The sequence below is a fragment of the Streptomyces sp. NPDC048295 genome (assembly GCF_040652135.1).
GTDB lineage: Bacteria > Actinomycetota > Actinomycetes > Streptomycetales > Streptomycetaceae > Streptomyces.
Genome location: NZ_JBEZLL010000009.1, coordinates 113528 through 171198, shown reverse-complemented (window position 1 = coordinate 171198; position 57671 = coordinate 113528). Strand labels below are relative to the sequence as shown.

Below are 57671 nucleotides of genomic sequence, written 5' to 3'. Positions count from 1 at the left end.
TGGCCGACGTCGAGATCCTGGTCACCGGCTGGGGCTGCCCGCCGCTCGACGCGGCCGCCCTCGACGCGGCGCCGCGCCTGCGTGCCGTCGTCCACACCGCGGGCAGCGTCCGCGGGCACATCACCGAGGCCTGCTGGGAACGCGGCATCGAGGTGTCCTCGGCGGCCGCCGCCAACGCGCTGCCGGTGGCCGAGTACACCGTCGCGATGATCCTGCTCTCCGGCAAACGGGTCCTGGAGCGGGCCCATGACTACCGGACACGGCACCGCCGCGACAACTGGCTCGCCACCCCCGACCGGGTCGGGAACTACGGCCGCACCGTGGGAATCCTGTCCGCCTCCATGATCGGCCGGCGCGTCGTCGAACTGCTGCGCCCCTACGACCTGTCCGTCCTGCTGCACGATCCGTACGTCCGTGACGAGGAGGCCGCCGCGCTCGGCGTGCGGTCCGTCGGCCTCGACGAACTGTTCGCGCAGAGCGACGTGGTGAGCGTCCACGCCCCACTGCTGCCAGCCACCCGCGGGCTCGTCAGCCGTGAACTGCTCACCTCGATGCGCCCGGACGGCGTGCTCATCAACACCGCGCGCGGCGCCGTCGTCGACCAGGACGCGCTCATCGACGTACTCCGGCAGAAGCGGATCCGGGCGATCCTCGACGTCACCGATCCCGACGAACTGCCCGCGGCACACCCCCTCTGGGAGTGCGAGAACGCCCTGATCACCCCGCACCTCGCCGGATCGCAGGGCAACGAGTTGCGACGACTGGTCGATCTGGCGGCGGACGAGGCGGGCCGCTGGGCCGCGGGCGACGGTTTCGCCCATCCCGTACGACGCGAAAGGCTGGCATTTCTCGCATGACCGCTCCCCACCCGATCTCTCCGATCGAACTCCCCGCCGAGGACCGGGCGTCGAGCCCGCACACCGGCTACACCCGCGCGCACTGGGAGGCCGCTGCCGACGGGCTGCTCCGGGCGGCCTGGGAGTGGGCCACGCCGGGCGGCGCGCTGCTGGACCTGCCGGGCAGGCCGTCCGCGTCCGGAGTGCGCTCCGACGGTCTGGAGGGTTACGCGCGCACCTTCCTCGCCGCCGCCTTCCGGGTCGCGGGCGCGGACGGCAAGGACCCGCACGGCTGGCTCGACCGGTACGCGGACGGGCTCACGGCCGGCACCCTTACCCCTGGCCGTGACGATGCCGAGTCCTGGCCGCTGATCCGCGACCACTCCGTCTTCGGGCAGCCCATGGTCGAGTCCGCCTCGGTCGCCATCGGCCTGCGGCTGACCCGGCCGTGGCTCTGGGACCGGCTGGACGACGGGGTGCGCGACCGGACCGAGGAGTGGCTGCGCGACGCGCTGCGGCACGTCCCCTCCCCCAACAACTGGTATCTCTTCCCCTACTCCGTGGCCGGGTTCCTGGAGTCGGTGGGCCGTGGCGACGCCCAGACGGCCCGGGCCAAGCAGCGGGCCCTCGAACTGCTGGAGGGCTGGTACCGGGGCGACGGCTGGTACGCGGACGGCGACGGCCGCGCCTTCGACCACTACAACGGCTGGGCGCTGCACCTCTACCCGATGCTGGACGCGCATCTGTCGGGCGACGCGGAGCTGTCCGCGCACTACGGTGCCCGGCTGCGCGAGCACCTGGAGGGCTTCTCGCTGCTGTTCGGCGGCGACGGTGCGCCGATCCACTTCGGCCGCTCGCTGACCTACCGCTTCGCGGCCGCCTCCTCGGTCGCGCTGGGCGCCATCAGCGGGCACACCCCGCTCACCCCCGGCGCCTCGCGGCGAGTGATCAGCGGGTCGTTGCGCTACTTCCTGGACCGGGGCGCGACCGGCACGGACGGGCTGCTGAACCTGGGCTGGCACGGCCCGCACGAGGCGTCGCTGCAGAACTACTCGGCGCCCGCGTCGCCGTACTGGGCGTCCAAGGCCTTCGTCTCGCTGCTCGCGCCGGAGGGCCATCCGCTGTGGGCCGCGACCGAGGAGCCCGCGCCGAGCGAGGGACCGGACCGGGTGCTCGCACTGCCCGCGCCGGGGCTGCTCGTACAGTCCACCCGCGCGGACGGGATCGTACGGCTGCACAACCACGGCAGCGACCATGTGCGTCCGCACGAGGGCGAGTCGGGTGTGCAGGACGACCCGCTGTACAGCCGCCACTCGTACTCCACGGTGACCGGCCCCACGGCCGGGGGGAACGCGGCGGACAACCATCTGGCCGTGGTGGTCGCCGGGGTGCGCAGTGGCCGCCGGGTCATCCGCGCGCTGGGTGCCGGCGGAGGCGACGGCTGGGGCTGGGCCGCCTCCTGGCACCGCCCGGTGTTCACTTCGGGCTCCCCGATGGTGCCGGGGATGCGGGTGGAGAGCGTCACCGTGGCGCACGGCCGTTACGACCTGCGGGTGCACCGGGTGGTCGGCGCGCCGGACGGGGCCCGGGTGGAGCAGACCGGCTGGGCGACCGGCCGTGACGACGCCCTGACCTCCGACCTGCACGGGCTGTACGGCTGGGAGTCCCGCGACGAGGTACGGGCCCCGCAGGGCACCGCGTACACCCCCTGGGCGGTGGTGCCCAGGCTCGCCGCGCCCGCCGAGGGCACGGTGGTCCTGGTCTCGCTCGCCTCGCTGACCGCGGAGCCCGGCGCGGCGCCGCTCGACACGGTGGTGAGCGGGGTGACCGTGGACGGGGACACGGTGGAGGTCCGCTGGGCCCGGGATGCGGCGACGACCCGTATCCGCTTCGAGCCGATGACGGTCACGCACGGCTGAGCGCCGGGGTGCGCGGCCGTCGCGCCGCGCACCCCGCCCGCGGGCAAGGCCCTACCGGTCCGTCCTGATCACCACGGCGAGGGTGCGCGGACCGTGCACGCCCTCCACCCGCTCCAGCTCGATGTCGGACGTGGCCGAGGGTCCGCTGATCAGCGTCGTGGGCCGTTGGGGATCCAGCCGCGCCACCGCCTCCGGCACACCGGCCTCGACCGTGGACAGATCGACGACGCACACATGGAGATCGGGGACCAGGGACAGCGCCCGGCGTCCCTGGTCGGGCGAGCCGTCCAGAAAGATCGTGCCCGTCTCGGCACAGCTGACGGCCGAGGCGGTGAGGACCCCGTCCAGGGCGTCGAGCCGGGGCGCCGGGATGTCGGCGGAGTCCTGCTGGACCTCTCCGTCGTACGTGTCGAGCCATCGCGGATCGAGTCCGGCCGGCACACCGATCCGCCGCGCCCCGTGTTCCCGCAGCACCCCGGCGACGACCTGGGCCGTGCCGCCGGCGGTGCAGGTGTGCACCGTGGCCCTGTAGTCGACGAGCCGGTCGGTGAAGAGGGCCAGGCGTTCGTCGTCGGGGAGGGTACGGCCGGTGCGGTAGGCGCGCGGGACGGTGGTGTCCGGGGTGGGGGCGAGTGCGAGGGCGCCCTTGATCCTGCCCAGCACGGTTTCGCGAGCGGTCGTCACTGCTCCTCCTCCTTCTGCTTCCGGTTCTTCTCGTACTCGCCCGCGGCGGCCCGCATCGTCGCGGCACCCTCCGCCGATGCCAGCCAGGAGCGGAAGGTCTGCTTCGGCGGCACCGCGGTGTCCCGGCTCGCGCTCCAGCCGTTGAACGGCGGCGGCAGATGCGAGATCCTGCCGTCCCGCCCGCCCACGACGCGGCCGATCCCCGCCCCCTTCTGCGCGGCGGTGAAGAGCTTCGGGTGCTTCATGACGGTGGCCGCGGCCTTCATGGCCAGCTTCTCCGCCGTCGTGCCGGACTGTTCGGTGTTCTGGTGGCGCAGTTCGACCAGGAGCGACGGGATGTCGATCTTGACCGGGCAGGCGTCGAAACAGGCGCCGCAGAGGCTGGAGGCGTACGGGAGCGAGCTGTTGGGGTCGCCCTTGGCCGCGTGCATCCCGGCGAGCTGCGGGGTGAGGACCGCGCCGATCGGTCCGGGGTACGTCGATCCGTACGCGTGACCGCCGGCCCGTTCGTACACCGGGCAGACGTTGAGGCAGGCCGAGCAGCGGATGCAGTTGAGGGCCTCCCGTCCGATCCGGTCGGCGAGCGCCGCGGTGCGTCCGTTGTCGAGCAGGACCAGGTGGAATTCCTGTGGCCCGTCGCCCGGCGTCACCCCGGTCCACATCGAGGTGTACGGGTTCATCCGCTCGCCGGTGGAGGAGCGCGGCAGCAGCTGGAGGAAGACTCCGAGGTCCTGGAAGCGCGGCAGCACCTTCTCGATGCCCATGACGGTGATCAGGGTGTCGGGCATCGTCAGGCACATGCGGCCGTTGCCCTCGGACTCCACCACGGCGAGGGTCCCGGTCTCGGCGATGCCGAAGTTCGCGCCGGAGACCGCGACCTTGGTCGTCATGAACTTCTCGCGCAGATAGGCGCGGGCGGTGGCGGCCAGATGCGCGGGTACGTTGTCCAGTCCCGGGTCGACGCCCGGGATCTCCTTGAGGAAGATCTGCCGGATCTCGTCGCGGTTGCGGTGGATCGCGGGAACCAGGATGTGCGACGGCTTGTCGTGCGCGAGCTGGACGATCAGTTCGGCGAGGTCGGTCTCGTACGGGGTGATGCCGACCGATTCGAGGTGCTCGTTGAGGCCGATCTCCTGGGTGGCCATCGACTTGACCTTGATGACGTCGCTGCTGCCCGTCGCCTTGACCAGCCGGGTGACGATCTCGTTGGCCTCGACGCCGTCGCGCGCCCAGTGGACGGTGCCGCCGCGCTCGGTGACGTTCCGCTCCAGCTGCTCCAGGAGTTCGGGGAGCCGGTTCATGGTGTCGGTCTTGATGGCCGAACCCGCCTCGCGCAGTGCTTCCCAGTCGGGCAGCTCACCGGTGACGTCGAGGCGTTTGGCGCGGATGGTGCGGGTGGCCCGGCCGAGGTTGCGGCGCAGCTGTTCCTTGCGCAGTTCGTCGTGGGCGGCTTCGGGGAACTTCCGGTCGCCGCGCAGATTGCCGGTCCCGTACGGGGAACGGGGCGGGGTCGCGGGCATGCCGAGGAAGGTGCTGCTCATCGGACGGCCTCCGTGGGGACGTACGGCGAGGTGCGGGTGGCGGAGAGGATCTGGGCGAGGTGCAGGGTGCGGGTGCCCGACCTGATCCGGGAGAGTCCACCGCCGATGTGCATCAGGCAGGACGAGTCGCCCGCGGTGCAGACCTCGGCGCCGGTGGTGGCGATGTTGCGCATCTTGTCCTGGAGCATCGCGGTCGACGTCTCGGCGTTCTTGACGGCGAAGGTGCCGCCGAATCCGCAGCAGGAGTCGGCTTCGGGGAGCTCGACGAGGTCGATGGAGTCGACGGCCCGGAGCAGCTTCAGGGGCTTGTCCCCGACGCGGAGCATGCGCAGGGAGTGACAGGTGGGGTGGTACGTCACACGGTGCGGGAAGTACGCGCCGACGTCCTCGGCGTCCAGGACGTCCACGAGGAACTCCGACAGCTCGTACGTCTTGGCCTTGACGGTGGCGACGCCCGCGCGCAGCGCCGCGTCCCCGTACCGTTCGGCGATGATCTCGTGCTGGTGACGGACCGAGCCCGCGCACGATCCGGACGGCATGACGACGGCTTCGATCGAGGCGTCGCCGAACTGCTCGGCGTAGTTCCGCACCAGGGGCACGGGTTCGCGCTGGTAGCCGGTGTTGACATGCATCTGACCGCAGCAGGTCTGCCCCGGCGGGAACACCACGTCGTGGCCCAGGCGGGCGAGCAGGACCGCGGTCGATTTCACCGCCTCGGGGAAGAGCGTGTCTCCCAGACAGGTGGCGAAGAGTCCGATGCGCATGGGGTCTCCCCGATCGTTCGCTTCTGCATTTATATGGTCCGACCATACTAGCCTCGGTCCGGAACATGAAGACTGCGGCGCCACGCTTGAATTACATGCACCTGACAATTCAGACAACTCTTGAACGCGTGCACGGAGGGCTCCGGTCCACCTGGCCAGAACCCTCCGCGCGGGTCAGGAATCCTCGCGCACCCGGTGGGAGTTCTCGTCGACCAGCGTGCCGTGGAGACTGCGGATGTGCCGCTCGACGAGATCGGCGGCCTTCGCGCCCTTGCCGGCGCGCACCAGCCCCAGCAGTTCGGTGTGCTCCGCGTTGAGCGCGGCTGCCGTGACCGCCCAGTCCTCGGCCTCCTCCAGAGCCCGCAGGATCAGCGGGCGCACCGACTCACGGACGGCGGAGGTGAGTGTGGAGGTCAGCTCGTTGCCGGAGCTGCGGGCGATGTGCACATGGAACCGGGTGTCCAGGTCGTTGAACTCCGGCACCCCGACATCCGGCTCCCCCATGCGCACGACCAGCGCCTCCGCCTCGTCGATGTCCTCCGGGGAGGCGTGCCTAGCGGCCGCCTCGAAACTGGACCTCTCCAGTACGACGCGCGCCTCCAGGACGTCCTCCAGGCTGTAGCTGCCCAGCGCGAAGTGAAGTCGCAGCAGCCGCCCGAGCGCGTCGTCGGGATTGCGTACGATCCGTGCCCCGGCATCCGGCCCCCGGCCCGGCTGCGCGACCAGCACACCGATGGTCTCCAGCACCCGCAGCGCCTCGCGCAGCGCGGAGCGGCTGACGCCGAGGACCGGCGCGAGCTCGCGCTCGGGCGGCAGGCGGTCGCCCGCCCGGAGTTCACCGGCGAACACCCGTTCCTCGATGCTCTGGAGCACGAGCTCATGCGTACGGGACTGCCGTACGGGTTGCCACTCGACGGGCATCCGTCACCCCCTGCCTCGGCCGGAATCGTCCGGTTGCCGTCGCTTCTGCTGCCCGATCTTCAACTATGTCACACACCGCATATGGTCGGACCAAAGATCGGGCGCCACCCGCGCTCCGGCTGCGGTCGCGGTTTCGGCTCCGGCTCCGGTCTCGGCTCCGGCTCCGGCTCCGGCTCCGGCTCCGGCTCAGTAGGTGACGACGATGCGGCGGCCCACTCCGTCCACCTCGATCTGCCCGCCGAACGGAATGACCAGCTGCGGGTCGGTGTGTCCGAGGTCCACGTCGAGGACGGCCATGGCCCGGGGAGCGTACTCGCTCAACGCCCTCAGAACCGCCTGCCGTTGCTCTTGGCGGAACCGTTCCCCGGCCTCGGCGTCGAGCGGCTGCTCGAACGACCAGTTCTTGGCCCGGCCCATGAGAACGGCGGGGAACTGCGCGAGCAGACCGCGCTCCCCCATGTTCCGCAGAATCCGGTAGACCTCGTCGGCCGAGGGCATCTCCTCGCACGTTTCGAGGAACAGCACCCGTCCCGCGTAGCTGTCCACCGGCCGGATCTCACGATCGGCCATCAGCATCCACGACAGGATCTCCAGACTTCCGCCCCAGCCGGCGCCCTTCACGGTCCGGCCGTCGGCGTTGTGCCATATCCAACCGTCGCAGGGCCGCATCTCGGGCTCGGAGTCGAAGGTGCGGGGCTCCTCCCACCGCCCGTTCGCCCCGCCGGTCTCCTTGGCCGGGGTGAGTTCGAAGGCGCCACGGGTGAAGAGTGCGGCCCGCAGGGATTCGGCGGTCAACGGGTGCAGCGCGCCGGGACGTCCCATCTCGACCATCACCGTGCCGCCGTGATAGCCGACGAGGCCCAGGTTCTCGAGGAACACCAGGAGGTTGGTGTTGTCGCTGTACCCGAAGAAGGGCTTGGGGTTGGCACGCAGCAGCTCGCGGTCCAGGTGCGGCAGCACGGTGATCTGGTCGTCGCCGCCGATGCTGGAGATCACGGCCTTGATGTCCGGGTCGGCGAACGCCGCGTGGATGTCGGCGGCCCGTTCCTGTGGCGTGGAGCCCATCTTCCGCGTGGTCGGGTACTCCACGGGTTCGAGCCCGAATTCTTCGCGGAGCCTGCGCAGTCCCAGTTCATGGGGCAGGGGCAGGATGCCCGGGAGACCGGAGGAGGGGGACAGCACGGCGACCCGGTCACCGGGCCGGGGCTTGGCGGGGTACTGATCAGTGATCGACATCCGATGAGCGTAGGGCGGCCGCCGAGGCGGCGTCGTCGGATTTTCGGTCCGGCCGACGGCGGCGGAGCGGGCACCGCCGCCGGTCCACCGGTCACTCGTCGAAGGATCCGTGGCGGCCGGCGCCACCCCCGAACCGTTCGGCCCCGGCCCGCGTCTCCCCCGAGGTCAGCGGCACCAGACCGTGCCGGTACTCCGCGGCCAGCGCTTCCGGCTCGCTCAGACCGTGCTGCTCGCGCGCCGACAGCCGGTCGTGGCGCAGGCACAGTTGCGGGAAAGCGGCGATCTCCCGGGCCAGCCGCTCTGCCGCTCCGCGTGCCTCGCCGGTCGGCACGATCCGGTTGGCGAGCCCCATGGCGTACGCCTCCGCAGCCGGGACGGGCCGCCCGGTGAGGATCATGTCCATGGCCCGGCTCTCACCGATCAGACGTGGCAGCCGCACCGTTCCGCCGTCCACCAGTGGCACACCCCAGCGGCGGCAGAACACCCCGAACACCGCGTCCTCCTCCGCCACCCGGAGGTCGCACCAGACGGCCAGCTCCAGGCCCCCGGCCACCGCATGGCCGGAGACCGCCGCGATGACGGGCTTGCTCAGCCGCATCCGGGTCGGCCCCATCGGCCCGTCGCCATCGGCCAGGACCTTGTTGCCCCGCTCCGTACCGATGCCCTTCAGGTCCGCGCCCGCACAGAACGTACCGCCCTCGCCCCACAGCACGGCGACGGACGCGTCCGGATCCTCGTCGAACTCCCGGAAGGCATCGGCCAGTCGGCTCGCGGTCGGCCCGTCCACGGCATTGCGGACCCCGGGCCGGCTCAGGATCACCGTGAACACGGCGCCGTCGCGCTCGATCCGCACGGCTGGTCGTTCACTCATCGTTCGGCCTCCCACAGTGGCTGACACGGAGACGGCGGAGAACCCCGCCGGCACAGCTGATTCATGCGATTCTCACGCAGTCGTTCTACGGTGGGGCCCGTGACCCAGATGACCCCGCCCGGCTGGCACCCAGACCCCGGGTACACAGGAATCGGTCCCGTCCACGAGCGCTGGTGGGACGGCACCCGCTGGACCGACCAGCTGCGCGTGCCTCCCGCCGTGGTCCGGCGCCGCCGGATGCGCATCGGACTGGGCATCACCGCCGGTGTGGTGGTCCTGGCCGCCATCGGGGGCGGCCTCGTCCTGCTGTCGGACGACTCCGGCGGCACCGACGGACGCGCGGCACCGAATCCGTCCACCGCGCCGTCCGAGGCCCCCGGCCGGGGGCCCGGTGCGCCGCGCGGAGGCGGCGGCGGTGAGAGCGGGAGCCCCGAGCAGCAGATGCCGCAGGCCGAGGACGGCTACGCCACGGACCTGACCAGCGGGATCAGCCTGCCGGTGCCCGACGGCTGGAAGGGCAGCTCCGGGATCGCCGGTGCGGGGGTGACCACGGGCGAGTACCCCTGCCCCGGTGACACCTCCGAGCAGTGCGTGCGCGGCGGGGTGTTCTCGATGCCCGCGAAGGGCCTGAAGCTCGACACCACGACCGCGAAGGCCACGGCGGTGAAGGACATCTCCGCCAATGCCACGGAATCGTACGGCGAGAAGATCTACGGCGGCATCACCTCGCATCAGGAGCTGAAGTCCGAACCGGTCACCGTGGCCGGCCGGCAGGGCTACGTCGTGCGCTGGAAGGTGGTGACGAAGAACGGTGACGACGGGTACGTCCAGTCGCTGGCCTTCCCGTCCCCCCGCTCCAAGGACATGCTGATCGTGGTCCGGTCCGGCTTCGACATCAACTCCAAGGCGCCCGCGCTCTCGGTCATGGACGACATCACCAAGGGCATCAAGGCCGCCTCCGGAACGGGTTCCGGACCCGGCACCAACGCGTAGGTCCCGTCCCGGACGGGCGCGGTGCCCCGCCCTCGTGCATCCGGGTGTGAGTACGAGGGCGGGTCGAGCTGAGTACGTCGTCCGATCCGGCGGCGGACGGCCGCTGGTCGAATGACAGTCATGCTTCCTGACGCACCGCGCCGCCCCCGCATCCAGCAGGTCACCACGGCCGGCACGACCCTGGCGCTGTCCCTGGCCCCGCTGGTGATCGGCGTACTGCTCGCCAAGACCCTGGCTACGGATCCGATGACTCCGGTCAACGCGCTGGTCACGCGGGGCGGGCAGGCCGCACCCGTCTCGCCCGCGCAGTGGCGTGGGTGCGGCAGGCAGGCGCTGCGCAACTGGAAGGGCCCACTGCGTGCGGGCGGGCGCCCCGGCTCCCTGGTGCGGCGGTGTACCCGGGTCCGGGGCGCGCGCCGCCCGCAACGGCTGCCGGCCGAGCGCTGAAGGAGCGCCGGCCCCGGTGTCAGGCCCGTCGGCAGTGCAGGAACAACTGGGGCTCGGCCACCGCCGCTTCGTACTCCGGGGTGAAGAGGGTGCTCTGCTCCCACACCACCGAGAAGCCGGCCTCGGTGACCAGCTCGGTGAACTCTTCCGGTCCGAAGCTCGTCGCCCGCACCTCGTGCCCCATGAAGACGACGCCGAAGTCCTCGACGTCCAGCGGCACGGTGGCCACAACCAGATGGCCGCCGGGAACCAGCAGTCGCGCAAGCTTCCGCAGCACCCCGGCCTGGTCCTCCCGGGACATCTGAAGCAGTGAGAAGTACGCACAGGCCGCATCGAAAGTGCCATCCGGCAAAGGGAGTTCGCGAATGTCGGCGCATTCGAATTCCGCTCCGGGCACCTGCCGGACCGCCAGTTCGGCCATGACGGGCGAGACATCGACCCCCACCACATCGTGCCCGGCCTCGGTCAGGGTCAGCGCGGTCGGCCGCCCCGTACCACTGCCGACGTCCAGGACCCGGCTGCGCGGTGCAAGGTCGCCCAGCAGCCGTTGCAACGAGACGCGATGGGCGGCGGATCCGCCGAAAGCCCGCTCGTAGTCGGCGCCCAGTGCGTCGAACACCGTGGCGGCGGCGAGGCCGTGGTCCTCGTCCATCGATGCTGTTCCTTCCTTAGCCCCCTGCGGTCCCCGGAATCGTTTCATCATTCGCCGACGCCTTCAACGCCCGTACCTGGCAAGCCACATGGGCACCAGAACCCCCGTGACGCCCACGAAAGAACGGTGGTGCGGCTCGCCCCGCACCACCGTCGGCGGCGGCCCCGAAAACCGGTTCCCCGCCCGCACCCGGGTTCACTAGACTCGCCACGATTCGCGCACCGCGGCAGCTCCGCGGCGCGCACCGTGACGAGCGAGGGGAGACCGGCCGTGCGCTACCGCACCGCTGCCGTCGTTCCCCCGTCGCGGTACGAGGTGATCCTGGTGTCCAGGTGCGCCCGGTGCAGGCTGCGCGGCCCGTACCGGTCCCCCGCGACGAACAACTGACCCCGCACCGCCCGGCGTCGATACGCCCGGGTGGCGTTCCGCCGGTGTGACGCACCGCTTCGGGGGTCCTCGCCCGGCCCGATCACCGGCCGGGCCGTCCGGGAATCGCGCCGTCCCGTTCCGGATCATTCCGAAAGGCCCTGGGCCGTGCGTACCGAACTCCACCGTCAACCCACCAGTCCGCTGACCGCCGTTCGCAATCTGGGCATCCTCGCCCACGTCGACGCGGGCAAGACCACCGTCACCGAGCGGATCCTCTATCTCACCGGCGCCGTCCACAAGCGGGGCGAGGTCCATGACGGGACGACCGTCACCGACTACGACTCCCAGGAACGGGACCGCGGCATCACCATCTTCGCCGCCGCGGTGAGCTGCACCTGGGACGGTCACCGGATCAACCTGATCGACACCCCGGGGCATGTCGACTTCTCCGACGAGGTGGAGCGCTCGCTGCGGGTGCTGGACGGTGCGATCGCGGTATTCGACGCCGTCGCGGGTGTCGAGCCGCAGAGCGAGTCGGTGTGGCGGCAGGCCGACCGGCACGGCGTGCCGCGGATCGCCTTCGTCAACAAGCTGGACCGCGCCGGGGCCGATCTCGACACCGCGGTCGCCTCGATCAGGGACCGGCTGCACACCGTCCCGCTGGTGGTCCAGCTGCCGATCGGGAGCGAGGACGGCTTCACCGGAGTGGTTGATCTGCTGCGCATGCGGGCGTTGGTCTGGGCCGAGGGCCGCGACACCTACGAGGAGGTGCGGGTGCCGGACGGGCTGTGCGAAGAGGCGCGGCGCCGCAGGCGGCTGCTCGAAGAGACGGTGGCGGAACTCCATCCGGCCGCACTGGAGGAGTTCTGCGCGGAGTCCAGCGTCTCCGAGCGGACTCTTGTGGCCGCACTGCGCGACCTGACCCGTACCGGTGAGGCCGTCGTGGTGCTGTGCGGCTCGGCCTACCGCAACCGGGGGATCGAGCCGCTGCTGGAGGCCGTCGTGGCATTCCTGCCCTCACCGCTGGACGTGCCGCCGGTACGCGGCACCCTCGACGGCACGGTCCAGGAGCGGGCCGCCGATCCGGCGGCGCCCTTCGCCGCGCTGGTGTTCAAGGTGAACTCGACGGCCACCGGACGGCTGGCCTTTCTGCGGGTGTACTCCGGAACGATCGGGAAAGGGGAAACGGTGCTGGACGCGGGCACGCGGCGCCACGAACGCATCGGACGGATCCTGCGGGTGCAGGCCGGCCGGCACTCGGACGTGGAAACGGCGGTGGCCGGGGACATCGTCGCGGTGATCGGGCTGAAGACGGCCCGCACGGGGGCCACGCTGTGCGCTCCCGCGGCGCCCCTGGTCCTCGAACCACCCGTCTCGGCCGACCCGGTGGTCACCGTGGCGGTGGAGGCCCGCCGGAGCACCGACACCGAACGGCTGGTGACGGCGCTGGCGCGGCTCGTCGAGGAGGACCCCTCGCTGCGGGTCCGTACCGACCCCGAGACCGGGCAGACGGTGCTTTCGGGAATGGGGGAACTGCATCTTGAGGTCGCGGTGGAGAAGATCCGGCGCGCTCATGAGCTGGAGATCGGCGTCGGCAGGCCGCAGGTGGCGTACCGGGAGACGGTCGCCCGCGGGGTGTCCGGGCTGGTGTACAGGCATGTGAAGCAGGACGGGGGCGCCGGCCAGTTCGCCCATGTCGTCCTCGACGCGGAGCCGTTGGAGGCCGGCGACGGTCTGGACGCCGACAACGGCGACGACGCCGGTTTCGTGTTCCGGTCGACCGTCGTCGGCGGGCGGGTGCCACAGGAGTACGTCCGTGCGGTGGAGGCCGGGTGCCGGGACGCGCTGGCCGAGGGTCCCCTCGGCGGGCATCCGGTGACCGGGCTGCGGGTCACACTGACCGACGGGGCCACCCACTCCAAGGACTCCTCGGAGATGGCGTTCCGCACGGCGGGCAGGTTCGCGCTCCGTGAGGCGTTGCGCGCGAGCGCGATGGTGCTGCTGGAGCCGGTGGCGGAGGTCACCGTCACGGTGCCCGACGACGCCGTGGGCGGGGTTCTCGGTGATCTGGCGGCACGGCGCGGCCGGGTCTCGGGCTCCATCACCCGGACGGGCACCGCGGTGATCACGGCGACCGTGCCGCTGGCGGAGCTGTTCGGCTACGCGACCCGGCTGCGCAGCCGGACCCAGGGCCGGGGAACGTTCACCTCCCGCCCCACCGGCTACGCCCCGGCGCCGAAGCCGGTCTCCCCGGAGACGGCCGGCCGGTAGCGACCGTGCCGGCCCCGCCCGTCCGCGGGCGGGGCCGGCCTGGCCCGCCGCCGCGGCCTCCCGCGCGGGAGGCCGGGCCACTCCCTCGAACGTGAGCCGTTTCGCGCCGGGTTCGAGAAGGACCACGGACAGGGCCCTGTTGTGGGGGTTGCCCGCCTTGGTGAGGCATATCCGGCCGCTGGCCCAGCGCGCCCGCCACCTGCGCCGGGGACGCGTGATCGGCTCCCGGAAGGTGTGGCGCCGGGGCGGATGCTTGCCGCAGTGTTTCGGCACCCGGGACTGCCCGTAGGTGAACTCCTCGGTGGCAGCCGAAGACTGCCCGCACACCGCACACTCCATCCCGTGCGTCGTCGGCTCGGCGTCCGGCTCACGATCGGGCTCCGGGGTCCACGTCTCGTACCCGATCACTGCTGGTGCGTTCATCCTCGTACCTCCCCGCCCAGCGGTGCCCACACCCAATTGCCCCCACAGCAGCGGATCGCCGCCGCGGTCGCTCGCCGGCGTCCTCACGAAAGCCAAGCCACGCCCATGTCCATCGCCGATGCGGGTGCCGCCTGTGCACAGGCGGCACCCGCGAGAGGATGGTCGGGCAGCGCCCACAGGTCGCACACAACAGCCACGGCCGAGGTGTGGTGTTGCATCCACGTCGGCGCCACGGGGCGCAAGGACTCCACACACCGGCCATCGCGAGTTCGTCATGGCTGTGCCGACGGTCCCCACGGCCGATGTTGCCGGATGGCCGGATTCCTTGCGGATAGGGTCAGGCGCCCTTGCGGCCCGAAGCGAGGGCGCCCAATCCGGTCCCTCGCTCGTCGAGTTCGCGGTGATGGGCGACGACCTGATCGACAAGGATGGCGATATGGGGATCGTCGATCACATAGACCTGGCGGCGGCCCTCACGGCGGGCGCTCACCATTCCGGCCTTCTTGAGCTTTGCCAGATGCTGGCTGACCGTGGCGACGGTGCCGCCGACCTTGTCGGCGATAGTACCGACGTCGCTCTCCCCCTGCGAGAGCAGCCACATGATCTGGAGCCGATTGGTCGCGGCGAGCATCCCGAACGTGCCGGCAGCTTGCTGGAGTTGGCGGGCACTCAGGGGCCGGGGGGACTCGTCATGCGGGATGCCAGTCACAGGCTGCGTGTCTTTCGGGGCGAGGTGCGGGCGACCACCCCATATTACTTGCGCCCCCGCTTGACTATCAAGGGTAGCGGGGTGTTCACTCATGGCTGTAGCACCTCGTTCGGTGAGGCTTCTACGCGGACACAGGCCACTGACCTTCCCCGTCGAGAGACGCTCCAGGTCAGGACAGGTCTCCCCGGCCTAAGGGGTGACCCCAAGTGGCTTCTTGACCCGCCGGGTCCGATACGCCGCGTAGTGCCAAAGCTCTGACGAGGAGGTGTGCGGCCCTGCCATGCCATGAACGGCATGGAGTGTGGCGTGCCTTCTGCTGCGTCTCGTCGGTCCGGCAGCAAGGGGGTGAGAGCAGTGAGTCCCAGCGGCAGTACACCCGCGGATTCCCCTCTCCCGTGCCGGCCGTCGCACTTGACGCGGTAGCGCGCTGAGCGGGTCCGCTCCCGCCAACACCACCACCCCTTCAGTGAATCCTTTCGCTTCCCCGCCCCGGGGCCGCCGAGGCCGCGGGCCGGCTTGCCGCGCCCGCCTTCGGCATGCCCCAGCGCATACAGAGATGAGCCACCTGCCATGAGCGAGAACGTAAAAGAGCTGGAGCGTGCCCGGTCAGGGCCGCAGCGTCCCGTCCGCAAGGGACGCAAGACCGACGTCCTCGGGGCCGCCACCGCGAAGATCGGCGCGGAACTGGTGGCGACGGCGTCGGCCTCCCAGGCCGACATACTCCGCGACCTGGGCACGAGCCCGCGTGGCCTGACCGAGCAGGACGCTTCCGGACGGCTCGACCAGTACGGCCACAACACCGTCGACCACGACCGCCCGCCGCACCCGCTGCTCCAGTTGGCGGCGACCTTCAAGAACCCCTTCATTCTCATCCTGATCTGCCTCGATGTGGTGTTCTTCCTGACGGACGATCCCAAGGGCATGATCACGCTGACGACTATGGTGCTGGTCAGCGTCTTCCTGCGGTTCTGGCAGGAGTTCCGCTCCACCAGGGCCGCCGAGACGCTGAAGGCGATGGTGACCACCACGGCCACCGTCGTGCGGCGGGCGGAGAAGCACGCAGACCCCATCGAGCGGGAAGTGCCGATCGAAGACCTGGTCCGCGGCGACCTGGTGCGCCTCGCGGCGGGGGACATGATCCCGGCAGACTGCCGACTGCTCACCTCCAAGGAACTGCACGTCTCCCAGGCCGTACTCTCCGGCGAGTCACTGCCCGTAGAGAAGTACGACACCCTCGGCGCCGTCGCCCACAAGGAGGCCGACGGCCGGCCTGCCGCCGGTGCGGACCCGCTGGAGTCGGCCACGCTGTGCCTGATGGGCACCTCGGTCGTCTCCGGCTCGGCCACGGCCGTGGTGACCGCAACCGGATCCCGCACGTACTTCGGCTCGATGGCCAAGAACCTGTCCGGCTCCCGCCCCGAGACCAGCTTCGACCGCGGGGTGCGATCGGTCAGCTGGGTCCTGATCCGCTTCATGCTGGTCATGACCCCGATCGTGCTGGTCATCAACGGACTGACCAAGGGCGACTGGTTCGAAGCATTCCTCTTCGCCGTGTCCGTGGCCGTCGGCCTCACCCCGGAGATGCTGCCGGTCATCGTGACCGCCAACCTGGCGCGCGGCGCGGTCGCCATGTCCAAGCGGAAGGTCATCGTCAAGCGGCTCAACGCCATCCAGAACTTCGGCGCCATGGATGTGCTGTGCACCGACAAGACCGGCACCCTTACCGAGGACCGCATCGTCCTGGAACGCCACCTCGACTCACTCGGGCGCCCCGACGACGAGGTACTGGAATTCGCCTACCTCAACAGCTCCTTCCAGACCGGCCTGAAGAACCTCCTGGACCGGGCGGTCATCGACCACGTCGGTGAGGGGGACCAGTTGCTGGCCGCCGCCCGCTTCACCAAGGTCGACGAGATCCCCTTCGACTTCGCCCGCCGCCGCATGTCGGTCATCCTGCAACGCGAGCAGGACACCCACGTGATCATCGCCAAAGGCGCCGTGGACGAGATCCTCAACACCTGCGCCCACGTCCGCGAAGGCAGCCGCGACATCGTTCTGACCGACGCCGCACGTGAACGAGTGCGACGCGTCGCCGAGGGCCAGAACCGCCAAGGGCTGCGTGTGCTCGCCGTCGCCACACGAAACCTCCCCGCACAGCGCAGGGCATACACGGTCGCCGACGAGTCCGGCCTCTCCCTGGTGGGCTTCGTCGCCTTCCTCGACCCGCCCAAGGCCACCGCCGCATCCGCGATCGCCGCGCTCGGCGACAACGGCGTCACGGTCAAGGTCATCACCGGCGACAGCGAACTGGTCGCCCGCAAGGTGGCGAACGACGTCGGCCTCGATGCCGGCGAGATCCCGCTCGGCCGCTCCCTGGACGCCCTCGACGACGACGAGCTGCGAGAACTGGCCGAGAAGACCACGGTGTTCGCTAAGGTCAACCCGGTCCAGAAGGCCCGCATCATCCGCGCCCTGCAGTCCGGCGACCACACCGTCGGCTACCTCGGCGACGGCATCAACGATGCCGCCGCCCTGCGCGACGCGGACGTCGGCATCTCGGTGGACACCGCGGTCGACATCGCCAAGGAATCCGCGGACATCATCCTGCTCGAAAAGGATCTCACCGTCCTGGAGCGCGGCGTGATCGAGGGCCGGCGCACCTTCGGCAACATCATGAAGTACATCAAGATGACGGCCTCCTCCAATTTCGGGAACGTCTTCTCCGTACTCGTCGCCTCCGCATTCCTGCCCTTCCTGCCGATGCTCGCCGTGCACCTCCTCGTGCAGAACCTCTGCTACGACATCTCCCAACTGTCCATCCCATGGGACAAGATGGACGAGGACTACCTGAAGAAGCCCCGCAAGTGGGCCGCCGGCGACCTGTCCCGATTCATGCTCTGCATCGGCCCGATCAGCTCGATCTTCGACATCAGCACCTACTGCGCCATGTGGTGGGTGTTCTCCGCGAACACCGTCGGCGAGCAGACCCTCTTCCAGTCCGGCTGGTTCATCGAGGGACTGCTCTCCCAGACCCTCATCGTCCACATGATCCGCACCCGCAGGATCCCCTTCATCCAGTCCCGCGCGGCCACCCCGGTCCTGCTGCTCACCGGCACGATCATGGCAATCGGCATCTACCTGCCGTTCTCGCCCCTGGCCGGCACCCTGCAGATGCAGTCACTGCCCTGGACGTACTTCCCGTTGCTCATCGCCACCCTCCTCGGCTACTGCGCACTCACCCAGTTCCTCAAGACCAGCTACATCAAGCGGTTCGGCACCTGGCTGTAGCCCAGTGCCGATCCCGTGTCCAGGGCATCGCCCGTGTGCCCCGGACACGGGATCGGCGTCGGCCGCGGACGGTCCTACCGCCACTCCGTCGGCAACGCCACCGTGAGGGGCGATGCCTCGCAGCGATCTGACAGCCGATCTCGACGACAACCAGGTTCTGCTCGCCATCGACTGGATGGCTGAGCGATTGCGCGGCGTCGTCCTCTCGCCGGGCAACGGCATTCGCGCTGTCCTGACCACAGCTGCACCACCATTGCCCGGGCCCCGGGGCAGATACAGGGGCCTGAGCGTGTTCGGCTACAGTGGCGCACCGATGAACGCGCAGCAGACACCACCCGGCGCCGCCCGCTCCGCGCCCCTGCTGCGCCTTCACCTCTTCGGCGGATTCCGCGCCACGCGCGACGGCGGCCCGGCGCTTGCCGAGCACTGGCCAAGACAGACCGCCCAGGCGCTGGTCAAGCTGCTTGCCGTCACTCCGGGGCACCGGCTGCACAGGGAGCAGATCCTGGACCTCTGCTGGCCGGACACCGAGCCTCAGGCCGCGACCAACAGCCTGCGTGTCGCGTTGCACGCCGCGCGCCGCGCCCTCGAACCCGAACTGGCCCCGCGCGCCATCTCCTCGTATCTCGTCTCCGACGGGGCTCAGCTGCTCCTGGCTCCCGCCACCGTGCGGGTCGATGCCGATCAGGCCGAGGAGGCCGCACGTTCCGCGCTGGCCTCCGGGGACGTGGCAGAGCTGGAGAAGGCATCGGAACAGTTCGAAGGGGAACTACTGCCGGAGGACCGGTACGCGGGCTGGGCCGAGCGCCGGCGCAGGCAGCTCTCGGCGCTGCAGGAAGAGATACGGGTCGCCCTCGCCTCGGCCTTCCTGGAACAAGGCGACTTGCCGAAGGCCGAGGCCACCGCGGCATCGGTCCTCTCGGCCAGCCCCGCCGAGGAGGTGGCACACCGCATCCTGATGAATGTCTACCTGCGGCAGGGACTGCGGCTGCGGGCCGTGCGCCAATACCACGTGTGCCGGGACGCACTCGAGACCGAGCTGGGTGTCCGTCCCGGGCCCGAGACCGAGCAACTGCACAGGGCCGCACTCGCCGCCGAGCCCGCCCTGGCCACCACCACCAGGCCTGCACTGCCCGCGCCGCTGAGGGGCAGCGCCGCATCACCGTTGCACGGTCGGGACGACCTGCTCCGCGATCTGCTCACCGACGCAGGGCCGCCGGTGCGACTGCTCACAGGCGAGGCAGGGGTGGGCAAGACCCGCCTGGCGAGTGAGGCGGCGCGCCGTGCCGCCGACGCGGGCTGCGCCGTGCTCTGGGGGGCCGGCCATGACGCGGAGGGGCACACACCGTACGGGGTGTTCGCAGAGGCTCTCGACGGGTGGCTCGCCGAACAGCAGGTGACGGCGCGTGCGCGGGTCGGCGCCGAGTATCCCGAGCTGGTGGCATTCCTGCCGTCGTTGGGGCAGGCACATGGCTTGGGTGAACGCAGTCCGGAAGAGGCGCGCGACCGGCTGTTCAGGGCGACGGCGGGGCTGCTGGGTGAGCTGGCGTCCGTACGGCCGGTGTGGTTGGTCCTCGACGATATGCAAGCTGCCGACGAGGGTTCGTACCAGTTGCTGAGCCATCTGGCGCGACGTGCCGGCGGGCGCGGGCCTCGACTGCGGTTTCTGGTGACGTACCGCGACGAGGACCTGTCGGACACCGACTCGCGGCGCGCTGGTGTCAGGGCGCTGCTGCGCCAGGGGCTCGCCGTCGGGCGACCGGTGCGACGGCTTGGCAAGGCGGACTGTCTCGCGGTGGCCCGCGATGCCGGCGGTTCCGGAGACACCGAGCGGCTGGAGCGTGTCTGGGCGCTGTCCCTCGGCAACCCGCTGTTCGCCGTCGAGTTGTCCCGTGGGCTCGCAGGATCTGCTGCCGAGAGCGTCGCGCCTGATGGGGTAAGGCAGTTGGTGGCCGAGCGGCTCGCGCGGCTGGACCCGGACACGCGACGCATGGTGGAGGCACTGTCCGTCGCGGGCCCCGAGACGGCCTCGTCCGAACTGCTCGACGTGATCGCGCACGGACTGCACCCGGCCGTGGCCGGGGCGGCCGCAACCGCCGCGCTGGAACGGGCGATCGCTGCCGGGTTCGTCGAGGAGCGGCTCGTCGTAGTGGCCGGGCGGCACGAGCCAGGGCTCGCCTTTCGCCATCCGCTGGTACGTCTGACCTGCTACGAGACCCTCACTGCCCTACGCCGCAGGCAACTGCATGCCGCGTTCGCGCAGGCCGTGCGGCGGCGCAGGCCCGACGCGGTCGACACACTCGCCTCACATTTCGCGCGGGCCCACGACCCGCGCGCCGCCGAGTACCTGCGCCGCGCCGCCGAGCGTGCCGCTGCCCTCTACGCCAACGACACCGCCGACCACTACTACCGCGACCTGGTCGCCCGGCTCGATGCGGACGCCGCCCGCGCGCGTCTCGCGCATGCCCAGGTACTGCGCCGCATGGGCCAGTTCGAGCGTGCCACCGACGCGCTGCGGGCGGCGCTCGACGAGTTCGTGCGCCGGAACAACCATGACCTCGTGGTGCTGGCCGCGGGCCATCTGGCTGAGACGCTGGTGAAGGCCGGCGCTCCGGCTGCCGGACGGCAAGTCCTGCGCGACCACCCGGTGACCGCGGACACAGCTCCCGAAGCTGCCTCGGTCCACCGGCTGGCCCTGTCCGTGGTCTGCGCCTTCGAGGGTCGGTATGACGACGGGCACGCGGCTGCCCGTCAAGCACTTCCCGCCGCCCACCGGGTGCCAGGCGGGCGAGGACAGGGCCTCCTCGCCCGCTCCTACGCGCTGCAGGCCACCAATCTGGGCCTGGCAGGCCGCTTCGAGCAGGCCCGCGAGGCCGGCGACTTGGCACTGGAGCCGGCTGAGACGTACGGCGACCCGACGCTGCTCGGTACAGTCCTGTCAATGTTGCGGGAGAACGCCCGACGTGCCGGGAGGCTGCGCGAGGCCGTCGGCTTCGGCGAGCGAGCCCTCGACCTTGCCGAGCAGTCCGGTGACCCGACGGCCACCGCGTTCGAACAGGCGAACCTGGCCGAACTGTGGTTGCTGCTCAACGAGTCGGACACTGCTTCGGTGCTGGCGACCGCGTCCGTGACCGGCGCCGAGGCGGATGGCAGCTGGTGTCTTCCCTATGCCCTTGCGGCACAGGCCCGCGCCCACCTGCATGTCGGCGACTTGCCGAGTGCGGCAGCCACCCTGGACCTCGCCGCGCGGGCTGCCGCGGGTCTGGAGGACCGGCAGGCGGCGTACGAGGTACGCACGGCGCGCGCCGAACTCGCCCTGCACACGGACCGGCCCGGCCATGCGCTGTACGCCCTCGGCGGCTACGCCACCGACGCACCGGTCCTCGCGGCCTGGGCTCACCTCCTGGACGGTCGAGCGGAGTCGGCGTACGCAATCGCCCGTAAAGAGGCCGATCGGGCCACCGTCGCCGGAGAGCGCCTCGCCGAGGTCGAAGCGCGTGTCGTTCTCGGAGTCGGCCTGTGCCGCCTGGACCGCGCGGAGGAGGGAGCGGCGGAACTGGCAGGCGCCGGCTCACTCGCTGCCGCTCTGCCGTATCCGGCAGGTGCGTTGCGGGTGGAGCAGGCGCAGATGCTCCTGCGCGAGGCGGGGCACCGAACATTGACGTTCCCAAGCGCCGGTGGGGGGCCGGCCGGGACTTCGAGCCCAGCCGAGCACACCACCTGAAGACGGAGGACACCGGCGCCCGGGTCCACAGCGCTGAGGCATGGTTCGATCTCACCGTCACCGGAGCCGTCGTGGCATTCGGCGTGTGGCCGCGACCGGCCCGGGCGTACCGAAGCGGGAATCGGAGAGGGTGACGGCGACCGAGCATGCCGAGGACCCCCTGGGCGGGACGCCCAGGGGGTCCAAGTGGCTTCTGCGAGAAGCAAATCAGGACAGCGTGTACGTCGTCATCTGGTGGATGCCGTTGTCCAGGGACAGGACGCCGCCGCCCAACTGCTCCGCCATGCGGTTGACGCCGAAGTCGTCGAAGTTGAGCGCGACCATGTCATCGACTCCGTCACCGTCGAGGTCGGCGGCGAGGTAGTTGCGCGAACCGGCCAGGGTGGCGCCGCCGAGCTTGTCCTGGAAGCTCCAGCCGGTGGTCAGGATCGCCGGGTCCCACGCGCCCAGACCGGCCTCGGTGCCGCCCGCCAGCAGTCGGCGATTGCCAGGTCCGTTGATGAACTGGGCGGTGCGCAGTGGGCTGAGCACCGAGGCGCGGGTGTCGTTGCCGTCGGCCGGGAAACCGTAGAACGTGGCGAAGCTCAGCAGGTACAGCGGGTCGTTCCTGCCGTCGATGAGGAAGTTGCCGTGCGACCAGGGACTGCCGCTTATGGCCTGGTGAAGTACCTTGCCGGTGCGGCCGTCACGGATCTCGACGACGACGTGCGGGGAGGCGGTGCTGATGTCACCGGCGGTGGTGGGGTCGGTCATCGCGATCCAGGTGTAGGCGACCGCATGCCCGTCCGCGTACGGGATGTTCGGCGAGGCGAAGACGGCGTGGTCGAGGACGGCGCCGTGCAGCTTGCCGTCCACGGCCCTGGCCGGGGCCTCGGGGTCGGCGTCCCACTGCACCTTGCCGGTGGCGCCGTCGAGGGCCGCGCCGCCCACGACGGCGGCGGGGTCGAACAGCGAGCCGGTCGTGGTGTACTGCGTGTAGACCTGACCGTCGGCGACGGCCGTGTCGGAGAAGACCGCCGTCCGGTCGGTCGGCGCGGAGTACGTCCACATGGCCTTGCCGCGGGCGTTGTAGACGCGCAGGGCGTCGGTCGGGACGATGATCTCGTCCTTGCCGTCGCCGTTGACGTCGGCGACCGTGACCGAGCGGACGTACTGGCCGGCGCCGTCTATGGTGGTCAGCACGTTGCCGGTCGCGCCGTCCAGGACGACGGTCGCGGTGTCCGCGGCGACGACGACCTCGGGCTTGCCGTCGCCGTTGACGTCACCGGTGGCGATGTTGTGCACCTCGCCGGCGACGGTCGCCTGCCACAGCTTCTTGGGTTCGCCGCCCTTGACCAGCGACGGGCCGGACCAGGCCCACACACCGTTCGAGGTGCCGCCCGCGACGACATCCGGCTTCTTGTCGCCGTTCAGATCGGTGGCCTGCGCGTAGTTCAACTCGCCCTGGAGCGGGCTGAGATCCTTCTGCTTGCCGTTGCCCAGCTTGTACGTGCGGATGTTCTGCTGCTGGTCGATGACGCGGACGAGGTCCTCGCCACCCGCGGAAAGGACCTGCTGGAACATCGGTGAGGCGGTGAGACCGTCCTGCCGCCACGCGACCTTGCCCTTGGCGGTGAACACCATGAGCGCGCCGTAACGCAGACCGGACACGTTCTTGGCCAGATCCATGTCCCGGTCGTCCTGCGCCGAGGCGATCAGCTTGCCGTGGGCGATGTCCAGGCGCCAGACGCTGGCACCGTCCTTGCCGTTGTCGGCGTTGCGCTTGATGGTGTACGTCCACTCGACGGTGGACGCGTCCTTGCCCTTGAGGACCCGGATCGTGCTGGCGTTCACATAGCGCTCGGAGGTGAGCGTCGACTCGCTGACCGCGTACTCCGTGCCCGCCGAGTCCGTGACGTCACCGATCGTCAGGGCGGTGGGCAGCGCGTTGACGCGGGTGTCCAGGGTGGTGCGCTCGCCGCTGTCCAGGTCGTACGAGGCGATCTCGTATTCCACCGCGTCATTGACGTCCGCCTGCTCCAGGGCGACCAGACGGCCGCGCGCGGTGTCCAGCCGGACCTGGCGCCCGTAGAGGTCGCTGTCCGTCTTCCAGGCCACCGAGCCGTCGGCGGTGTCGAGGACGAGGGTGGTGCCGTGCGCGGTGACCCCGGTGGCCTTGCGCAGGTTCCAGGCGATGGCGACCTTGCCGGCGCCGAGGGCCTCCATACCGCCCCAGGTGGCGGCGCGCGACTCCTTGGTGTCGTACGTCCAGGTCGCCGACGGGGTCAGCGCACCGTCGGCGTACGAGAAGCGGATGCCGCTGAGCGTGGCCGTCTCGGTCGCCGGGGCACCACCGGTGTTGAGGCGGGGCGAGTCGGCGACGAGCAGCGTACCGTCGACGATCTTGACCTTCGACGCGTACGAGTACAGCTTCGACCAGACGGTGTTGCCGGTCCTGCCGTCGAGCACCGTCACGAACGTGCCGCTCGTCAGCGAGGAGCCGGGCGAGGAGAAGGGCCGGTAGGGCACGTCGCCGACGGCCGCCGAGAAGACGATGTCCGGTGTGCCGTCACCGGTCAGGTCACCGGTGTCGTACCCCTGGTCGGAGTAGGGCGCGAACGGGCTGACCGCGTTGTAGCCCATGAGGATGCGCGCCGGGTAGGCCTCGGTCTGCCACGGTCGGATGTTCTTGACCTGCCAGTCCGCGTACAGCGAGGTGTTGGTGCGTGCCCAGACGGTGGAGCCGTCGGCCTTGTGCAGTTGTACATTGCCGAGGCTGTGCACGGTGAAGTACTTGCCGCCGGAGGCCGGCACGGTGGCACCGATGCCTCGCACGCCCTCCAGGGTGGACCTGGCGGTGAAGGTGACCGGGGCGGCAGTGGCGCCGCTGAGGCTCCGGCCGCCGTCGGACGCAGCGGCGTCGGAGGCGCCGGGGCCGGACACGGAGCTGCCGGTCGCCGAGTCGTCGCCGTACACATCGACGCCCACGCGGTCCGCGAGCCTCTGCGCCTCGGCGCTCGTCAGCTTCATCGCCGAGCCGCTGTCGTCAGCGGCCAGGGCGTGCGGCGCCGAGGTCAGCGCGAGTCCCGCGGCGGCCAGGGCGGAGGCGAGCGCCAGCGCCCGCTTGGAGGGATGGGCTCTCATCACTTGGCTCCCTGCGCGATACGGATCGCCGAACCGGCCGTCAGGACGGGCTGGTTGAACGAGTACTGAAGGGCGTCGGTGCCGGTCTGGTTCTCGATGCCGACGGTGGCCGCGGCACCGTTTCCGGGCACGGACTGGTACTGGAAGGTGACATCGCCCGTTGCTTCGTCGAAGACCGCCTCGAAGGTGGCGCGGCTGTTGTCGGCCAGCAGGACGGCCTTGTTCCAGACGATGGCGAACTTGCGGTGGCCGGACTTGCCGGTGGTGGCCGTCTGCACGCTCGACTTCTTGTCGAGGGTCAGATCGTCCCAGAACGGGGCGACGATGCCGTTGGGCCTGGCGGCGGCCGGCAGCGCGGTGTTGTCGTAGTCTCCGAGGCGCGGCTCCATGAAGTTGATGAGGCCGTTGGTGGTGACGGACGCGCTGGAGTAGTCGACGCCGTACAGGCTCACCCAGAAGGGCAGCGAGATCGTCCTGGCGTCCTCGTCACCGCTCAGGGAGACGTTGGCGACACCCTTGATCCAGGAGTACGTGGCCGGGGTGCAGCTGTTGCCGGCGTTGTCGGTGCGCGCCGGGAGCCGGACGGTGCGGGTCTCGACGCCGTCGACCGTCAGACTCGTGGCGGAGACGCCGTTGCACAGCACGGGGGCGGCGGGCTTCACGGTGAGCGTGTAGGCGCCCTCGGCGACCTTCGGCAGCGTGAACGTACCGTCCGTGCCGGTGGTGACCGGGTCGACCGGAGAGCCGGTCACCTGGACGGTAGCCTCGGCCAGCGGCTTTCCGGTGACATCGAGGACGGTGCCGGTTACGGGGTGGCTCGTGACGGCGTCCAGGGAGATGTCCTGGACCAGCGGCCGGCCGGTGGCCAGTTCGATGCCGGAGACGGTCTTGAGCGCATAGCCGTAGCCGCTGAGTGCGAACGTGTAGCTGCCCGGGACGAGCGACAGGCGGTACGAGCCGTCGGCACCGGTGGTGACCGTACGGGCGCCCGATGTGTCGTTCGTGGCCTTGACCGTGATGCCGGACAGGGCGGCGCCGGTGGCCTTGTCGGTGATCCTGCCGGAGACGGTCACCGCGGAGTGCGGGGCCTTGTCGATCGAGGAGAGGATGTCGAGCTTGCCCTCGCCCCAGACGTTGTTGGCGTCGGCGCTGCCGCCGCAGTGCGTGTCGTCGACGTTGCGGGCTCCCTGGTTCAGCAGTGCGCGGGTGCCGTCGATGTCACCGATCAGCGAGGGGGCGGCCGACCAGAGCAGGGCGACCGCGCCCGCGACGTGCGGCGTCGCCATCGACGTACCGTTGATGGTGTTGTACGACGAACCCGGCCACGAGGAGCGGACGTTGACGCCCGGAGCCGAGATGTTCGGCTTCATCGAGCCGTCGACGAGGGACGGACCGAAGCCGGAGAACGAGGCGATCTTGCCGGTGGAGTCGTAGGCGCCGACGCCGTAGGACGGGGCCTGCGCGCCCGGCGCCTCGGTGGTGGAGCAGGTCTTGCCGTCGCCGCTGTTGCCCGCGGCGAACGCCTCGAAAATGCCCGCAGCGTTCCATGCCTCGACGATGTCCTGGTAGAACGTCGTGTTGCCGCCGCCCCAGGAGTTGTTGACGATGTTCGGGGCCAGGTCCGGGCGCGGGTTCTGCCCTTCATGGTCGGTCGGGGCGAGGATCCACTGGCCGGCCGCGAGCAGCGAGGCGTCCGAGCAGGACTGCGACTCGCAGCCCTTGGCGGCGATCCACTTCGCGTTCGGCGCGACACCGATGCCGTTCCTGCCGGCCATGGTGCCCATCGTGTGGGTGCCGTGGCCGTTGTTGTCGCAGGGGACGCCGCTCGTGCCGCACTGGCCGGTCGGATCGTAGAAGTTGTAGTCGTGCGTGAAGGTACCGTCGCCGTTGTTGCCACGGTAGTTGGCGACCAGGTCCGGGTGGTCGTACTGCACCCCGGAGTCGACGTTGGCGATGACGATGCCCTCGCCGCGGTCGTCGTACTGCGACCAGACCTTGTCGGCCTCGATGTCGGCGATGCCCCACTCGGGGGTGCCGTCGTCCTCGGCTGCGGCGGTCGTCACCTTGCTGTCCGCGGCCTCGATGCCGTCGAGTTCGTAGTGCTGTTCCTTCAGGATCCGGGCGACGTCCGAGCGCTTGGCGAGCTGCCTGACAAGGTCCGCGTCGCCCTTCACTTCGACCGCGTTGGCGATCCAGTAGTCCTGGTGGCCCACCTTCTCCTCGTCGAGGAAGGCGGTGATCGACTTCTGGCTGTCCGCGGCGTGCGCGCGCAGCTCCTGGAACGCGGCCTTCGCCCTCCCGGCGTGCGAGCGCTTGCGCTTCGCCGCGGACAGGTCGGCCCGGTCCTTGAGGACGACGAAGAACGTCGCCTCGCCGCCCTTGGCAACGGCCGCGGAGAGCGCGGAGTCGACCTTGGCGGACGAGGCGGACAAGGCGGGCGCGGTGGAAGTGGCGGCCGCTGGCAGCGGCGCGGCCAGCAGGGCGGCTGCGGTGAGGGCGGCCGCCGCCCATGCGGCGGATCTGCGCCGGGGCGGTCGGGGCAGGTGCATCGGGGGTGCTCCTCCGGGAAATTTACGGGGAGCCCGGACGCTAGACAGACGCCGTTACTCGGGCATTACAGCGCTCGGCGCACCCGTATGTGACGGGTCTCCATGGGGCGGCGGGTGCGCACGGCGGGGCGGCCCCGCGGCGGCCGTGCCGTGCTCGGCATGGCGCCGGGGCCGAGCGCCGACGCTGACGCGGTGTCCGGCACCATCGGTTTCCGGGCGCGTGAACCGCCCGTCACGGCCGGGGCGCGGTTCTGCCCCTGGTGCTCCCCTCCCGGCCGGTGTGCGCCCCGAGGAACAGGGGAGGAATCGGCATGGGCGCCGTGCCGAGGCCGGTGCCCCGAACATGTGCGACGGCCCGCAGCCGGAAGCCGGGTGCGGGCCGTCGTACGTGGCCACAAAATGGTTCTGTGGTGCGATCCGGTCAGCAGGTGCCCGAAGGCCTCTCCCTCGTCACGAGGTTGGTGAAGCCGGTCGTGCCGTCCAGCCACAGGACTCGCTTGCCGGTGTCGGCCGACGGGAGCACCTGGTCGCCACGGTTGCAGGACATCCGCTGCGCACCGCCCTGGCCGTCGGGCGCCGTCTGGTACAGCTTCGGCAGCGTGTCGTTGGCGTAGCTGGTGGCCGGCGGCACACTCATCACGGTGACCGCGTCGTCGGAGGCTGTCAGCGAGTAGGCGTGGACCGGGCTCTTGCCCGACTCCGGGAGGACGGTGATGTGGTCCGAGCCGTCCAGCGCGGACCGCTCGACCGAGGCCTGGCCGTCATCGGTGATGTCCTGGTCGAGGATCCAGAAAACGCCGTCGTCGGTGATGGCCGTCTGTCCGATGCCCATCGCGGTGTTCTTGTCGACGGCGGGCAGCAGCTTCGCGGTGCCCGTGGCGGCGTCGAAGACCTCGACTCCGAGCTTGTAGCCGTCACGCTCCGCCCACAGCTTGGCATAGGCGATCTTGCCGTCCTTCACCGACGGCATGGCCGTGGAGACCTCGTAGCGTCCGCCGTCGACCAGACCGGAGGTACCGGTCCTGATGTCGATGTAGCCGACGTGCCAACCACCCGTGTACGGGTCCATCGTGGTGTAGACGAGGTAGTCGCCGTTGATCCGGACCGAGGAGACGTTGGTGCCGGAGGCGCCCACGACCTTGTCGATGCCGCCGGCGAGCGGCCGGACGTGGAACTTGACCGACTGAGCGGTGTACTCGGCCCAGGCGACGGTCTTTCCGTCGGTGTCGGCGTACACGTTGTAATTGCCGTTGTTGGCGCTGACCAGGGTCGCGCCGCCCTTGCCGTCGGTCCTCCCGCTCCACACCGAGTACGGCTCGCTGCCGTCCTCGTTGGAGCGGGAGACCGCGTACCGCCCGCCGCCCGCACCCACGCCGGTGCCGGAGATGTTGACCTTGTCGAGCAGCGTGTCGGTGTCGACGCCGATCGCCTTCTCCCAGCCCGGCACGATGCCGTGCGCGTCGAAGGAGCGCTTCACGATCTTCAGCTGGTCCTTGGAGACTCCCAGCTCCTGCGCGGCGGCGACGACCGCGGCGCGCCCCTCGGTGAAGCCGTCCAGCGGTGTCATGTACGCCGTCAGCGCACGGTAGACGATCCGGTCGGCCAGATCGGGGTCGAGGTCTTGGCGGATGTCCCACAGTGCGCCGGAGAAGATCGTCGAGTTGAGGTGGACGCCACCGCTGTCGGCGCGGTAGGAGACGCCGAGGAAGTCCTTCGAGGTGGTCGCGCCGTCGTCCAGGTCTCGAAGCGCGCACTCGCGCGGGCCGGCAGTGGTGCACAGGTCCTCGCCGAGCAGCGCGGCATCGGGGTCGTTCATGGACTCGTGGTTGGCCGCGAGGTCGATCGCGTTTCCGAAGTAGTCGGCGAGCGCCTCGTTCATGGCGCCGGACTGGCCTGCGTAGACGAGGTTCGCGCTGTGCTGGATCACGCCGTGCGTCATCTCGTGGCCGACGACGTCGGTGTCGGCGGAGAAGGTGCGGTAGTCCCCGCCGCCCTGCCCGTACACCATCTTGCTGCCGTCCCAGAAGGCGTTGTTGAACGGCCGGCCGCCGTTCACGACGCCGACGAGGGAGTAGATGTAGCCGCCCTTGTCGTCCAGGCTGTCGCGGCCGAACTTCGACTTGTAGAAGTCGTAGACCTGGCCGGCCGCCCAGTGGGCGTCCACCGCACCGGAGTCGGTGAATTCGGCGCCGAGCTCCGGGGTGTCCGACCTGAAGGTCTTGATGCCGCTGGGCCACGTACCTGACGCCGAGGATGCTTCACGGCCGCGGGCGTCGTAGGTCGCGATCATGACGTTGCTGTTGTTCTCGACACGGCGGGCATAATCGATCGTCTGGTACGCGCCGTCGCTGCCCTGGTACAGGTAGACCTCGGCGCTCTCACCGTTGTACCGGGTGCCGGTGCCCTTGACGACCAGCTGCTGTGTGGCGGCCGCAGCCGGGGTCCCTGACTCGTCCACGGCTCCCGCAGTCGCGGTGCCGCTCGCACCGAACGTCTGCAGACCGCTGTACTGGAGCAGCGGGTAGCCCGAGTGGGCGTCGACGTAGACCTCCTGCGCCAACGGCGCACCGGTCGCCGGGTCGACACCCCGGACCGTGATATGCCGGGTCAGTACGCCCTTGCCCTGCGGAAGGACCGCCAGGCCGTGCGAGGTGCCCTTCAGTGCGGCACCGGGCTGCTTGCCCGTCGGGTCCGACGGGGCTCTCAGCGGGGCGTTGCCGAGACCGGAGGCCACGGCGCCGATCGCGCGGGAGACCGCTGTCTTCTCGGAGACGGCCGCTTTGGTCGTGGCGAGCTCGAGGCCGGTGAAGTACTGGCCCGACGTACCGGTGACGGTGCGTTGGTCGCTGCCCTCTGTCATCCGGACCACGTACTGGCCACCGAGCACCGTGATGCCCTTGTACTTCTGCTGGAGCCGCACGGTCGCGTTCTTGCCGCTGCGCTGGGTGGCGACTACTGTCAGGTCCCGCTCGGGGTCGGTGATGTGGTACCGGCTCTTCTTCGAGGCGAGGTGATCGCGGGCGGCGTCGGAGGCGCTCCCGGTTGCGTCGGCCTTCTCCTTGAGCCCGGTGACGAGCGTGGGAGTGTCCGTCCCGGTTCCGGCGGTCGAGACCGCCGGAACCGAATCCGTGCCGACTGCGTGGGCGGCGGAGATGCCGGTCAGCAACATGCCGGCGGTGGTCAGCAGGGCCGCGACGCCCCGGGCGGGGCGTATGCCGGACGGATGGAACAGGGCGGACGATGTCGCGTCCCCGTTTTTTGATCTCCAGCGTGTCGAAGTACGCAAGGTCTTCCCTCTCGCAGGCGGTGGCACTGGTGGATGGGGGACATGAAATACGTGGCTCACCATGCGAACAATGAAGTTCTGGCGCCGATTTGTGGACATGCCCACTTGTGTGGCAGACGGACCCGGATGAAGGATCAAGCTGTGCAGAGCAACAGAGCGGACTGGCGGGCCCTGGGTCTGGACGCCGGAGAACTACTGGTGTACGAGGCGTTGTTGGACCTCGATGGCCGCCGGACTTCTGAGGCGCTGGCCGAGTCGCTCTCGCTCTCGGAGGGGCAACTGCAGTCCGTGTGCGAGCGGCTGGAGCAGGTCGGATTCGTCCGGCCCGCCCTCCCAGGCAGCCTGCCCACTGCCGTCAACCCTGCCGGCGCCATCCGGAACCTGATCCATTTGCGCAGGGCCGAGTTGCTGCGTACATCGTCCGAACTGGAGACGCTCACCGCCTCGGTCGACCAGTTGGCCGCACAGATGTGGGGAAGGGCGACGAACGTCGAGACGGTCGGCATCGAGACGGTCCGCGGCCGCGAGGCCATCGGCGATCGTGTCGTCTCCCTCCTGGCCTCCGCGACCAGCCAGGTCAACCTCCTCGACAGGCCCCCCTACGCGTCGAGCGAGCCGGACGGCATGCCTGCCCCCCTCGCGGTGGGTGAACTGGTCGACCGCGGGGTGGAGGTGCGGGCGGTGGTGGACCGCAAAGGGCTGAACTTCCCTCGCCGCGCGCGGGGCCTGAGCGAGCTCGCCGAGCAGGGTGTACAGATCCGGCTCGCAGCCGACCTGCCGACCAAGCTGATCACTGTGGACCGACAGGTGACCCTGCTGCCCCCGACGGACGGGGCCGACCCCACAGCCGCCGCCCTCGTCATCAGTGACGCTCTGCTGAGCAATGCCGTGGTGCCGCTCTTCGAGGAGCTGTGGAATCGCTCGATGCCCATCGGACCGGGCGGATCGGACGCGCCGGGACACGAGCGGAGTGAACTGCTGACCTTGCTCGCCTCGGGGCTCAAGGACGAGGCGATAGCCCGCAGGCTGGGAGTCCACGTGCACACGGCCCGTCGCCGGATCAGCCGGCTGTTGCTCGAACTGAACGCGGAGACCCGATTCCAGGCCGGCGTCCAGGCGTTGCGCCGGGGCTGGCTGAACCTCTGACCGCTGCAAGGATCAGCACACCGATACCACTCAGTGGGTCTGGACCGTGCGGCTTCGGACCACATCCGCGTCGGCGGGCTGACCGACAAGGGCACCGAGAGCAAGCGAGCCGGCAAGGCTCCCGTCGTCGAAGAGATCCGCAAACTCGGCGTCAAGCCGGCCGAGGGCCGCTCGACCGTCGAGTCCGAAAACACGCACGTCTCGGAAGGCCCCGGCACGTTCCATCAGCGCCCGGACCTCGGCGGCGAGCCGCTGCCAGAGCACCATGGAGACGCCGTCGTCGACCACGAGGGCCCGGGCGAGGCCGTGGGGCAGTTCCCGCACCGCCCCGACGCCGACCGCACCGTTTGACAAATTGTAAGACGACCGGACATATTGAAAACGATAGAAGGAGTGTGCACCATGCCGCGACCCAGCATGCGCGAACATCTGATCGAAGCCGCGCACGATCGCTTCCACGAGCACGGCTTCAACGGCATCGGCATCAAGGACATCACCGACACCGCCGGCACGCCGAAGGGTTCGTTCTACAACCACTTCGACAGCAAAGAAGCCATGGCCGTCGAGGTCATGCGCCGCTACGCCGAGTCGCGCGGGATGGACATGCTCGCCGACCCGTCGGTCCCGCCCGTCGAGCGCATCCGCGGCCACTTCGCCTACCTGATGGCGGACCTGGAGCGGTACGGCTACGCGCGGGGCTGCATGTTCGGCAACTTCGGGGCGGAGCTGTCCACGCAGAGCCCCGTGATCCGGGACGAGGTGGGCAACCGGCTCGGGCGGTGGGCTTCCGCGCTCGCCTCGGCGCTGGACGAGGCCCGCGCGGCCGGGACCCTGGCGAGCGAGGTGGACAGCGCGATCCTGGCACGATTCCTGGTGAGCGCCTGGGAGGGGGCGGCCATGCAGGCGAAGGTCGTGCGCGGCAGCGCGCCGCTGGACGACTTCTTCACCGTGTTCGATTCGCTGACCACCTGACCCGACGTCCGTCTTCCGGTCAGGTCAGTGGGACGTCGAAGACCGTCTTCCGGTGACTGAAGGCCTCCAGGGAGTAGCGGCCGTGGTAGTTGCCCATGCCGCTCTCCCCGACGCCGCCGAGCGGCAGGGCCGGCACCGTCAGATGGTGGACCGGCAGGCCGAAGTTGACGGCGCCGGAGGAGGTTTCGGCGATGAGCCGTGCCTTCGTGGTGTCGTTCCCGGTGAAGGCGTACACGGCCAGCGGCTTGTCCCGGTCGTTGACGAAGTCGATCGCCTCGGTGAGGTCGGCGACCGCGAGGATCGGCAGGATCGGCCCGAAGATCTCCTCCTGCATCACCGGTTCGTCGGCCCGGACGTCGAGCAGCACGGTCGGGGCGATGTACTTCTCGGCGCGGTCGCTCTGTCCGCCGATCACCGTGCGACCGGAGTCGAGCAGCTTCCGCAGCCGGTCGAAGTGCCGCTCGTTGACGATGCGCCCATAGCTGCCGGAGGTCCGGGGGTCGTCGCCGTACAGGTCCCGGACCGCCCCCACAAGGGCGGTCGCCAGCGCCCGGGCGGTCTCGGGGTCGGTGAGGACGTAGTCGGGGGCGACACAGATCTGCCCGGCGTTGCTGAACTTGGTGGCCGCGATGCGTGCGGCGACCGTGGCGATGCCGGCGTCCCGGTCGACGAACACCGGCGACTTTCCGCCCAGTTCGAGGGTGCCGGGCGTCAGGTGCTCGGCGGCCGCGCGCATCACGATCCGGCCCACGGTGCCGTTGCCGGTGTAGAAGACGTGGTCGAAGTCCTGCGCGAGCAGCGACGTCGTCTGCGCGACGCCGCCCTCGACCAGCGCGACGGCCTCGGGGTCGAGATAGGCGGGGACGAGCCGGGCCAGCAGCGCGGACGTCTGCTCGGCGAGCTCTGACGGCTTGACGACCACCGCGTTGCCGGCCGCGAGTGCCCCCGCGACGGGGGTCAGCAGCAGGTAGATCGGGTAGTTCCAGGCCGACAGGACCAGGGCGACACCGAGCGGGTCGAACTCGGTGTGGGCCGTCGTCCCCTCCGGCAGATGGGGGCCACGATCTCGGCGGGCTGCGGTGCGAGCCACCCCTCCAGGTTCTCCAGGTAGTCGTCGATCTCCAGGACCGTCAGGTCGATCTCCGCGCGGTCGACCTCGTCCGCGTTCTTGCGCATGTCGGCCCACAGGGCTTCGGCGATCGCCTTCCGGTTGTCGGTCAGCAGCGCGCGCAGCCAGGTCAGTTGCTCGCGGCGCCAGGCAAGGGGCTTGGTGCGGCCGCTGCGGTGGGTCGCGCGCAGTCGTGCGACCAGGTTGGCCGCCTCGGTCTCGGTCAACGCGGGGTACGTCGTGGTCACGTGGGTCTCTCGTTTCGTGAAGCGGGCCCGGGCGCCGGCCGGGCACCGGAATCGCACAGGGCAGGAGGGAATCGATGGACGCTCGCCGGAGGCCGGCCCACCCGCGGGCGGGCCGGCCTCCGGCGAGGCGGGCGTTGCCTCTCGTGGGGCGGCCCCTGGTTCGCCTGCCACCACCGGGTGATGACGTCGGCGTAGTCGTCGGCGTTCTCCTCCCAGGCAAAGTGGCCGGCGAGGAGGTACCGCTGGAGGACACTGCTCAGGCGGTGGCGAAGATGACCTCGGGCCGGGCACGGCTCCGCATGGTCGTCACCACCGGCCGCTGAACGGCTTTCATCATCCGGTGCCCGACGCGAAGGAATGTGATGCAGGTAGCAGTGGTCACGTTCGACGGGTTCAACGAGCTCGACAGCTTCATCGCCTCGGCCATGATCAACCGGTGCCGCAAGGACGGCCTGGAGGCCCTCATCACGACGCCGACGCCGTCGGTCACCTCCATGAACGGCGTGGAGGTGACCGGGCAGCGCCCGATCCAGTTCGCGGCCGAGGCCGACGTCGTGCTGATCGGCAGCGGCATCAGGACCCGCGACGTGGTCGCGGACGACCGGCTGATCTCGATGCTGCCGCTCGACCCGGCGCGACAGCTGATCGGCTCGCAGTGTTCCGGCGCACTGGTCCTGGCCCGCCTCGGCCTTCTGGCCGGCATGCCGACCTGCACCGACCGCGCCAGCCGCCCCCTCGTCGAGGCCGCCTGCCTCACCGTGCTGGGCACGCCGTTCCACGCCGAGGGCAACGTCGCCACCGCCGGCGGCTGCCTCGCCTCCCAGTACCTCGCCGTCCGGCTCATCACCCGCGCCCTCGGCGAGGACGCCGCCCGCGCCGTCCTCGACTACGTCGCCCCCGTCGGCGAGAACCAGGAAACCGTCGAACGCACCCTGCACGCCATCCGCACCGGTCGGCCCGCCCTGACCTCCTCCTCGCCAACGACCTTTCACACTACGTATCATGACGGCCCGTCGGTTCTCCGACGGGCCGCTCCCTCGTCCGGTCGAGCCGATGCCTCGCGGTCGTCTTGGCCTTGTCAAGACTGCGCCCCGGCCTCCCCGGCCGGCCGGCCACCCACCAGGTGCGATGCGACGACCAGGCGGCGCCGCGCCTCCCGATCGCGCCGGAAGCGGCAGGTGACGTGCTTGGCTTCCCGGGTCGGAGGCGCCAGGGCGGCGGTCGACACTTCTGCCCGAGTCACCCACACACGCAGCGCCTCGGTCCTGTCGGAGACCAGGGCGCCGTCCGGCCACAGCGGTGAGCCATCGCGATCGTCGTGCTCCGCACCCCACCGAGCCGGCCACTCCTGCCGAACTCGACACCAGCGCGGATGCCGGTGGCGTCAGGAGAGCCAGTCGGCGTAGCGGGTGGGGGCGAGGTGGGCGTCCGGGTCGGTGAGGACGTCGCCCTTGACGACGCCGAACATGCCGGCGGCGGGGTCGGTGACGACGGTGCGATTGTCGCCCTTGGCGGCCAGGGTGATCCGACCGAGCTCGTCCAGGGGGAAGACCTCGGGGCCGGCGATGTTGCGGATGCCGTTGAGCGAGGCTCCGGTGGCGACCTCCGCCACCGCGGCGGCCACGTCCTTGGCGGCGATCGGCTGGATCGGCGTGGCGGGCAGCCGCACGGTGCTGTTGTCGGCGGTCCAGGACATGACCGCGTCGACGAACTCCATGAACTGCGTCGCCCGGACGATCGAGTAGGGAAGCCCACCGGTCGCGAGGAGCTCCTCCTGGAGCGCCTTGGCCCGGTAGTAGTCCAACTCCGGAACCTGGTCCGTACCGACGATGGAGAGGATGACGACGTGACCGACGTGGCCCTTGCGGGCCGCGGCCAGCAGGTTGTCCATGGAGGTCCGGAAGAAGGCCGGGGAGGCTTCGTCGAAGGTCGGGGAGTTCGTCAGGTTGACGACGACGTCGGCCCCTGCCACCGCCTCGTCCAACCCCTGCCCGCTGATGACGTCGACTCCGCTGGACTGCGAGTGCGGTACTGCTTCGTGACCGGCGGCGTTCAGGTTCTTGACGACCTGCGATCCGATCAGTCCGGTACCACCGATGACTGCGATCTTCATGACATGCCCTTCGTGGAGGGTCGAATGCGGGAACCGGCAGATGAACGGTTATGCGGGAGGGAGGGGGAGACACCTCCTTGATCGGTCGAAGAGGGGCAGCGTCACCGGCCGTCGACGAACGTGACCGTCTCGTCGAGCGGTGCCCGACCCGTACGGGCACCGCCTGCGGCGAGGTCCTCGTAGCCGAGCGACACGGCGCAGAAGAGGATGAGCTCGTCCGGGGGTTTCACGACCTCCGCGACGGTTTCGCGGTACTCCGACCATGCCATCTGCGCGCAGCTGTGCAGCCCTTCGGCACGCAGCAGCAGCATGACGGTCTGCAGGTAGATGCCGATGTCGGCCCACTGGGGCCGGCCCATGGCGCGGTCGATGTAGCAGAACAGGGCGGCGGGCGCGCCGAAACAGTTCCAGTTCTCGGTGGCGGCCCGCCGGCGCGCCTCCCAGTCCTCGCGCGCGACGCCGAGTGCGCCGTAGCGCACCTTGCCGAAGGCTGATCGGCGCTCGCGATAGGGGGACTTCAGCTCGGACGGGTACATCTCGTACTCCCGCGAGTCCCAGGGCTCACCGGCGGCCAACCGTGCTCCGGCGCGCCTCTTGATCTCGGCCAACGGCCCGCCGGTCACCACATAGGTGTGCCACGGCTGGATGTTCGAACCGGACGGCGCCCAGGCCGCGGCCGACAGCACGCGCTCCAGCGCCTCCCTCGGAACCGGGCGGTCGGTGAACCTGCGCACCGCCCGTCGACTGGTGACCGCCTCGTACACGTCCATGATCGCTAGCCTCCGTCCATTCAAGGGGGGCCTTCGTTCACAGTCGATAGTATCACTCAATACCGTCTCTGATGAAACCATCCCGCGCGACAAGTCTCCGCCCTTGCCGGGTTCACCGCGGAAGCCGCGCAGTGGGACGTGGCGGCTACCGCACCTCGTCGCCCTCGGGGTGGGCGATCCGGGTCAGCAGGCCCATCAACCGCTCGGCCTCACCGGGCCCGAGTTCGGCGACCAGGCGTTCGGCCGCCGGCTCCGCCGCCACGTGGGCGGCACCGAAGAGCTCCAGCCCCTGGGGCGTGATCTCCACCGCCCGCGCCCGCCGGTCACCCACAACGGCCTTGCGCACGGCCAGGCCCTTGCGCTCCAGGTCGTCCACAATGCGCATGATCCCGGCCTTGTCCGACCCCGTCGCCGCCGCCAAGTCCCGCTGCACCGTGGGTCCGTGATTGACCAGCTCGATCAGCACCGCGAAATGCCGCAGCTCGATGCCGAGCGGCCGGAGCACCTCCTCCAACCCTGCGGCGGCACGCCAGTGCGCCCGGCGGAGCAGCAGACCGAGAGCGAAGGGCGAGTGGTCCCCGGGGAGGTCGGTCGCGCGCGAGGCGGCGGTGGTGTGACGAGGAGCATCGGCGGCCATAAAACCAGACTACTTCATCCGATACGGTATCGATTGAAACCAAACAGGCTTGCGAAATGCCGCCATCGTCAATCGTCCGGAGAAACGCCGGGACCGCGTCTGCCGATCAGCCGCCCGGCCGGGGAGCCCGCAGGTGTCGACGCCGGGCCAGTTCGTCGTCGTCGACCAGAGTGAGCATGGGTTGACCCGGCGCACACATCATGGTGACGAGAAAGCGGCTCGGGGAGTCCGACCGGTTGTTCCCGTCCTGGTAGTGGATGACATCGCCGCCCGGCTCCCAGAACGTCTCCCCGGCCTTGATCACCCGCTCGGGCTCACCTTCCAGCTCGAAGAGCATCTCGCCTTCCAGCACGTAGCCGAACGCCGGTCCCGAATGCCGGTGCGGAGGGGTGCCGGGGTCACCGGGAGGAAACTCGACAAGGACGGTCATCGCCTCCGCCCCCTCCGGAACGGACGGTGGTGTCACCGATTGCAGCATGGTGAGCGCCGTCTTCCACGCTTCCGAACGCGGTTGGCTCGCAGCGCTGCCCGCTGCCGGCTCGTCCTTCGACACGGTGAGGCCTCCAGTGGTGGGCCGGCCGGTTCATTCCGCGGTGCTGCCGCGGAGGCCGGATTTCGATCCCGTAACCGACTTGAACACACGTGTGCCCGCCCGGCCTCCGTCCCTGGGCTGATGGGAGGCATGTCGCCGTCGCGAGAGGGCTCCGGAGGTCCGGATGGACAGCACAAGCGTCGGCACGGTTCTGCTCGCGGCCGGCAGACTGCCGCCGTTCGGACACCTGCTCGGGCTGGTGCGGTGGCGGGCGGTGTTCCTGCATGGGCTGCGGACGGGTGGCGACATCGTCGAGATGAGACTCGGGCGACGGTCGTTTACGGCCGGCATCCAGCCCCGAGAGCCGGAACTCGGCCCATCACCCGCCCCACACAGGACCCGCCCGACCCGCCGCACGACCGCACCGGCACAGCGGCGAGACCACACTGCGACCACCAGCCGACGGAACATCAAAAGGCCGCTTCCACCTTTCGCTGAAAGCGGCCTCCGACCTGCAAAAACGCTGGTCGGGACGACAGGATTTGAACCTGCGACCCCTTGACCCCCAGGAGTGAGGGTCAAGAGTATTTTCTGGATATAGCGGATCTAATCCGGGCGCGAGTTGTGCGTGTAGGCACGCATCGTGCACCACCGCGCGTAGCGTGTGGTCCCCAACTGGTCCCCAGGTGGCGCCATTCCGATTGTGCGGTCAAAGTGGCCCCAGGACCGGGTCGTAGAGTTGAGGACCTCCGCTGCCGTTCCCACGCCACAGCCAAAAGCGTGCTCGCTCGGTCACGCAGCGGCCCACGCCAAGCTGTGAACTCGGCTCTTGATTCGGCCCTCGAAGCCGGCATCCCAAAGCACCCGTTCCTCCCTTCTCCTCCTCGAACGATGTCCGAGTCAAGGAGCGCGCCACGGTGCGGATCCCCGGATCCCTGGCCGCCGCCAGCCCCTCTGCCACTCCACCCAAGCACCCGACGGGCAGCCAGGAACGTTGGTGAAAGGTCAGCATTCGAGAGCGCCAGGCCCCCACGCGGTCCCTCCGCGGCGCTGTTGAGTCCGGCGCGGTGAACGGCACACTGCGCGTCAGACGCCCGAGGAGGTATGTCGCGGAAATGCTGCCGCACGGACACTGTGCCGTACATCCTCGCGAAGGAATTCCAGGATCGCGGCCGCCGACGCGGCCCGCTCCGGCGCTACGGCAGCGGCGGTCTCCGCCAATGTCCGCCGTACCCGTGCGTCACTGTCGTGGGCCAGTCTCACGGCGAACTCCTGATGGCGCTCCACGTGCTGCATGCACAGAACGGCGCTGGCTTGCCGAACGCCGATGTGCTGGTGCGTCGAGAGGAGGTTGAGGTCAATGTCGCCCGTCACATCGCCTCCTATCGCACTGAGCGTGACGGCGGCTGCCTGCACGAGGGAACCGTCCTCGCTGTGCAGGAAATCCGGCGCTCGGTCACGGGCCCATTCCCTCTCCCCGAGAACGGTGGCTGAAGCCGCAGCCAGGTACATGCCGTGCCCACGCAGGGACGCCGATGCCGAACTGATCTGGAACGAGCTCAGTGGCGCATGCGGCACATCGTGCCGCAAGTGAATCAGCGTGGCCACGAGCCGGTCGACGAACACCAGGATGCCGGGCACCGGCTCCTGCCTCACGCTTCCTGGCCCCGCCACGAGCCTCGTGACGACGCCCTTCGACCAATGCCTGCCACGAGCCGGCCAACTCCTCAACCAGGGAAGCGAGGTGCCTCCGGGAGACCGCCGTGAACACCTGATGCGTAAGAACCATCCGACTGAGCGTGATCGCCACATCCGGATCATGTCACCCACCAGCAAGAACACATCACCCACAATCACGCACCAGCTCGTTACTGATCGTTTCAGAATGAAACGCTTGGCCAGAGACTTGCACGCTGCGATGATGCGGACTCGGCTGGGCGGCGGGGGCCGGGGACACCAGATGACGCGATGGCAGCTCTTGCATGGAGACGTCCTGGTCGGTGAGCTCAGTGAGCACAGCTGTGATCAGCCGTTCTTCCTGGCGCGCTTCGCCCCCGGGGCCTGACTGGGAATGCGTGAGGTCGCTGTTCGAGGCGTGGCCTCCTACGAGGGCCCTGCCCCTGCTGGGCTCAGGTTCGTCGCCCTGGCCAAGCCGTTGCAGGATCTGGGGTTCACGCTGGCTCCAGTTGACGGACGGCAGCCTCCGTTGCGGCTCCTTGAGTGTGGTGGCCAGGAAGGGATGTGAGGGTTGTCTGGTTCGCGCGCTGGCAACCATCGTCACGGACTGTCAGGATCTGTGCGTGCCGAGTAGCCAGTGCTGTGTTACGCGGGCCGACTGCTGCGGCTTTCTCCTGTGGCCGGACCCGTGTGCCGGGTCTGTCCTGCCTCGACCAGATTGGAAAGTGCCTGTGACCGGTTCCCAGCGTGGCCCTCAGCCCGCGACGTCGTTGACGGCAGAGCTGAACGAGGCCATCACCGTCCCGTTGTGGAAGGACGATCCGGAGCGGCAGCTTGCCGCGCAGGGGCAACTGGTGCCGCTGCCGGCGGACTTCACCGTGGACAAGGCCGGAACCGATCTGCCGGCGTGGAGCCTGGGGCCGTACCAGTTCCTCACCGAGGCCGAGGAAGCGCCCGCCGAGGTCAATCCCAGCCTGTGGCGCAACGCGCGGCTGAACATGTACACCGGCCTGTTCGAGGTCGTGCCCGACGCGGTCTATCAGGTCCGGGGCATGGACCTGTCGAACATCTCCTTCCTGGAAGACCCCACCGGCCGCTCCAATGACGCGGGGCTCGTGCGCATCGATTGGACTGTCCCCGACCGTCTGTCCTGTGCCTGACACCCGCCTAAGCGAGCCCCCCAGGGGCGGGGGGCCGCTTCCACCGCGTGGGCGACGCACCCCTGACCGCGTCGTCATCGTGCGGGGCCGGCCGGAGCCGCTTTCTTCAGGACCGGGCCGTGACGGTACGCAGCTGGCGGCGCAGGCAGCGGTGGTGGCTGCTCGGGGCGTTGCTTGTGGCAGTGACGAGCGCGTTTGTGCTGCCCGGGGCCGGTGGGCTGGTACTCGCGGGGCGGACACCGGGCGCTGGGCGAAGGCCGTCAGGATCGGGCAGCGCGAGCGCCGGGGCGACGTCCTGTACTGGGTGCGGACCGACTGGGTGGAGCACGGGCGGCCTGCGGGCAAGCAGGTAGAGGGGTACCGGACGACCGGGCCGGCAGCGGGGACGCCGCGCCCGGTGGGGCACGGCGTCATCGCTGAGGCGTCGTGTCACCGCGGGGGTGCGGCGTCACCGCTGTGGCCCGGCCGTCGGATCAGACCTCCAGGTCGGCCTCGATCCGCTTCAGCTGGTGCCGGGCCATCGCCAGATTGGCGCGGCCGGAGTCCAGTACCAGGTACAGGAACAGGCCGTTGTTGCCCCGGGCCTTGAGCAGCCGGATCAGGTGGTACTGGCCGCCGAGCGTGATCAGGATGTCTTCGATCTCGTCCTGGAGGCCGAGGTGCTCCATGGTGCGGAGCTTGGCGCGCACCACATCGGTGTTACCCGCTGCCGCGACCTCCAGGTTGAAGTCCTTCCCGCCGCCGAGGGTGCCCAGCGCCATGCCGCTGGTGTAGTCGACGAGGGCGACACCGAGGGTGCCCTCGATGGACGACATCGCTTCCTTCAGTGACGCTTCCGTGTTCGCCATGTGCTCGTTTCCTTTCCCTGGCCGGCCGAGGCGACCGGATCCGTTGATGAGGTGTCTGGGGTCGTTGCTGCCCGGGGCGTTCCACGGGGCAGCGTTACGTGCGGTGCGGCAGTGGGCCGGGATGCGGGGCGCGCGGCCCGGGAGGGCGCGCCGGAGGCGCGGGCTGTGCGGCGCGGTCCAGCGCGGCGTCGACCAGTTCGCCGATACGGGTACCGGCCCGGCGGCCCTCCAGATGGAGCCTGCCGACATTGATCCGGTCCTCGGCCAGCAGCGTGAGGACGGCACTGGAGCCTGCGGCGTACGTGGCGATGTAGCCGTCTTCGCCGCGTACGAGCTGTTCACGGAATCCGCCCCGGCCGGTGGCCTGCGTCATCCGGATCGCTACCCCGAGGGCGGCGGCGGTCAGTGCGGCGACGCCCTCCGCTTCCACTCCCGGGGTGTCGTGGGCCAGGACGAGACCGTCGGCACTGGCCGCCAGGGCTCCGGAGAGAAGCGGAACTCGGGCCCGTAACCGCTGCAGCTCGGCCAGGACATCCTGCGCTTCGGCCTCGGGCACCATCAGCTGTCTCCTCCCGGCACGCTGTCTGAGTGCACGTATCACAGGGCCTCCAATGCCTCTCGGAGCCGACGCAACAGGGCGACGTCGGGGTCGGCCGTGACCTCCGGAAACGTGATCCGGCCGGAGGTGGAAGCGGTGGGGCCGGGTGTTTCCCGTAACGCGTCCACCAGCCCGGCCGCTGCCAGCCGCCGCAGATCGACCAGGACGTGGAACGCCGACCGGCCCAGCTCCCGGGCGATGTCCGATGCGGTACGTGCCCCGTCCACAAGATCGAGTATGCGGCGTTGGCGGGGCGGAACGGGGGCATCGACCGGATGCGCGGCCCGTACGAGCGGTGCGCTGTCGGTCACCGCTTTGGGCCAGATCCGGTCCAGCAGTTCCCGGCGCCGGAGCGTTTCGCGGTGCACGGCGTCGACGGGGACGGGGCGGACGGGGCCGATCCAGTGGGAGACCCCGTAGCGGAAGCGGGCCGGAGTACGGGCGGGCGCCAGGGCGAAGAACGCGGCGTCGTACAACGCGCCCAGATGGCACAGTTCCAGGGCCCCGCCCGGTATCCATCCGCTGTCCACGAGATATCGGCCGACGCGCTGCCCGGCGCCCGCCCGGGCGACCGCGTCCCACCAGCCGTCGCGGTGCAGGGCGCCGCCCGTGGTGAGCAGGACATCGATACCGGGTGTCGCCGGGCTCTCGGCGTGCATCACCTGGCCGTCGGCGAGATAGAGGGTGCCGCGGTCGCGCATCAGGGCGCCGGTGGCACGTTCGGCGGCGAGGCGCTGCAGCATCGGGGAGAGAGCCGTGGCTGGTGCGGGGGCGGTAGCTCTCACGCCAGGACCAGCCGCTCCGCCATCTCGCCCAGCCGTATTCGGGCGAGAGCCAGATTGCCTTCCGCACGGTCGAGCCACAGGTGCAGGAAGACACTGCTGTCGAAGGCCGTCTCGACGAAACGGAGGATGTGGTACCCGGCGCGGGTGGTGACGATGACATCCTCGACCGGAGGCGCTGTTCCCTCAACCTCCCCTTGTTTCAAGGATGTTGAGGTGGCGGAAGCGGGCAGCGCGAAGGCGGGCTGTTCGGCCGCCATTCTCGCCACCTCGGCCGTCTCCGCGGCGGTGGCCTCGTGATCGCCGTTGGGCGAGTCGCCGATGGTGCCGAGGGCGAGACCGCTCGTCCAGTCGACCACCGCGGCGCCGCGGGCACCGGGCAGCCCCATGACTTCGAGTAAGCACTCGTCGATTCCGGGCACGCGGACTCCTCTCCCGACGCGGTGTACGGCTGTGCCCCGAGGCTACGCAAAGTGCTCGCCCCCGGTGGGAGTTCTGGCATTTTCCATAGGTACATGCTCCGGGGCATGTAAAGGGCTTCCCGGTGCGGACGCGGCGTCCTCCGAGCGTGAGAGGTCTCCGGCGCCGGTCGGGCCAAGTGGGGGCGCGTACCTGTTGACTACGAGTATTCGCTGCTTCGTGCTGCGCTTCCCGGCCACGACAACATGATCAAGGTCAAAGCCCCTGCGCGGGCAGTCGACTCCATTGCGCTGACCGGGCCCACACCGGTGTGAGCCCGGTCAGTCGAACGCGCGCAGTACCAGCCGCGCGGCTCCCGTGATCCCCCGTCCGATCCACCCGAGCAGTCCCGTCTCCACCGCCACCTCGGTAGCATCTGCAGCTACGTCCGCGTGGTCCGCACCGGAACGGCACCGCGGACAGGAACGAGACCAGCCGCGCTTCCGCGCACCGCACTTCTTGCACATCGCCATGCCTGCATTCTCCCCCCGCCCGAACCTGCCCCCAGCGCCCCGCGGTCCCGGGTCCTTCCCAGCACCTCCGTGCCCCATCTCCCGCCGTCCCCCGGTCCGGGAACGACAGCGGGCCGCCCCTTCCCCTACGGGGTGTCTGACAAATGATCATCTGGCTGGTTCGCGGAGCCAGATGATCAGGGAGGCCAGGACGACTCCGGCGCGGTAGTGGTCGGCGAGTTTGTCGAACCTGGTCGCGATCGCGCGGAACTGCTTGAGGCGGGCGAAGCATCGTTCGACCACGTTGCGGTCGCGGTAGATCTCCTTGTCGAAGGCGGGCGGCCGGCCGCCGAGGCGTCCACGGCGTCGGCGGTTGGCCGCCTGGTCGCGGCGCTCGGGGATCGTGACGGCGATGCCGCGGCGTCGTGGCAGATGGCGGATGGCCCTGCTGGAGTAGGCCTTGTCGCCCAGCACGCGCTGCGGTGTCGTGCGCGGACGGCCCGTGGCCGCACGCGGGATGCGGATCGAGTCGAGGACGTCGGCGAACGCGGTGGCGTCGTTGACGTTGCCCGGGGTGAGCACGATCGACAGCGGCAGGCCCCGGCCGTCGACGGCGAGGTGGACCTTGGTGGTCAGCCCGCCCAGGGACCGGCCGAGGGCCTGGCGCGTCTGCGAGCGGCCCGGATCTTCCAGTTCGTCCCCGTCTGCATCCCCTTTTGCGGGCGCCGGCCGCGTGCTGGTGGGCCCGGTTGACCGTGGAGTCGACAGCGACGATCCATTCGACCCGACCCACTGCGTCATCGCGGACCTGGGCGTGTTCCAGGAGCTTCGCCCAGGTGCCGTCCGCCTCCCAGCGGGCGAACCTCTCGTAGACGGTTTACCACGGGCCGTACCGATCCGGCAGGTCTCGCCACGGAGCCCCGGTCCGCAGCCGCCACAGCACGCCGTTGAACACCTGCCGGTGATCACGCCATGGACGGCCGCGGCCGTCCACCTGCGGCAGGAGGGGCTCTATTCGCTCCCACGCAGCGTCCGTCAGCTCGCCTCGACCCGTCACGAGATCAATTATCAGACACGCCTTAGCAATGTGGCTGCGTCCGGACACACATCAAGCCCGGGTTAGATCTGTTAGCCCCAATAGATTCGATCTGACTGAGTCATCCAGGGTCAGGCGAGGCCGGAGGAGGCGTTGTCGTCCCAGCCATCGTCACGCTGCATGTAGCCGAACATCGGGTGTGAGTAGTCGAGGTACAGGAAATCCCGGTGAGAACGATCATGGTCCGGTCGGCGTGAGGTCGGCGCGAGTGATGACGTCGCCGATGACCTTGGGGCCGAGGCCAGCGTCCAGGCCCATGCAGAGCATCGGCCGCTGACCGAGCCTGAGAAGCGAGAGGGCCGATACGCGTCTGCGTACCGGCCCTTCCTCGGCCTCACGCGCCAACGTGCGACCGCACATCCCTGCTCGGCAACGGTTGGAGCCAGAAGCTAGCCAGGGCATCCGACTATTCGTTACACGACGGTCGGACAGCCCGCGGATCGTGACAGCCCGTCTTGCACGCGTGCAAGCCCGATTGGCGCGTCCGCGCATCAAACTGCGCTACCACATCCCCCTGACAATTGGGGAACTTCGCTGCTCAGGACGGCGAGCGGTGCCGTCTGTAGCCGCCATCACTTACCAAGAGATGCTGGAAAACCTGTAAGCCACGGCCGCATCAAACGTGCCGTGACCACGGGTGGCGGGTCGGGGATGCCCGCACAGCCTGACAACATTCTGTCCACGCGCCACACGGAGAGCAGCGCCAACTGCTCGTGGCCGCAACCCGGTTGGAGCCATATCAAGCACGGTCCGGCGGTCTCGGCCGCCGGACCACTCAGTCAGGAGATTCCCCGTGGCCGCATCTTCGGCTTCCTGCGTGCAGGGCACGCCCTCCCTCCCTCAGCGTCTGAACGGCCCCGAAGCGGTCGTCGTGATCGTGATCGTCACCGTGGCGTCCGTCCTCGCGATCGTCTCCGGCCTTCCGGTCCTCGACGTGCTGCAGCTCGTCGCCGGCGCGGGTCTCGTCGCCGTCCTGGTCGTCGCGCTCGCCACAGGCGCGCCCACCCGGGCCGTACGGACGGCGCTGCGCGCCGTACTCACGTCGGCGCCCGCCGCCTGAGGTCCGCACCATGGGACGTCAAGAGCGACCTGTGGCCACCAGCAACAAGTCTCTGCGGATGCTGGTGGAGTGGATGCGTGAGCAGCGGGGACAGGCCGGGCTGACCTACCGGGAGCTTGGTTCCCGGACCGGGTTCCATGCCACCACTCTGCAGCGTGTCGCGTCGGGTGACTCCATGCCGAAGCTGGGCACGGTGCTCGCCTACGCCCAGGCCTGCGACGCTTCCCCGGATATGGCGAAGTTCCTGTGGAAGCGGGCCCGGTACGAGGAGACCCGGCCGCAGGGCGGCCAGCGGCTGTCCGCCCCGCGGCTTGAGCTGGTTCGTGACTTCGCCGACCTCGGGGTAGCCCTCGTGGAGCTGTACCGCCGAGCCGGCTCGCCGTCCTTCCGCTCAATGGAGGAGCGGGCCGGCGGGTTCGGAGCACTGCCCCGGAGCACCGCGCGCCGCATCGTGAACCGGCAGGCGTTGCCGCACAACATGGACCAGTTCCTCGCCTTCCTCAATGTCTGCGACCTTCCCGAGCGGGAGCAGGCGGCCTGGGTGGGCGCGTGGAGCCGAGCATGGCGGCTTGAGAAGCAGGACGCGGCGGAGGCCGCTGACGCGGTCGTCCTGGAGTTGGTCAGGCCGAAGGGCAGCGAGTGGTTCGCAGGGCCGCCCCGGCACTCGGAGCGTGCCGGGGCGATCCAGCGTCGGCTGACGCGCTCCAGAGACGGCGAGATGGTGACGGCCGACGTCCTGCCGGCGATCAGCGAACGGACTCTGTCGCCTCGCGAACGCCTCACGGTCCATGTTGTTCCCGGACGGAGGCCAACCGTCGCGTGACCGGTGACAGCAGCTCCCGCTCGACGCGCTCGGCGATGAGCCGGACGGCCGCCAGGTATTCCAGCGTGGTCGCCTCCCAGCTGTCGCTCCCTCGTGGGTAGCCGATCGCGGTTGTCGCGGCACGCGCGTCCTTCTCCACCGCGAGGAAGCCGCGGCCGAGCGCGTTCTCCGCCGGGGTGGGGCGCTACTGCATCCGGGTCAGCCGCCGCTCGATCTCGCGGAGTTCTCGGCTCGTCGTCACCGCCTGATCATCTCAGCCCCTCCGCCCGTCGCCCGCGCACTGCTTCGGGATCCGTCGATCCACTGGGCCTGGCGCGCACCAGGCTTGGCAGGCTTCTGCTCGCCGGTGGTACGCGGCGCCCCGGCGGGGCGCCTGGACGTGCTCCGTGGAAGCACGTTGGAGGCCCGGGGCGCGCTTGATGGGTGTCACGGGCGCTGCTTCAGGTCGCTGTCATGTCCTGTCGGGGACCCGAACCAGGCCACTGCCACCGCGCCCGATACGGCGAGCACGAATCCGGTGATAGCTGCCCAGGCGAAGCCGGGACGGGAGGCATCGCCGAGCCACAGCACGCCGATGATGCCCGGCAGGACGGTCTCGCCGACGACCAGCGCGGCGGTGGCGCCGTTGACCGAGCCGACCTGCAGGGCGACCGTGTGCAGGTACATGCCGCCGATGCCTCCCACCAGGATCGCGTAGAGCGCCGGGTCGCAGAGCAGTGCTGCCGGATCGAAAGGGTCGATGCCGTTCAGCACACGGACCCCGACGCCGAGGGCGCCGAAGCCGAGTCCGGACAGCAGGCCGGCCGGGATCGCGGCGCGCGCCCCGAGTAGGCGTACAACCACGGTGCCGCCCACGATCAGGAGCAGCGAGATCCCCAGCAGCCACCAGTGCGTGGAGATCGGGGTGTCGCCAGTGCCTTCTGGGCCCGCCGCTGTCGCGAGAAGTACCAGCGCGGAGCAGACGACAGCGATCGAGGTCCACTCGGCGCGGGTGAGGCGGATGCTGAGGAGCTTGATGCTCAGCACCGCCGTGATCACCAGGTTGGCGCTGATCACGGTCTGCGACAGGAACAGTGGCAGGAGGCGCGCCGCCAGTACGCCGAGCCCGAAGCCGACGAAGTCCAGGATGGTCCCGGCGATGAACTCCCAGGTCATCGCCGCCTTCGCAGTGGACGACAGGCTCGGGCCACCGTGCTGGGTCATGCTGCCCGCGGCGGCCTCACGGCGGGCTGACTTCCGTGATCCGACGGCCTGCAGGACGGAGCCCGTGCCGTAACAGATAGACGCTGCCACGGCGGCGAGTAGTCCTATGAGCACCGAAAGCTCCGTTCATGCATGGGTCGGTGGGGTTCGGCCCCTTTCCCACTGGCAGACGTGGGTTTCAGCGCGAAAGTTGCTTTCGGCAAGTCAGCGCCATGGAGTCCCCTTTCGCGCGTATCTCCCAGGAGCGCAGGCCCGGGCGACGACCGCACGTGCTGCGGCATGCGCGGCGGGTGCCTTGATGAAGTAGGGAAACTCTTACCGCATCGCTCCTGTGGATCCCGTGTTGCCGTGTTCTGCGAGGAATCCGTCAAGGAATGCGAAGAAGAGTTCGATTGCTCGCATGTTTCTTCGCTCAGCCTCTCGTTCGACCTCGACAGCCCACCTCAGCGCGCTGGGGTACGACATGCCAAGGCGTTTCCATAGCCACTCGCTGAACGGGCCGCCGTTGACGAAGTCGGACTCCTCGTCCGCTCGATGGATCTCCAGCTCGGCCCGATAGCCGGTCAGCATGGAGTCGAGATGTTGAAGAGAGCTGCGCCGGACCCGGCTCGATAGGGCCAGGGCCACAGCCGGCGGAAGAGGATCGTTCGATGGCAACGTACGACCAGCTGACCGAGTGGGCCGGTCTGGGGCATGTCACGCGAGCCGGACGGGACACTGTGGCCGGCTGGCGGATCCCGGGCTTCATGAAGGCACAGCTCGTCGAGGTGGGCATCCCGGTAGCTCCGCGCCTCATCGAACGAGTCATGATGCAGGGCGAGGCTGAGCCAGCCCTGCTCACGTCCCGGGGCCCGCTCTACCGTCTCACCGAGCAGGCGGACCCCGATGACCAGGCCGAGCGGTCATCGTTCGGCGTCGAGCCGGAGACCGGGGCGGTCTACTTCGTCATGCCGGATGGGGAGGCATGGTTCGCCGACTCGGGTGTCGGCGTGTGGCTCGACGTTCTTCACTGTTACGGCAGCCGAGTCACAGCCTCTGAGCTTCTCAGCGAGCCGGACGGTCCCGAGGAGTACTTCCCTGAGAAGGAAAAGCGGGCCTTCGCGGAGCTGAACCAGCTGGCCAAGGAGCTGGAGGAGATCGACCCGGCAGCCTTCAACGGCTACGAGGGGTTTCTCTGGCCAGGGCTCCTGGACCGCTGGCTCTACTGACCTCGGCCCGGCAAAGTCACGGGCCGTATGCCTCCGGGCGGGCAAGGGTGTCAGGCTCGTCGCTGAGATGATCTTTTTGTGGGGGTTGTGATCACACCGTGCTGCGGCGCGGAGGCCCCCGTGGACCTTGGCCAGGTCGTAGGTAGCAAACAGGTTGCGGACGCCGTGCGGGCGGGTGCAGGTGCCCGCCGCCGGGGTCTGGGCTCGCGGTCGGGGTTCTTGTGCCAGCCGCCTCGTTCGACCCACTGCCATCCGGGGTGGGGCTGAAGGTTGAGGGGGCCGAGCCCGTCCATACAGAAGGTGACTTTGGGCTCGCCGTCCTCGGGTATGACCTCGCCGTCAGCGATCGCGTAGTGGTGTTCAACCCATGCCTTCTTGGCCGCGTGGTCGGGGCGCGGGAGGCCTTCCAGGTCTTCACGCGTTGAAAGGAGACACCCTCCTCGCGAAGCAGGATGCGCAGGCCCTCGTGGCTGATGTCGTCGACCACCCCCTCGGCGACCAGGAAGTCGGCCAGTTCCGCCAGGCTCCAGGTCGAGACCGGCAGGCCGTGCTCGACGGACTTGGACTTCGCGGTCTTCTTGATCTCACGGTGCTCGGACAGGGGTGAACGTACTGGGCCGGCCGCCTTTCTACTCGGGGTAGAGCCACGCCGATGAACGTCACCTGGGCGATCTTCGCCACCGGCATGCGCTGCGCGGACAGCAGCACCATCTGGGCCGAGGGGGTTGGTATCAGGGGGTGGTCGGCGTGCCGATGCCGTGCAACAGAGTGTCGACCACCCGTGTGGCGAGGGTGTCCACGGCGGCGTCGGTGTCCGGTGCTTCGACTGCTGCTTCGTGGATGAGTGCGTAGTACACGCGCCGCGCCCAGTCCAGATCGGTGTCGGGCCGCAGGAGCCCGGCGTCGCGAAGCCGGGTGAACAGCCGCTCGCACTGGGCCAGCACCGCGGCGTGCATGCGTGCGACCTCGGGGGCGTCGGTGGGGAGGGCGCTCATGGCGAAGCCCCATCCGATCTTCACGCGCAGCACGTTCGCGGTGGCCTGGTAGAGCGCTACGGCAGGTGGGGTGGTGTCCGGCCGGGCAGCTTCGACAGCGTCGTGGAACTGCCGTGTTGCCCATGCGGCCAGTGCTGCGATCAGAGCCTCCCGTGAGGCGAACCGCCGGTGCACGGTGGTCCGGGCGACCCCGGCGGCCTCGGCGATCTGTTCCATCGACGCCGCTGGGTTCGCGGACAGTACTCGCTCTGCGGCTTCGAGGATCGCGCGGACCGTGCGTTCGGCGTCGGCGCGGAGCGGTTTGGCGGAGGCTGGCAGCGCCATGGGAGTACGGCCCTTCTGGTTCGGAGGACGACTTGACGATGGTACATCCATGTGTCGACTCTCCAAGTAGTTGCAACAACTGTGTTGCATGTTCTACGTTCTCTGCGACAAACGAGATGCTCTTAGTCGTGGAGGGACACCATGGATCTGGAACTGAACGGCAAGACCGCCCTGGTTACGGGTGCCAGTCGCGGCATCGGGCTGGCCGTCGTCCGGGCCCTGACCGCCGAGGGCGTCAGGGTCGTCGCGGCAGCTCGCACCCCCACCCCGGGACTGGAGGCGGTCGGCGCGACGCTGGTCGCGGTGGACCTGTCCGACCCCGCCGGAGCCGAGAGCCTCGTCACCCAGGCCACGGCCGAGTTGGGCGGCATCGACATCCTGGTCAACAACATCGGCGGTGGTGACGGCGGTCTGAGCGGCGGCTTCCTGGACCTGACGGACGCACAGTGGGCACGGGTGGTGGACCTGAACTTCTTCGCGACCGTCCGTGTGACCCGCGCGGCCATGCCCGCCCTGCTGTCCGCTCGCGGCGCGATCGTCAACGTGTCCTCCATGGGCGCCCGTGTCCCGCACGGCGGCCCTGTCGCCTACACGACGGCCAAGGCCGCACTGACCGCGTTCAGCAAGGCCCTCGTCCACGAGTTCGGCCCGAAGGGGGTGCGGGTAAACACCGTCTCCCCCGGTCCGGTCCGCACCGACATGTGGGAGAGCCCGACCGGCTACGGCGCTGAGCTGGCCGCGTCCATGGGCATCCCGCAATCCGACCTCCTGGCCGGTCTGCCTGCGGCGACGGGCATGCTCATCGACCGTCTCGTCGAACCGGACGAGGTCGCGGCCCTCGTCACATACCTCATTTCACCGCTCGCCGCCGCGACCACCGGCGCCGACCATGTCATCGACGGCGGAGCGATCAAGACCGCCTGAACACCTTCCTTATCCCTCTTCCCTGTCTCTCCAGCCGTGATCGGGGAGACAGGGCCCAGGGCCTTGGGGCCGCAGGTCATGGACTCTGGGCGTAGGTGCGCAGGCGTCCGGATCTGTCACCTACAACAGCAACGTCGCTTCTGGCGCGTCGGACAGCTTCCAGACGAAGTCCCACATGTACGTCACCACCACGGGCAGCATCCCCACTCAGCCCAACGTCAAGTGGGACAGCCCAGTCCAGGCGAAAATTCGATGCGATGCGGAGCTCGCCACGCCTGCCTGTGTCATCCCCGAGAGGAGGACCGCCCTGGAGTACTCGCTCTCTGACCCCAATCACGGGGCGGCCGCCGCTGCCTACGGCTTCGCCCAGGCCAACCTGCGTGACTGGGCGGTGGTCGAGCCGTTGCTGCCGAGGGTGGAGCGGTGGTTTCGGTATCCCGGGCGCAAGCGGCATCCGGATCGGTTGGTGTTCCAGGGCATCCTGTTCATGCTGCACACCGGAGTCTCCTGGGAACACCTGCCGCAGGAACTCGGCTTCGGTTCGGGCATGACGTGCTGGAGGCGTCTGGCCGAGTGGACCGAGGCGGGTGTGTGGCCGCGGCTGCACGAGGTTCTCCTCGCCAAGCTTCGCAGCGTCAACGCCCTGGACTTCTCCCGAGCGGCGGTCGACGGCTCCCACATTCGGGCGCTAAAAGGCGACCCAAGACAGGACGAAGTCCTGTTGACCGGGGCAGGACGGGCAGTAAGCATCACCTGATCACGGATGCCACCGGCATCCCGCTCGCCGTCACCCTGACCGGCGGCACCCGCAACGACGTCACCCAGCTCATCCCGCTGCTCGAAGCGGTTCCACCGGTGCGGGGCAAGCGCGGCCGGCCTCGGCGCCGTCCGGACATCGTGCTCGGTGACCGGGGCTACGACCACGACAAGTACCGACGCCTTGTCTGGGCGCTCGGCGTGAAGCCGGTGATCGCCCAGCGCGGCACCGAGCACGGCTCAGGGCTGGGCGCCCAACGCTGGGTCGTGGAGCGTGCCTTCGCCCACCTGCACTGGTTCCGCCGCCTGCGGATCCGCTGGGAGATCCGCGACGACATCCACGAAGCCTTCCTGACCCTCGGATGCGCGCTGATCTGCTGGCGCCGACTGGTTGCCGCCCCGACCAGCGCATTCCGTTAGGAGTTCTTAGAGAGCATCTGATCAACGTTCACACAGATACAGGCGCGATGTCCGTTTCGATTCGCCAGGTTGGTGCAGATTCTCGGGTGAGTTCGCGGCTCACTCTGTTAGCCATCGCCCAGTGGATCATCGTTCGGGATCTCTGCGGCAGTGCCTCATAGTCACGTGCCAGGCGGCGGTGCTGCATCAGCCAGCCGAAGGTCCGCTCGATCACCCACCGTTTGAGCAGCGGCTGGAAGCCCTTCTCCTTCGGTCGTTGCGCCACCTCCACATCGATCCCGAGGCGCGCGCCGTGCTGGATGACGCTGGTCTGGTAACCGCCGTCGGCCCACACCTTGGTCACGCCCGGATGAGCCGCCGCCAGCTCGGTCAGAGCCTGCTTGCCGCCGGCCGAGTCGTGGACGGAGGCAGCGGTGACAAAAACGGTCAGGACCAGGCCGAGCGTGTCGGTGATCAGGTGACGCTTGCGCGCGCGAGTTCCTCCAACGGGGTCCCGGCCGAGGAGAAGCAGATGTAGTGGGCAATATCCGTGGGATCCGTGAGGCTGCGCCGTGCGCCTGATCAACGATGGCCGCGGGAACCTCGCACGCGAGCCTTCGCGGCCCTCTGGCACGAAGAAAGGACACCGCTCGCGTACGGTCTCCTGACACTCGTCACGCACGCCTTGCGGTTTACCGGTGGGCGAAGCAGCTGTAGATGTGCGAATCCGGTTATCCAACCGTCCTGCGGCGAAGATGGATCGGCAACGTCCGGTGACCGTTGCTGATCAGAGTGGGCAAAGGCTGCAACTGGGTCGCGGGAACGGCCAGTTCAATGTCGGGGAAGCGGGCGAGAAGCAGGCGCAGCGCCGTGGCCATCTCCAGACGGGCCAGCGGGGCGCCCAGGCAGAAGTGGACGCCATGGCCGAACGAGAGGTGGTCTTTTGTCGGCCGGGTGACGTCGAAGCGGTCGGCGGTGGGACCGTGCCAGTCCGGGTGGCGGTTGGCGGCAGCGTAGGAGGCGAGGATCGCGTCACCGCGGGGGATCGTCCCGCCGCCGGGCAGGGGGATGTCCGTAAGGGCGTAGCGCAGAGGCAGGTGCTTGATGGCGGGTTCGTGGCGCAGGGTTTCCTCCACGACGTCGTCCCAGGTTGCCCGGCCCGCACGGAGATGGCCGAGCTGTTCGGGGTCGGTCAGCAGGGCGGTGGCCGCCTGGTCGATGACGTTCACCGTGGTCTCGTAGCCGGCGCTGATCATCAGCAGGAGTGTGTCGCGCAGCTCGCGGTCGGTGAAACCGTCGCCGTCACCCTCGTCGTCGCGGGCGGCGATGAGGAGAGTAGTCATGTCGTCGGCAGGTTCGGCGCGTTTGGTGGCGATCAGGTCGTCGAGGGCTTTGTAGAGGGATGCTGTGTTCTCGGCAGCCCGCGCGGCGGTGGCCGTGGTGTCGAAGACGCCGTCCACCACGGTGCGGAAGCCCTGCAGTTGGGTGTCGGGGATGCCCATGAGGCGGCCGAGGACCGCGATGGACAGGGGGTAGGCGAAGTGTTCGCGCAGGTCCACGCTCCGGCTGGAAGGCTGTGTGTCGAGGTCATCGAGGAGGGCGGTGACGATCGCTTCCACTGTCGGCCGCAGGTCCTGGATGCGGCGGGCGCTGAGCGCCGGCGCCACCATCCGCCGCAGCCTGCGGTGATCGCCGCCGTACGCCGTGAACATGCTCTCCACCGCGATCCACAGGGCGAGCGGCCACGTGGACACGGTGTCGGTGTAGGCGGGCCAGTGAGCGCGGCCGTTCTTGGAGACCTGCGCGCTGGTGAGCAGCTGCTTGAGGAGGGTGGGGTCCGTGACCGACCAGACGGTCAGGCCCAGGACATCGACGCGGGTAGCCGGGCCGCAGGCGCGTAGCGCCTGGTGCTCGGCGTGGTGGTCAGAGGCTTCGGGGTCCAGGACGAGGGGCGACGACTGTGGGACCTGTTCGGTCATGGAGGTTCCTCCAGGGCGGGTGGCCGGGGTCACGGCAGTTCGTGTAGTTCGTGTAGTCAGCCGACGCACTCTCTGTCGGCCTCACACTACTGACAGTGCGGCCCGGCTCCTTGTGACACGCAGGTCGCTCGGACGGCCCGTTCTGCGACCCCTCAGCAGTCGACGAGCACGTCACCGAGCACGTTCTCAAGCGGGTCTGCACGGCGATCGGTCGTCGGGGTGTGGGCATGTCCTCGAACGCGTGTCCTCGGGCGCGTGTCACAAATCGTCGTCGGGCCCGGTCGTATCCGACGACCTTCGGCCGACGAACGCCGACTTGAAATGAAGGCGTCGTCGAAGGCCGTTCCGCCCAGAGATCAGGACGTCATGAGTCAGTCCACGAACACATTCACCGCCTGGTACCGGCCGATGCTGGCTCGCCGGTCCGGTGAGGAACATCGTGCCGCCAGTGCGCTGGAGTTGTTTTTCGATCTGTGTTTCGTGGTGGCTGTCGCACAGGCGTCGTCCGCGTTCGAGCACGAGTTGGTCTCGGGGCGTGCAGGGCACGGTCTGCTCGGATATGCGCTCGTGTTCTTCGCGATCTGGTGGGCCTGGATGAATTTCACCTGGTTCGCGTCGGCCTACGACACGGACGACGTCCCCTACCGGCTTCTGACGTTGGTTCAGATCATCGGTGCGCTGGTGATGGCAGCGGGGGCCTCCAAGGCCCTGGAGCACGGAGACTTCGCTGTCACCACCTGGGGCTATGTGGTGATGCGGCTTGCCATGGTCAGTCAGTGGGTGCGTGCCGCCTGTACGGATCGGGAGCGGCGACGGTCCGCGGTGCGGTACGCCGTGGGCATCCTGGTGCTGCAGGTCGCGTGGCTGGTGCGGCTGGCCGTGCCGGTGGTCGGCGGGACCTTCACGTTCGCCGTCCTGGCTGTGCTGGAACTGGCGGTGCCGGTCTGGGCCGAGCGTGCTGAGGGCACCACCTGGCACCCTCAGCACATAGCCGAGCGCTACGGCCTGTTCACGTTGATCGTGCTTGGCGAGTCCGTGATGGCCGCAGGGCTTGCCGTCAGTGCCGCGTTGGAGACTCACCAGCGGTACGGGGCTGTACTGCCGGTCGCGCTGGGCGGGCTGCTGACCGTCTTCGCGCTGTGGTGGCTGCACTTCGCCCAGAACGCTCATCGGCAACTGCGGACGCAGAGGACGGCGATGTTGTGGGGCTACGGGTACTACGTGGTGTTCGCCGCGGCGGCTGCCATCGGTGCGGCGCTCGCGGTCAATGTCGCTCATGTCACCGGTGATCGCGCGCTGACCGATGTCCAGGCCGCGGCCGTGTACACGGTACCCGTCGCCCTCTTCGTCATCTGTGTATGGCTGCTGCACCGGCGGGCCGCCCAGGCGTCCGCAGCGGGCAACGTCCTTCCGCCTGCCGCGGCTTTGGTCGTCCTGTCCTTGACGTTCTCGCCCTTTCCCGTGCTCGGGACCGGGGTCGTCGCCTCGCTCCTCATCGTGGGCTCTGTCGTCCTCGCACGGCGCGAGGAGCAGGTGTCCGGCTCTTGACGGATCCGTCGCAGGACGGCAGCCGTGTGCCGACTAGACCCGGTCCTCGGGTGCGATGTACTCGAAGGTCGGGCCGGCCGCCAGGCCGTCGTCGTCCTGCATCGCCATCAGGCTCTGCGCCTGGCCCTTGGCCGCGTACATGGTGCCGACGGACATGCCCAGCATCGCCGGGTTGCCGTTGAAGGCCTGCTCCAGCATCTGGAGCATCTTGCAGTACGTCTGGTTGAACGCCTCCTGCGCGGTGCGGATCGCGTGGCCTTCGGGGTGGTCGGTCAGCTGCTGGTTGGGGCGCACCGGCCGGATTCCGGCCGGGTCCACGGTCACGGTCTCCCCGGTGGGGCCGGACTGCGGGGTGTCACCGGGCTGGTAGCGCCGTCCTACGGCGAGTTCCTGGAAGCGGTAGTAGTGGGAGACGGCCTTGGTCTCGGGGTGGGCCAGGTCCTTGTCCCCGTCCCAGACGTCGGCCCGCGCCGCGCCCTCGCCCTGTTCGACGATCTCCTCCAGCGCCGCGAGGGCGGTGCGCAGGTCGGTGACGGGGGCGAGGTGGCCTGCGGTGTGGGCGAACGGGCCGCCGGCGACCTGGCGGGCGGGGTCGCCGGTGAAGACCTGGTCCTCGCCCAGTTCGGCGCACAGGCCGCGCAGGCCCTTCTCGATCGCGTCGTAGAACTGTCCGATCGTCTCGTAGTTGTCGCCTTCCGCCGCGTCTCCCGGGTGCGCGGGCTGTTCGAGGCGGAGGAACATGCCGAGGGCCTCCTTGCCGAACGGCAGGAGTGCCAACTCGATGGAGGGATCGGCGTGCGGCATGGTCCGCGGGTGCGGCGGCAGCATGTGCGGTGCGTCGAGGCGGGGTTCGCCACCGATGGCGTTGAGCAGGTTCGCGACGAGGGCGAGGTGGATAATTTCCTCGACGAATACGCCGCCGATCAACTGGACGGCGTCCGCGTTGTGTTCGGCGTCGAGGGAGTAGAGGGCGGTCAGGTAGGGCGGAAGGGTGGAGTGCTCGACCTCGATCGCCCACTGCAGGTGGGTGCGCAGGTCTTCCAAGGTCGTGATGCCGGTCGTCGCGGTGGCGTCGGCCGTGGTGGACTGGTCCTGGGGCATGTCAAAGCTCTTTCGGCTCGTCGGCGTGGGTATCAGTCCTCTGACCGGTGAGCGGAAGCATCTGTGACACTGTCCGGCAGAGGTGGCACGCAGTCGATGCACAGTGTGCGTGAGATAGTGTCATTATTGTGATGGTGAGTCCGGTGT

Annotated in this window: 40 protein-coding genes, 8 pseudogenes and 1 riboswitch (1 of these 49 cut by a window edge); of the genes and pseudogenes, 19 read left to right on the top strand and 29 right to left on the bottom strand. The window is 69.5% G+C overall.

Going from position 1 to position 57671, the window contains the following annotated elements; genetic code table 11:
* Together AB0D53_RS16145 and AB0D53_RS16140 are read left to right on the top strand one after the other, a co-directional pair.
* Positions 1-857 carry the 3' portion of a hydroxyacid dehydrogenase gene (locus AB0D53_RS16145; protein ID WP_362446051.1) on the top strand. The gene continues 184 nt to the left of window position 1, outside the view, so 857 of the gene's 1041 nt are visible here — the last part of the coding sequence; its start codon lies beyond the left edge, outside the window; it ends in the stop codon at positions 855-857.
* Positions 854-2755 (top strand): DUF2264 domain-containing protein, encoded by a 1902-nt coding sequence (locus tag AB0D53_RS16140; RefSeq protein ID WP_362446048.1) that lies wholly within the window; start codon positions 854-856, stop codon positions 2753-2755. The genes AB0D53_RS16145 and AB0D53_RS16140 overlap by 4 nt, the downstream gene beginning before the upstream one ends.
* Before the next feature lie 51 nt (positions 2756-2806).
* Here the strand turns inward: AB0D53_RS16140 and AB0D53_RS16135 are convergent, their stop codons facing one another.
* From AB0D53_RS16135 to AB0D53_RS16110, 6 genes are all read right to left on the bottom strand, one after another.
* The gene (locus tag AB0D53_RS16135; RefSeq protein WP_362446045.1) at positions 2807-3439 is read right to left on the bottom strand and encodes an LUD domain-containing protein; all 633 of its coding nucleotides are present in this window, start codon (positions 3437-3439) and stop codon (positions 2807-2809) included.
* The gene (locus tag AB0D53_RS16130; RefSeq protein WP_362446042.1) at positions 3436-4980 is read right to left on the bottom strand and encodes a lactate utilization protein B; all 1545 of its coding nucleotides are present in this window, start codon (positions 4978-4980) and stop codon (positions 3436-3438) included. The genes AB0D53_RS16135 and AB0D53_RS16130 overlap by 4 nt, the downstream gene beginning before the upstream one ends.
* Positions 4977-5744, bottom strand: a complete 768-nt coding sequence (locus tag AB0D53_RS16125; protein ID WP_362446039.1) for a (Fe-S)-binding protein — start codon at positions 5742-5744, stop codon at positions 4977-4979. The genes AB0D53_RS16130 and AB0D53_RS16125 overlap by 4 nt, the downstream gene beginning before the upstream one ends.
* A gap of 174 nt (positions 5745-5918) precedes the next feature.
* Positions 5919-6665 carry an FCD domain-containing protein gene (locus AB0D53_RS16120; protein ID WP_362446036.1) on the bottom strand — a complete coding sequence of 249 codons (747 nt, stop codon included), beginning with the start codon at positions 6663-6665 and terminating at the stop codon, positions 5919-5921.
* Positions 6666-6851: 186 nt separating this feature from the next.
* Complete coding sequence (locus tag AB0D53_RS16115) at positions 6852-7901, bottom strand: S66 peptidase family protein (protein WP_362446033.1); 1050 nt, start codon at positions 7899-7901, stop codon at positions 6852-6854.
* Between the two features lie 91 nt (positions 7902-7992).
* The gene (locus tag AB0D53_RS16110; RefSeq protein ID WP_362446030.1) at positions 7993-8772 is read right to left on the bottom strand and encodes a crotonase/enoyl-CoA hydratase family protein; all 780 of its coding nucleotides are present in this window, start codon (positions 8770-8772) and stop codon (positions 7993-7995) included.
* A gap of 108 nt (positions 8773-8880) precedes the next feature.
* Here AB0D53_RS16110 and AB0D53_RS16105 point away from each other — a divergent pair, with 108 nt between their 5' ends.
* Positions 8881-9765, top strand: a complete 885-nt coding sequence (locus AB0D53_RS16105; protein ID WP_362446433.1) for a DUF2510 domain-containing protein — start codon at positions 8881-8883, stop codon at positions 9763-9765.
* A gap of 120 nt (positions 9766-9885) precedes the next feature.
* Positions 9886-10212 (top strand): hypothetical protein, encoded by a 327-nt coding sequence (locus tag AB0D53_RS16100; RefSeq protein ID WP_362446027.1) that lies wholly within the window; start codon positions 9886-9888, stop codon positions 10210-10212.
* 19 nt (positions 10213-10231) lie between these two features.
* Here the strand turns inward: AB0D53_RS16100 and AB0D53_RS16095 are convergent, their stop codons facing one another.
* The gene (locus tag AB0D53_RS16095) at positions 10232-10864 is read right to left on the bottom strand and encodes a class I SAM-dependent methyltransferase (RefSeq protein ID WP_362446024.1); all 633 of its coding nucleotides are present in this window, start codon (positions 10862-10864) and stop codon (positions 10232-10234) included.
* Positions 10865-11398: 534 nt separating this feature from the next.
* Between AB0D53_RS16095 and fusA the strand changes: the two genes are divergently transcribed.
* Positions 11399-13504, top strand: a complete 2106-nt coding sequence (gene fusA, locus AB0D53_RS16090; RefSeq protein ID WP_362446021.1) for an elongation factor G — start codon at positions 11399-11401, stop codon at positions 13502-13504.
* 760 nt (positions 13505-14264) lie between these two features.
* Here fusA and AB0D53_RS16085 read toward each other — a convergent pair.
* A complete protein-coding gene (locus tag AB0D53_RS16085; RefSeq protein WP_362446017.1) occupies positions 14265-14636 on the bottom strand; it encodes a metalloregulator ArsR/SmtB family transcription factor in 372 nt (123 codons plus the stop codon).
* 97 nt (positions 14637-14733) lie between these two features.
* Positions 14734-14908, top strand: a riboswitch (M-box (ykoK) riboswitch).
* A 298-nt stretch (positions 14909-15206) separates the two neighbouring features.
* On the opposite strand from AB0D53_RS16085, the gene mgtA reads away from it, so the two are divergent.
* On the top strand, positions 15207-17924 hold the full coding sequence (gene mgtA, locus AB0D53_RS16080; RefSeq protein WP_362446014.1) for a magnesium-translocating P-type ATPase: 2718 nt from the start codon (positions 15207-15209) through the stop codon (positions 17922-17924).
* A gap of 313 nt (positions 17925-18237) precedes the next feature.
* Positions 18238-21648, top strand: coding sequence for an AAA family ATPase (locus tag AB0D53_RS16075; protein ID WP_362446011.1), 3411 nt, complete (start codon positions 18238-18240; stop codon positions 21646-21648).
* A gap of 207 nt (positions 21649-21855) precedes the next feature.
* Here the strand turns inward: AB0D53_RS16075 and AB0D53_RS16070 are convergent, their stop codons facing one another.
* The 3 genes from AB0D53_RS16070 to AB0D53_RS16060 form a co-directional block, all read right to left on the bottom strand.
* Positions 21856-24771 (bottom strand): VCBS repeat-containing protein, encoded by a 2916-nt coding sequence (locus AB0D53_RS16070; RefSeq protein ID WP_362446008.1) that lies wholly within the window; start codon positions 24769-24771, stop codon positions 21856-21858.
* Positions 24771-27320: a S8 family serine peptidase gene (locus AB0D53_RS16065; protein ID WP_362446005.1), complete on the bottom strand. Its 2550-nt coding sequence runs from the start codon at positions 27318-27320 to the stop codon at positions 24771-24773. The genes AB0D53_RS16070 and AB0D53_RS16065 overlap by 1 nt, the downstream gene beginning before the upstream one ends.
* Positions 27321-27741: 421 nt before the next feature.
* Positions 27742-30606 carry a M4 family metallopeptidase gene (locus tag AB0D53_RS16060; RefSeq protein WP_362446002.1) on the bottom strand — a complete coding sequence of 955 codons (2865 nt, stop codon included), beginning with the start codon at positions 30604-30606 and terminating at the stop codon, positions 27742-27744.
* 141 nt (positions 30607-30747) lie between these two features.
* On the opposite strand from AB0D53_RS16060, the gene AB0D53_RS16055 reads away from it, so the two are divergent.
* From AB0D53_RS16055 to AB0D53_RS16045, 3 genes are read left to right on the top strand one after another with little or no spacing between them, the layout of a single operon-like run.
* The gene (locus AB0D53_RS16055) at positions 30748-31752 is read left to right on the top strand and encodes a LuxR family transcriptional regulator (protein WP_362445999.1); all 1005 of its coding nucleotides are present in this window, start codon (positions 30748-30750) and stop codon (positions 31750-31752) included.
* Positions 31753-31785: 33 nt separating this feature from the next.
* A complete protein-coding gene (locus tag AB0D53_RS16050) occupies positions 31786-32103 on the top strand; it encodes a hypothetical protein (protein WP_362445996.1) in 318 nt (105 codons plus the stop codon).
* Between the two features lie 51 nt (positions 32104-32154).
* Positions 32155-32724, top strand: a complete 570-nt coding sequence (locus AB0D53_RS16045) for a TetR family transcriptional regulator C-terminal domain-containing protein (RefSeq protein ID WP_362445993.1) — start codon at positions 32155-32157, stop codon at positions 32722-32724.
* Between the two features lie 19 nt (positions 32725-32743).
* Here the strand turns inward: AB0D53_RS16045 and AB0D53_RS16040 are convergent.
* Positions 32744-34080, bottom strand: a pseudogene (locus AB0D53_RS16040) (aldehyde dehydrogenase family protein).
* Positions 34081-34442: 362 nt separating this feature from the next.
* On the opposite strand from AB0D53_RS16040, the pseudogene AB0D53_RS16035 reads away from it, so the two are divergent.
* Positions 34443-35024: pseudogene (locus tag AB0D53_RS16035) on the top strand (DJ-1/PfpI family protein); the annotation flags it as partial.
* A gap of 440 nt (positions 35025-35464) precedes the next feature.
* Here AB0D53_RS16035 and AB0D53_RS16030 read toward each other — a convergent pair.
* The 5 genes and pseudogenes from AB0D53_RS16030 to AB0D53_RS16010 all read right to left on the bottom strand — a co-directional run.
* A complete protein-coding gene (locus AB0D53_RS16030; protein WP_362445990.1) occupies positions 35465-36193 on the bottom strand; it encodes an NAD(P)H-binding protein in 729 nt (242 codons plus the stop codon).
* A gap of 101 nt (positions 36194-36294) precedes the next feature.
* Positions 36295-36963 (bottom strand): nitroreductase, encoded by a 669-nt coding sequence (locus AB0D53_RS16025; protein WP_362445987.1) that lies wholly within the window; start codon positions 36961-36963, stop codon positions 36295-36297.
* Between the two features lie 145 nt (positions 36964-37108).
* Positions 37109-37600, bottom strand: coding sequence for a MarR family winged helix-turn-helix transcriptional regulator (locus AB0D53_RS16020; RefSeq protein WP_362445984.1), 492 nt, complete (start codon positions 37598-37600; stop codon positions 37109-37111).
* A gap of 106 nt (positions 37601-37706) precedes the next feature.
* Positions 37707-38078 (bottom strand): cupin domain-containing protein, encoded by a 372-nt coding sequence (locus AB0D53_RS16015; protein WP_362445981.1) that lies wholly within the window; start codon positions 38076-38078, stop codon positions 37707-37709.
* A gap of 1614 nt (positions 38079-39692) precedes the next feature.
* A pseudogene (locus AB0D53_RS16010) lies at positions 39693-39921 on the bottom strand (IS5/IS1182 family transposase); the annotation flags it as partial.
* Between the two features lie 658 nt (positions 39922-40579).
* On the opposite strand from AB0D53_RS16010, the pseudogene AB0D53_RS16005 reads away from it, so the two are divergent.
* Positions 40580-40909, top strand: a pseudogene (locus AB0D53_RS16005) (MBL fold metallo-hydrolase); the annotation flags it as partial.
* A gap of 146 nt (positions 40910-41055) precedes the next feature.
* Positions 41056-41389: pseudogene (locus tag AB0D53_RS16000) on the top strand (hypothetical protein); the annotation flags it as partial.
* 53 nt (positions 41390-41442) lie between these two features.
* On the opposite strand, the gene AB0D53_RS15995 reads toward AB0D53_RS16000, so the two are convergent.
* The 5 genes and pseudogenes from AB0D53_RS15995 to AB0D53_RS15975 all read right to left on the bottom strand — a co-directional run bounded on the left by AB0D53_RS15995 (position 41443) and on the right by AB0D53_RS15975 (position 45165).
* Positions 41443-41817: a hypothetical protein gene (locus AB0D53_RS15995; protein ID WP_362445978.1), complete on the bottom strand. Its 375-nt coding sequence runs from the start codon at positions 41815-41817 to the stop codon at positions 41443-41445.
* Between the two features lie 94 nt (positions 41818-41911).
* Positions 41912-42376, bottom strand: coding sequence for a roadblock/LC7 domain-containing protein (locus AB0D53_RS15990; RefSeq protein ID WP_352274645.1), 465 nt, complete (start codon positions 42374-42376; stop codon positions 41912-41914).
* A gap of 38 nt (positions 42377-42414) precedes the next feature.
* Positions 42415-43158 (bottom strand): helix-turn-helix domain-containing protein, encoded by a 744-nt coding sequence (locus tag AB0D53_RS15985; protein WP_362446430.1) that lies wholly within the window; start codon positions 43156-43158, stop codon positions 42415-42417.
* Between the two features lie 38 nt (positions 43159-43196).
* Positions 43197-43619, bottom strand: a complete 423-nt coding sequence (locus tag AB0D53_RS15980) for a hypothetical protein (RefSeq protein ID WP_362445974.1) — start codon at positions 43617-43619, stop codon at positions 43197-43199.
* 657 nt (positions 43620-44276) lie between these two features.
* A pseudogene (locus tag AB0D53_RS15975) lies at positions 44277-45165 on the bottom strand (IS5 family transposase).
* 832 nt (positions 45166-45997) lie between these two features.
* On the opposite strand from AB0D53_RS15975, the gene AB0D53_RS15970 reads away from it, so the two are divergent.
* Positions 45998-46264 (top strand): hypothetical protein, encoded by a 267-nt coding sequence (locus AB0D53_RS15970; RefSeq protein WP_362445971.1) that lies wholly within the window; start codon positions 45998-46000, stop codon positions 46262-46264.
* A gap of 31 nt (positions 46265-46295) precedes the next feature.
* Positions 46296-47087: a helix-turn-helix transcriptional regulator gene (locus AB0D53_RS15965; protein WP_362445968.1), complete on the top strand. Its 792-nt coding sequence runs from the start codon at positions 46296-46298 to the stop codon at positions 47085-47087.
* 426 nt (positions 47088-47513) lie between these two features.
* Here the strand turns inward: AB0D53_RS15965 and AB0D53_RS15960 are convergent, their stop codons facing one another.
* Positions 47514-48404, bottom strand: a complete 891-nt coding sequence (locus AB0D53_RS15960) for a hypothetical protein (protein WP_362445965.1) — start codon at positions 48402-48404, stop codon at positions 47514-47516.
* Positions 48405-48605: 201 nt separating this feature from the next.
* Positions 48606-48860: a hypothetical protein gene (locus AB0D53_RS15955; RefSeq protein WP_362445962.1), complete on the bottom strand. Its 255-nt coding sequence runs from the start codon at positions 48858-48860 to the stop codon at positions 48606-48608.
* An 80-nt stretch (positions 48861-48940) separates the two neighbouring features.
* Here AB0D53_RS15955 and AB0D53_RS15950 point away from each other — a divergent pair, with 80 nt between their 5' ends.
* A complete protein-coding gene (locus AB0D53_RS15950) occupies positions 48941-49498 on the top strand; it encodes an SUKH-4 family immunity protein (protein ID WP_362445959.1) in 558 nt (185 codons plus the stop codon).
* Positions 49499-49606: 108 nt separating this feature from the next.
* Here the strand turns inward: AB0D53_RS15950 and AB0D53_RS15945 are convergent.
* Both AB0D53_RS15945 and AB0D53_RS15940 read right to left on the bottom strand, forming a co-directional pair.
* Positions 49607-50209: pseudogene (locus AB0D53_RS15945) on the bottom strand (helix-turn-helix domain-containing protein); the annotation flags it as partial.
* A gap of 20 nt (positions 50210-50229) precedes the next feature.
* Positions 50230-50817, bottom strand: a complete 588-nt coding sequence (locus tag AB0D53_RS15940) for a helix-turn-helix domain-containing protein (protein WP_362445955.1) — start codon at positions 50815-50817, stop codon at positions 50230-50232.
* 141 nt (positions 50818-50958) lie between these two features.
* Here AB0D53_RS15940 and AB0D53_RS15935 point away from each other — a divergent pair, with 141 nt between their 5' ends.
* Both AB0D53_RS15935 and AB0D53_RS15930 read left to right on the top strand, forming a co-directional pair.
* Positions 50959-51741, top strand: coding sequence for an SDR family oxidoreductase (locus AB0D53_RS15935; RefSeq protein WP_362445952.1), 783 nt, complete (start codon positions 50959-50961; stop codon positions 51739-51741).
* Between the two features lie 376 nt (positions 51742-52117).
* A protein-coding gene (locus tag AB0D53_RS15930) for an IS5 family transposase (protein ID WP_362446428.1) occupies positions 52118-52917 on the top strand; the annotation gives its coding sequence in 2 pieces (ribosomal slippage) (positions 52118-52439 and positions 52439-52917; 801 coding nt in all).
* Positions 52918-52945: 28 nt separating this feature from the next.
* Here the strand turns inward: AB0D53_RS15930 and AB0D53_RS15925 are convergent.
* Both AB0D53_RS15925 and AB0D53_RS15920 read right to left on the bottom strand, forming a co-directional pair.
* A pseudogene (locus AB0D53_RS15925) lies at positions 52946-53386 on the bottom strand (transposase); the annotation flags it as partial.
* Between the two features lie 241 nt (positions 53387-53627).
* Positions 53628-54875, bottom strand: a complete 1248-nt coding sequence (locus AB0D53_RS15920) for a cytochrome P450 (protein WP_362445948.1) — start codon at positions 54873-54875, stop codon at positions 53628-53630.
* 366 nt (positions 54876-55241) lie between these two features.
* On the opposite strand from AB0D53_RS15920, the gene AB0D53_RS15915 reads away from it, so the two are divergent.
* Entirely contained in the window at positions 55242-56423 is a 1182-nt protein-coding gene (locus AB0D53_RS15915) for a low temperature requirement protein A (protein WP_362446425.1), read from the top strand.
* A gap of 33 nt (positions 56424-56456) precedes the next feature.
* On the opposite strand, the gene AB0D53_RS15910 is transcribed toward AB0D53_RS15915, so the two are convergent.
* Positions 56457-57524: a ferritin-like protein gene (locus AB0D53_RS15910; RefSeq protein WP_362445945.1), complete on the bottom strand. Its 1068-nt coding sequence runs from the start codon at positions 57522-57524 to the stop codon at positions 56457-56459.
* Positions 57525-57671 lie beyond the last annotated feature (147 nt).

Excerpts from the sequence above, each read along its gene's own strand:
- AB0D53_RS16115 (WP_362446033.1), bottom strand. The coding sequence starts at position 7,901 with ATGTCGATCACTGATCAGTACCCCGCCAAGCCCCGGCCCGGTGACCGG.
- AB0D53_RS16105 (WP_362446433.1), top strand. The coding sequence starts at position 8,881 with ATGACCCCGCCCGGCTGGCACCCAGACCCCGGGTACACAGGAATCGGT.
- AB0D53_RS16140 (WP_362446048.1), top strand. The coding sequence starts at position 854 with ATGACCGCTCCCCACCCGATCTCTCCGATCGAACTCCCCGCCGAGGAC.
- AB0D53_RS16120 (WP_362446036.1), bottom strand. The coding sequence starts at position 6,665 with ATGCCCGTCGAGTGGCAACCCGTACGGCAGTCCCGTACGCATGAGCTC.
- AB0D53_RS15985 (WP_362446430.1), bottom strand. The coding sequence starts at position 43,158 with ATGCTGCAGCGCCTCGCCGCCGAACGTGCCACCGGCGCCCTGATGCGC.
- AB0D53_RS16030 (WP_362445990.1), bottom strand. The coding sequence starts at position 36,193 with ATGAAGATCGCAGTCATCGGTGGTACCGGACTGATCGGATCGCAGGTC.
- AB0D53_RS16020 (WP_362445984.1), bottom strand. The coding sequence starts at position 37,600 with ATGGCCGCCGATGCTCCTCGTCACACCACCGCCGCCTCGCGCGCGACC.
- AB0D53_RS15915 (WP_362446425.1), top strand. The coding sequence starts at position 55,242 with ATGAGTCAGTCCACGAACACATTCACCGCCTGGTACCGGCCGATGCTG.
- AB0D53_RS16045 (WP_362445993.1), top strand. The coding sequence starts at position 32,155 with ATGCCGCGACCCAGCATGCGCGAACATCTGATCGAAGCCGCGCACGAT.
- AB0D53_RS16125 (WP_362446039.1), bottom strand. The coding sequence starts at position 5,744 with ATGCGCATCGGACTCTTCGCCACCTGTCTGGGAGACACGCTCTTCCCC.
- AB0D53_RS15995 (WP_362445978.1), bottom strand. The coding sequence starts at position 41,817 with ATGGCGAACACGGAAGCGTCACTGAAGGAAGCGATGTCGTCCATCGAG.
- mgtA (WP_362446014.1), top strand. The coding sequence starts at position 15,207 with ATGAGCGAGAACGTAAAAGAGCTGGAGCGTGCCCGGTCAGGGCCGCAG.
- AB0D53_RS15940 (WP_362445955.1), bottom strand. The coding sequence starts at position 50,817 with ATGGCGCTGCCAGCCTCCGCCAAACCGCTCCGCGCCGACGCCGAACGC.
- AB0D53_RS16075 (WP_362446011.1), top strand. The coding sequence starts at position 18,238 with ATGAACGCGCAGCAGACACCACCCGGCGCCGCCCGCTCCGCGCCCCTG.
- AB0D53_RS15990 (WP_352274645.1), bottom strand. The coding sequence starts at position 42,376 with ATGGTGCCCGAGGCCGAAGCGCAGGATGTCCTGGCCGAGCTGCAGCGG.
- AB0D53_RS16095 (WP_362446024.1), bottom strand. The coding sequence starts at position 10,864 with ATGGACGAGGACCACGGCCTCGCCGCCGCCACGGTGTTCGACGCACTG.
- AB0D53_RS15920 (WP_362445948.1), bottom strand. The coding sequence starts at position 54,875 with ATGACCGAACAGGTCCCACAGTCGTCGCCCCTCGTCCTGGACCCCGAA.
- AB0D53_RS15910 (WP_362445945.1), bottom strand. The coding sequence starts at position 57,524 with ATGCCCCAGGACCAGTCCACCACGGCCGACGCCACCGCGACGACCGGC.
- AB0D53_RS16025 (WP_362445987.1), bottom strand. The coding sequence starts at position 36,963 with ATGGACGTGTACGAGGCGGTCACCAGTCGACGGGCGGTGCGCAGGTTC.
- AB0D53_RS15955 (WP_362445962.1), bottom strand. The coding sequence starts at position 48,860 with ATGCTGACCGGCTATCGGGCCGAGCTGGAGATCCATCGAGCGGACGAG.
- AB0D53_RS16130 (WP_362446042.1), bottom strand. The coding sequence starts at position 4,980 with ATGAGCAGCACCTTCCTCGGCATGCCCGCGACCCCGCCCCGTTCCCCG.
- AB0D53_RS15935 (WP_362445952.1), top strand. The coding sequence starts at position 50,959 with ATGGATCTGGAACTGAACGGCAAGACCGCCCTGGTTACGGGTGCCAGT.
- AB0D53_RS16065 (WP_362446005.1), bottom strand. The coding sequence starts at position 27,320 with ATGCACCTGCCCCGACCGCCCCGGCGCAGATCCGCCGCATGGGCGGCG.
- AB0D53_RS16110 (WP_362446030.1), bottom strand. The coding sequence starts at position 8,772 with ATGAGTGAACGACCAGCCGTGCGGATCGAGCGCGACGGCGCCGTGTTC.
- AB0D53_RS16015 (WP_362445981.1), bottom strand. The coding sequence starts at position 38,078 with ATGCTGCAATCGGTGACACCACCGTCCGTTCCGGAGGGGGCGGAGGCG.
- AB0D53_RS16100 (WP_362446027.1), top strand. The coding sequence starts at position 9,886 with ATGCTTCCTGACGCACCGCGCCGCCCCCGCATCCAGCAGGTCACCACG.
- AB0D53_RS15950 (WP_362445959.1), top strand. The coding sequence starts at position 48,941 with ATGGCAACGTACGACCAGCTGACCGAGTGGGCCGGTCTGGGGCATGTC.
- AB0D53_RS16070 (WP_362446008.1), bottom strand. The coding sequence starts at position 24,771 with ATGAGAGCCCATCCCTCCAAGCGGGCGCTGGCGCTCGCCTCCGCCCTG.